Genomic DNA, 57,671 nt, shown 5'->3' with positions numbered 1-57,671 from the left:
CCAGATGTCGAGCACCGGCGAGAAGGTGGTCAACCCGGCCAGGGTGGCCAGGTTGAGCGAGACCCCCGCCCGCCAGGCGCTGGCGGCCGACAGCCCCGTGAACGTCCACGAGGCGTACTCCCCGTAGAAGTTCAGGCCGGAGATGAGCGTGCCGCCGAGGTCGACGCTGAAGCCGTTGCCGCGCGTGGAGGCCGCCGGGACACCGGCCGCCGCACCCAACGGGCCGCCCGCCACGGAGAGCGGGTTGCGCTCCGTGTAGTAGGAGGCCCCGAGCGTCCAGCCCGGCATGATGTCAAAGGTGCCGCGCACGCCCCAGTAGTTCAGCAGGGGCGCGCTGCCCAGGCCGCTGCCCGTCGAGGTCTGGTTGTCCTGGGCGACGAAGGCGAAGAGCTTGAGCGGGCCGACGTTGAAGTTGGCGGTGACGCCGTCGTTCACGCCGGTGGTCCACCCGGCATTGGCATGGTCGAAGAGCAGGCCGACGCCGAAGCCCCAGTTGGGCGTGCCGCCCAGCGTGATGGGCTGCCGGCCGACCCGCCATGCGATGGGAATCCCCCACGCCGTGTTGATGTCCAGATAGGCCAAGTCGAAGGCGACGCTGTTGAACACCGCAGTGTTACCGAATCGGACGTCGAAGTTCCCCGCACCGGCGTTATTGGCGGCCCACAGCCGGACCGTGGCCTTCACGGCCGGGGTCACCTGGCCGGTGAAGGTGAGACGGGCCCGGAGGCGGGCGTCGGGAGCCCGGCCGGTGCCCGACCCGCTGGGCGAGCCCTGCGGGAAGATGTTGTAGCGGAACCGGAAGTCCCCGGTCACCTTGGTGTTGTCGAGGCGGGCCCGGAGGGCCTGCAGCTCCTCCTCCACCGCAGTCACGCGCACGCCCAGCGCGGCCAGCTCGGCGCGGAACTCGTTCACGAGCCGCTGGACGGTGGCGAGCTTCGTGCGCACGGCGTCGAGGTCCGCACGCCGCACTTCCGGCGGTGGGATCTTGGGAGGCTCGGGGATCTTGATGGCCTCGATGCGGGCCAGCAGCCTGGCCACGACCATGGCCATCTCGTACCGGGTCATGGCCCGGTCGCCCTTGAACGTCCCATCGGGGTAGCCCTCGATGAGACCTTTCGCCGCCAGCTCGGCGATCGCGTCGAAGGCCCAGTGGTCGGTGGGCACATCGGCGAACGGCTGAGCGAAGGCGGGAGCAACGAGTGCCAGTGAGAGCACCGTTGCGATGGCAAACGCGAGGTACCTCATCTGCTCCCAACCCCCTTCAGGGTCTGAGGTCGAGCCGGCTGATCCAGGGGCTGGTGCAGAGTGGTCGTGTTTCCTCCGTCCTCACCCCGGGAGTCCGGCTCGCGGCTCTCCCCCATCCCGTCTCCCCGCAATGCACTTCCTCCATCACCTCCTCCTGGCGGTGGAGCCGCCCTGGGCCCGGACGGGCCGGATGGCGGAGACGGCTCACAATGACAGCAGCGCGGCAAACGCCGTCTGAACCAGTTCTGAGTCTGTCGTCAGGTGCGCGGCGGAACCGACCGCCGCGATACATCAGGACACGCGATGAAACACTGAGGCCGCGCCCCGCTGGACCACGGGCGCGTCTCCAGTGTACGGGCCGGGCTGATGAGCCTGTCAAGTCGCAACCTTACTCTCATGCCCCACTACGGCCCTGAATAGACGTTCGACGGGACCCCATGATATCCTTCCTCGCCGTCCATGACTACGCGACACCGTCTGATCGGGGTCATCTTCCTCATGGCCGGGAGTGCGGCCGGACTCATGGCCGGGACTGCCGCCGGAACCGCCCAGACCCAGGCGGGTTCCGCCATCTACCTGAACGACGCCGGGAACGGCCGGGTGGTCCGGATGGCGGACATGCGGGGCACGGGCTGGGCTGTGTTGCCCGGACAGGCTGGCGAACGCACGTTCGCGTTCCAATCGGGCGTCGCCGTCGACGGGGCGGGCAGGATCTACTTCACCGACGCCACCGCCGCCCGCCTGGTCCGGGTGGACGACATCACCGGGCGGAACTTGGTAGCCTACGGCCGTCGCGGGTCGGGACCTCACGAGTTCGACCTGCCGGCGGGCATCGCCCTGGACGGCCAGGGGCGCATCTACATCGCCGACGCCAGCAACGCCAGGATCGTGCGGGTGAACGACCTGACGGGCAGCGGGTGGACGGCGTACGGGAGGCGTGGCAGGGGGACGCACGAGTTCGGGTTTCCGCAGGATGTGGCCGTCGACCGCGCCGGCCGCATCTATGTGACCGACGCCCTCAACGACCGCATCATCCGCATCGACGACCTGACCGGGGCGGGGTGGACGGCGCTCGGCCGGCGGGGCTCGGGTCCCGGCACCTTCGACCATCCCACGGGGATCGCCGTGGACGACCGCGGGCGCCTCTACGTCACCGACTCGGCCAACGACCGCGTCGTGCGCGTCGACGACATGACCGGCGCCGGCTGGACGGCGCTGGGCCGGACCGGTGCCGGGCGCCACGAGTTCGTCTTCCCCACGGGGATCGCCCTTGACGCCGCGGGACGGGTCTACGTGACGGACGAGAACCACCGGGTGGTGCGCATGGCGGACCTGACCGGGGCCGGGTGGAGCAGTTACGGGACGATGGGTGCCGCACGCGGCAACTTCTTCTTCCCGTCGGCGGTCGTGGTCGTGGGGACGCCGCCCTGACGCGTGCCCCCGGTGCGCGCCCTCACCCGCCTGCGGTGACGCGCTCGATGAGCACCACAGCGGCGTAGTCGTCGTACTCCTCCGGCGGCACCTGCAGCGAGCGCGGGATCAGGCGGCGCCACCCGCGCGGCGGGTGCTCGGCGAAGTAGCGCCGGCGCGCCTCCAGGGTGGAGCCGCGCTCCGCGACGATCCGCACCGGAGGCAGACCGGGAACGGCGGCCAGGAGGGCGCGCACCCGGTCGTGGCCGGTCCCCGCACCCAGGAGCACCTCGCCCACCCCAAACGCCTCGACCCAGGCCTGCACCGTGTGGGCCAGGGCGTCCAGCGGCACCACCGCCCGGGCCAGGATCGCTCCCCGGCGGCCGACAGCCACGCCGCACTTGGCCCGCCCCGGATCGATGGCGAGCATCGGGGGCGCGCCCTCGCCGACGGCCCCTCCGTGGCGCACCTCGCTCACGTCGCCCACCGCCCGCTCAGTCGTGGAAGGTCACCCAGAGCAAGAGGTAGGCCTCGATGGGGACCCCGTCGCGGCGCGCCGGGGCGAACCGCCAGCGACGCAGCCCCTCCACGGCGACCCGGTCGAGGGCAGGGTCACCGCTTGGCACCACGACCACGGCCTGGCCTACGGAGCCGTCGGTCCGCACGAGCAGCCGGACACGCAGCCGGCCGCGCACCGGCACCTGCTCCAGCGCGCTGACCTCCCCGGGACCCGCCGTTACCCGGCCGCGCAGCAGCGGGTGGAGCGGGGGAGCCTCCAGGACGGTGGGAGGCGTGAGCACGGAGAGAGGCGCCGGCGAGGGAACCGGTGCAGGGACGAGAGGCGGGGCTGCGGCCGGCGCTGAAGGAATGGCCTGCCCCGACTCGGCGCCCGGCGCCGGGGAGGCCGACGGCACGGGGTCGGCCGGCGAAGGCGATCCTGCGACAGAACCCGGCGCTTCGGTGCTCTGCGGCTCCTGCGCGCTGGCGGGCGCGCTCCCCTGTCGTACGCTCCTCCCTGCGACACTCCCCGCGGCCGCACCCGGTCGGGCCCTGCGGGCCGCATGGGGCGCTGCGGAGCCCGCTGTGGCCCGAGGCTCCGGCCGTTGCGGCTGCGCCTGAGCCGGTGGCGCGACGTGCGGGCTGGCGCGCACGGAGACGCCGGGGACCGGTGCGGCCGGCGAGGACCGGCGATGCCGCTCCCGGGCCTGCACGTGCCGGGGGCGCTCCGGCACCGGCCCGGGTGCCACCCTGGACTGAGGTGTGGTCGCGCCGCCCGAGGGGAGTGCGGCCGACCGCCCTCCGGACGACGTCCCGGCGTCTGCTGTCCGGAGCGGCTGAGGGTGGCCTTCCTCTTCTGCCGTGGGCGGACGCAGGGCGGACGTCGGCCTATGGACGCGGGCTGACGGCGCCGCGGGCCGCACCGACGGCCCTGAAGGTGACCCGGGGAGATCACCGCCACTGCGCAGGGCCAGCGCCAGCACGCCCACGGCCAGGGCTGCACCGGCCAGCCACGCCCGCGACCGGGACCGCACCGCCGGCCCCACTGCCGTGCGCGTCACCCTGCTGTGGGCATGGCCCGCCTCACGCCGTCCCGGGGGACCGGGCCGACGCCCGCAGGGCTGGCACCGTGCGCTCCAGGAGGGCGAAGCCGCCGAAGAGCAGGACGGTGAAGGCCAGGTCGCCCAACAGCGTGTTGCGGAAGAAGGGGAGCCCGGCCACGTACGCGGCGACGAGACCGGCCGCCGTCTTCGGGTAGAGCCCTCCGACGAGCCAGACCCCGAAGTTGGTCACCAGGAAGAAGAGCGTGGATGCCGCCAGCGAGGCCGCCACGAGCGGGGCAGGCCGGCGGCGGCCGCGCAACAGCCGTCCGATGAGGGCTGTGGCGGCCAGGGCGGCGTAGACGAAGGGGATCGTGGCGTGCAGGCCCAGGACCAGGTCGCTCAGCACCATGGCGCCCAGCGGGACCAGGACGGCCAGGCGCAGGTCGACGAACGCGGCCCCCCCGAAGAGGGCCATGGCCGCTACCGGGGTGACGTTCGGCGGGTGCGGGAGGAGGCGGGAGGCGGCCGCCGCCACGATCAGGAGGGCCACAGCCAGGTGGCGGGGAGCGAGGGCGGGCCTCCCCTGGCCCACGGGGCCCGGGACCTCTTCGGACCGTCGTCCGAGCCATCCACGCATCACGTCCTCACCTCCACCCGAACTGCCGTCTCCGGGAGCTCGCCCGACTCGACCGGCGCGGCCGACGCCGGCGGCTCCGAGACCGCGGCTCCGCCTGCCGGGAGCAGGTCGGCGAAGTGCCAGCGCCCCCGGGTGACCACCGCGCCCCGCTCCACGCGCACGCCAGGGCCGAGCCGCGGCCCGGCGGTGACGAAGGTGTGGAACTCCCCGCGCTCGCCGCAGGGGTCCACCCCCGGAGGCAGCGCGGCCAGCAAGGCCGCGTCGAAGGCGCGTCCGGCCCAGCTCCGGTCCAGGACCTCACCGTCGACGCACGTGACCACGGCGCGGCAGCCGTCGCGCACGAAGGTGCGGGCAGCCTCCGCCGTGTCGCGGCCCCAGATGGGGAAGACGGGCTCCAGGCCGAGCCGCGCCATCAGGGTCTCGCGGTAGGCGCGCACGTCCGCCAGGAAGAGGTCCCCGAAGGCCACGCGGTGCAGGCCGCGGTCGCGCCATGGCGTCAAGGCCTCGGCCAACCGCGCCTCGTAGACCGCGTTGGTCGTCTCGGCGGGCAACACCACGGTCACCAGCGGGAGCTGCAGCGCCTGCGCCTGCTGCTCCACCAGGACGCGGCGCACGCCGTGCATGCTCACCCTATCGTACACCGCGGTGACGGTGGTGATGAGCGCCTGGACCCGTTCCCCCGCCGCCTCCAGGGCGAGCAGGGCCAGCAGGCTGTCCTTGCCGCCGCTCCAGGAGAGGAGGACCGCCGACGTCATCACCCGCCTCAGCTCAGAACCGCCCGCCCACCTGCAGGTAGACGGTGCGCCCGGGCGCGGGGAACCCGGCGAGCGGCTCGTAGCGCGCGTCGAAGAGGTTGTCCACCCCCGCCCGCCAGACCACGTCGCCGGCCACGTGCTCGGCGCGCAGGCCCACGGTCAGGTACGGCGGCAGCGTCACCCGTGTCGCCGGGAAGGTGGAGAAGTCCAGGTCGGGCCGGGCCCCCACGTAGGCGGCCACGAGCCCCAGCGTGGTGGCGGGCGCGACCGCAAATCGCAGCGCGAGGGCCGCCTGCCAGGCCGGCTGTCGGAGCAGGGCCTGCCCGGTCGTGCGGTCCACGGCATCGGTCCAGGTGAGGGTGAGGGTGCCGCTCCACGGGCCCGCCGCTCGCAGGACCAGGTCCGCGGAGGCGCCGGCGATGCGCGCCGACCCCACGTTCTGGGGCGGGCATCCCCCGAGGATCAGGTCCTGCGCGTCGGTGTAGAAGGTGTTGAGGCGCAGGAGCGTCCCCGGCCGCAGGACCACCTCCACGCCCAGGTCGGCGGCCCAGGCCTGCTCCGGGCGCAGGTTGGGGTTGCTGCAGCCGGGGAAGAAGAGCTCCCCCATCGTTGGAGCCCGGGAGGTCCGTCCCACCCCGCCGCGCAGCCGCACCACCGGCGAGAGGAAGTGCACGAAGCCCAGGCGCGGGTTCACCTGGAGGCCGTAGGCGGAGTGGTGCTCCAGCCGCAGACCCAGGCCGGCGAGGGTGCGGTCGCCCAGCATCCCGTCGAGCTGGCCGTAGGCGGCGGCGGTGGTCGTGCGGGCGTCGAAGGCCGAGAAGGTGTCGCGGTAGGCGAAGGTGGCCTGTTGCCACTCCACGCCCCACCCGAGCACACCCGTCCCGTGCGCGTGCGAGGCCTGCCAGGTGCCTCCCCAGGCCTGGCCCCGGCTCGTGCTGGCGAATCCCGGCGAGGTGAAGTCGAGGCTGTCGCCCAGCCACCAGACCCGCCCCAGGCGGAGGCCGTCTGCGCCTTCCCGTGTCCAGGCGAGCGCCGCTGCCGTGCGGGCGTCGCGCAGGCGGTCTGCAGGCGTCGGGAACGCCGTGGTCCCCGGCAGGCCCGCCTCCCCGGCGCTGTGGTGCAGGGTGAGGGCCAGGCGACCCGCACCGGCGTCCCGCTCCCACCGCGCCACGCCGGTCCAGCGCGTGCCGTCGCCGTTGGGCCGGTAGCCGGCGGTGGCCAGGCGTTCCACCCCCAGCCGCACCATGCCCGCATCGGTGTCGGCGCCGAGGCGCAGCACGCCCTGCGTCGTCCCGTGGCTGGCCGCCATGCCCTGCGCCGATGGACGGGCGTCCCGGCGTGTCGTCACGCTGATGACGGCGAAGCCGCTGTGGAGCGCCGCGTAGGGGCCGCGCACGACCTCGATCCGGTCCACCTCCGCCAGCGTGATGGTGCCCAGGGAGACGCCGAACTGGGCCGTGGCGCCCAGCGGCACACCGTTCAGCAGGACGTGAACCTGCTGGGGGGTGCTGCCGCGGACCGAGGGCTGGTGCAGGCTCATCGTGCCGCCGCCCGCGGAGCGCACGGTGACCTCGGCCAGCAGCGTGAGCGCCTCAGCGAGGGTCAGGAAGCCCATGCGCCGCAGCTCCTCCCCGGAGAGGACGGTCACGTAGGCTGGCGTGGTGGCGCTGTGCTGGGGGCGGAGGCCGGGGACGACCACCTCCTCCCCTTCGAACGTGGGGATCTGCCCACGGGCGGGCGCCGTGCCTGACGCGAGCACGAGGAGCAAGAGCAGCGCGCCCGCAGTGGGTCTGCGGGCGCGCGGGGCCAGACGTCCCATCGAGCCCACCTCCCTTTCCGCGAAGGTCGAGGGCGCCGCTCCGCGGGTCCCGTGGACCACGGCGGGCGGTGGGCACAGGCAGGTCTTCTGGCTCCGGATCCTCGCACGCTCCCGGCCTTCCCAGGCGCAGGGCCCAGTGGCGCCGACCGCCCCCCGCGAGGGCGACCGGCATGGGAGCGCACTCTCCGTTACAGCGGCGGGACCGCGCCGGACTTCCCGGATCTTCCGGGGCACCGGCTTCCCTATTCTGACGGAGGCGGACCTCCGTCCACCTGTGCCGCGTGCGGTTCATTTCACCGTCGTCCCCGGTGGGTCCTGCCGCGCGGGGCCTGGCAGGGGCTGCCGCGCGGGGCGGGGCCAACCGCATGGGGCCCGGGGAGTGCTGCCGCGCCGTGCGCGGTGATCCGGCCGCAGCCCCGCGCTCAGCCGCGCCGGCGGACCGTCACGAGCACGGGACCGACGGTGAAGGTGTCGCGGCTGACGACCACCTCGACCCCGACCGGACGGTCGAGGCGGTCGAGCTCGGCCACCAGGCGGCGGACGTCGTCGATGGCGGCCTGCACCACCGGCGGGTCGGTGATGCGCGCGAACGGCGGCGAGAGCACGCGGCGGCGGGCCGGCTCCGCCGAGCGCTCCACCAGCTCGAGCACCTGCCGGCCGATCTCCTCCCGGCGGGCCCGCCCGTCCACCGTCCCGCGCAGGAGCACCGTGCCGCGGCGGAAGGCCAGCACGTTGTCGAGGAGCTGGATGTAGACCTCCAGGGGCTCCCCGCGCAGCGTGTTCTGGTTGGCGACGATGCGGACGACCGTCTCCCCCGGGTGCGTGCGGACCAGCTCGGCCACCCGGTCCCAGGTGAGGCGCGGGGGGAAGAGGATAAGCACCGAGCCGGTCTGCCCGTCCACCCCGATGCCGTTCTCCAGGGCCAGGTCCACCGCGCGCAGCCGCAGCAGGTCCACTGCGGCCTGGACCCGGACGAGCGGGAGACGCCCGTCCACGAGCCCCCGCAGGACCTCCTGGTTGGTGAGGTAGGCGATGTCGCCGCCCTTGAGCTGCCGCAGCCGCGCCTCCGCCTGGTCGATCTCCCCTTCCAGGCGGGCGGTCTGTGCCTGCAGCTCGCGGAAGCGGAAAAGGGCCGTCCGCGCGTCGGCGGAGACGAGCAGCACGGCGGCCAGGGTCACCAGCGCGATGAGCATCCCGGAGACCACCGTGATCACCTGCGCCGTGCGGCGAGGTCGCAGGCCGAAGAGCGTGAGGCGGCGGCGGCCGATGTTGCGCCCGACCAGGTTGCCGATGTAGGCGATGGCCCCGCTGACGAGGATGAGGAGGGGGACGAGGATCAGGCCGAACTCCATAGTGCTAGCGCCCTCCGCCCTCCCCCGGCCGCGTCACGCCCCCGGGTGGCGCCCCAGGCCCGGCCGTGCGCACCAGGCGGCGCACCAGGCGCAGGTAGGCCGTGACCTCGTGCAGGTCCAGCTTGCTGCGCCCCGCCACCCGGTCGACGAAGGTGTAGGGGACTTCCACGACCCGCAGCGCGCGGTGGCGCGAGAGCACCTCCAGCAGGATCTTGAACCCCAGCGCCCAGTAGTCGGCGCCCGCCAGGACCTCACGACGGGCGGCGAAGAAGCCCGAGAGCGGGTCGCGCACCTCGAGGCGCAGCAGCGCCCGGGCGGTGGCGGTGGCCACGAGGCTGGCCAGCCGCCGGGGCCAGGGCCAGCCGACGATGCGCCCGCTGGTCACGTACCGCGACCCCACCGCCACGTCGGCCCCCGTGCGCAGCGCCGCGACGAGCGCCGGGATGGTCTGGGGCGGGTGGGAGCCGTCGGCGTCCATCACCACGACCACCTCGCCCCGCGCCACCGTGGCCCCGGCCACGACGGCGGAGCTCAGGCCCAGCTTGCTGCTGCGGCGCAGGACGCGCACGGCGAGCCCGTCGACGCCGTCCAGGGCGGCCGCCGCCTCGGCGGTGCCGTCGGGTGAGGCGTCGTCGACCACGACGGCCTCCAGGCGCAGGGCCGGGGCGAGCGTGGCCAGCTCCCGCAGGAGGACCGGAAGGGTGGCGCGCTCGTTGTAGGTCGGCAGGACGACCGTGGTGAGCGCCTCGGCCATCACGACCCGCCCTCGGTACACGCGCGGCGCTTCTCCAGCACCATCGCCTCGCCGTGCCGCCACACCGGCCGCGCCACGTCGGCGAGCGGCTCCCCCCAGGCCCGGTAGACCGACGGCTTGGTGACGACCAGCACCGGGCCGGGAGCGCACACCGCCTGCCGGGTGGCCCTGGCATCCCAGGTCCACTCGACCTGTCGGTCGGTGTAGTAGACGAGCGAAGCCCACACGCTCACATCCGCCCCCACCACACGCGTCTGCGGCCTCAGCCGGGCATGCACGACCGCGGCCGCCGGCTGGGCGAACTTCAGCGCCTCCGCCTGCGGCACCACCCACGTGACCGTCCCGAGGAGCACGGCCGCTGTGGCCAGCGCGAGGACCGGCCCGGAGGCCCGGGGGCCCACCATGCGGTGCAGCAGGGCGGCCAGCAGCCCCGAGGCGGCCAGCAGCGCCAGCACGCCCCGGATGGCCGGGGCGGTGAGGGTCAGCTCGGTCGGGTATTTCAGGCGGCCGAAGAGGAGCACGAGGAGGGTCAGCGCGAGCATGATGGGGACGAGCGCGGCGAAGCCCCACCCCAGAAGGCGCCGCTCCAGCCCCCCAGCGGTCACCGCCCCGGCCCACAGGCGGCCGACGGCGATGGCCAGGGCGGGGAAGACCGGCAGGATGTAGTTGGGGAGCTTCGTCCCGGCCAGCGAGAAGAAGAGGAGCGGGGCGGCGATCCACACCAGGAGCAGGGCAGCGGCGGCCTCGCGGCGGTTCACCCACAGCCAGCGCAGCGCCGGCAGGAGGAAGGCCGACCAGGGAAACGCCCCGATCAGCAGGACCGGGACATAGTAGTACCAGGGGCCGGGCTGGTTCTCCACCACCCCCACGAAGCGCGTGATCAGGTAGTAGCCGACGGCCGACTGCAGGAAGGCCGTCCCGTGGCGGACCGTCTCGACCGCGTACCAGCTCGAGCCCACGAGGCCGTAGAGGAGGAGGGCATCCGGCGGCACCTCCCGCCACCGCTCCCGCCACTCCCCCCGGACCACCCACCACAGCCCCAGGACCATCACGGGCAGGAGCACACCGACGGGTCCCTTGGTGAGCGTGGCCAGGCCGGCGAAGAAGAACATCCACCGGTAGGCCCGGCGGCGGGCGCGGCGCGGGCCCTCGGTGGCCCGCACCCCGGCCGCGAGCGCCAGCAGCAGCCAGGCCAGCAGCGGCATGTCCAGCAGCCCCAGCCGGGCCAGCGCGAAGACCTCCAGCGTCGTGGCCAGCACCACGCCCGCGGCGACGCCGGCCGGCGGGCCGTAGAGGTGCGCCCCCAGGTGCGCCGTGGTCACGACGGCCGCCACTCCCGCCAGCGCCGACCAGATGCGGGCGGTCCACTCGCTTAAGCCCAAAAGCGCGCCTGTGGCGGCCTGGAGCCACATGACGAGCGGCGGGTGGACGAACCACGGCGCCCCGTTGGCGTAGAGGGTGTAGAGCTCCCCCCGTCGGGCCACCTCGCGGGCGATGTGGGCGTACTTGGCCTCGTCCTGGTCCCACAGCGTTCCGGCTCCGAGCCGCCAGAGGAAGAGGAGGGCGGCCAGGACGGCCACCAGGACCAGGCCGCGCCTCACCGGGCCCGCCACAGCAGCACCCCGGCCACCCCGCCCGTGATCAGGTTGGGCGCCCAGGCGGCGAGCACCGGCGGGAGGCGCTCCGTCTGTCCCAGCGCCAGGGTGGTGTTCAGCAGGACGTAGTAGCCGATGAGGATGACGACGGTGATGCCCAGCCCCAGCGCCGCCCCGCCGCGGTGGGGGCGCAGGCCGAGGGGCACCGCCAGCAGGGCGAAGATGACCGCACTGGCGGGGAAGGCCACGCGGGAGTGGAGCCAGACCACGTACTGGGCCACGGACTCGCTGGCGCGGCGCAGGACGGCGATGTAGGCGCGCAGCTCGCGGATGGTCATCTCCGAGGGGTCCTTGCGGCCGAGCAGGATCTCCCGCGGCGTACGCCGCAGCTCCACGGCCATCCGCGCGAAGGCCGCCCGCACCGTCGTCGGCCCGTCCAGCGCGTAGAGGGTCCCCCGCAGGAACTCCCAGCCGGCCCCCTGGCGGTAGCGCGCCTCCTCGGCCTCGATCACCCGCCGCAGGCGCCCCTCCTGGAACTCGTTCACGGTGAGGTGGCGCAGCACCGAGGCGTCCTCGCCGAAGCTGCGGGCGTAGAAGATGGAGACGCGCTCCCCGATCTCCTCGCGGAAGAGGATGTGGCTCCCCGCCACGCGCGGCGCCCCGGTGGCGTCGGCGAAGGCCCGGTTGTGCCGGTCCTCGCTCACCGGGACCACGGTCTCGGCCAGGAGGATGGTGAGGCCCGCCACCAGGACCGCCGTCACCACCACCGGCCCGGCCACGCGCAGCAGGCTGATGCCGCTCGTGCGCATCGCCACCACCTCGTTGCGCTCGGAGAGGCGGCCGAAGGCGAGCAGCGTGCCGAGCAGCAGGCCCATGGGCAGCGAGAAGACCACGGCGTAGGGGACGCGCAGGAGGAGCAGGTGCAGGATCGTGCCCGGCGGCAGCTGCTGGTGCAGGGTGATGCGGGCCAGCAGGAAGAGGTGGTTCACCAGCAGGAACGTGGCGAAGACGGCCACGCCGAAGGCGAAGGGGCTGGCCACCTCGCGCACGACGTACCGGTCGAGGATGCGCATGGGTTACAGGCGGAAGCGCTCGCCCAGGTAGAAGCGCCGCGCCTCCTCGCTGGCCATGATCTCCTGGGCCGTCCCGGCGAAGAGGATCCGCCCCTCGTAGATGATGAGCGCCCGGTCGGTGATGGCCAGCGTGTCGCGCACGTTGTGGTCGGTGACGACCACGCCCAGGCCGCGGCGGCGCAGGTAGAGGACGATCTCCTGGATGTCGGCCACCGACTTCGGGTCGATGCCGGTGAAGGGCTCGTCGAGCAGGATGTAGGCGGGGGCCATGGCCAGGACCCGGGCGATCTCCACGCGGCGCCGCTCGCCCCCCGACAGCGTCGCCCCCAGCTGCCGGCGGAGCGGCGTGAGGTGGAACTCCTCGAGGAGCCTGTCCAGCGTCTCACGCCGCTCCGCCGGCCGCTGCCCGTTCGCCTCGAGCACCATCAGGATGTTCTCCTCCACGGTGAGGCCACGGAAGACGGAGGGCTCCTGGGCCAGGTAGCCGATGCCCAGGCGGGCGCGCTGGTGCACCGGCAGCCCGGTCAGGTTGTGCCGGTCCAGCCACACCTCACCGGCGTTGGGCGGCACCAGACCCACGATCATGTAGAAGGTCGTCGTCTTGCCGGCGCCGTTCGGGCCCAGCACGCCCAGGATCTCGCCCCGCTCCACCTGCAGGGAGACCCCGTCCACGACGGTGCGGGGGCCGTAGCGCTTCACCAGGTTGCGGGCCGCCAGCATCGCTCGACTCCTGCTCAGGGCGCGGCCGGGCGCGCGGCCAGGTGCAGGCGCGGCCGGCCGGTCGCCACCGCCCGCCGCCCGTTCAGGTCGACGGTGATGGTCTCCGCGGTGAGGACGTCCTCCCCGCGCCGCACCACCGCGCCGCCGGTGAGGACGGCCAGGCCGCGCTGCCGGTCGAAGCGCCCCTGCGGCGCCTCCCCCCGCCACGGCCCGGCCTCCAGGCGCACGCCCTCCCGCCCCTGGGCCGTCTCCTGGCGCAGGTCCACCGTCAGGTGGCCGGCCGTGAGGACGGCCGGCCCCTCCTCCCGCTCCTCCACCAGCCGCGCGCCGGCATCGGCCACCACGGTGCGCGCGCGCACGTCGGCCACGAGCCGCGGGGCGGTCACCGTGAGCGTCCCGCGCCGCACCTCCACGCCCCCCGTGGCCACGGCCTGCCCGGTGCGCTCGTCGTACCGGACCTCCGGTGCGGCCAGGCGCGCCTCGCCGTAGCGGATGACCACCGGCTCGCCGCGCAGGAGCCACGTGCGCGCGGCCGCGTCGTACTCGGCGTAGACGATGCCGGTGGCATCCAGCGCCGGCGGGCCCGCCGGGGGTGCCGCCGGCTGCGCCGCCGCCGGCACCGTCCCGGCCGCCAGGACCAGGGCGAGCGCGAGGACCAGGCCGAGGACCGCCAGGCGCGCGCCCTGCGGGCGCGCCGGGGCCGCTCGCTGCGTCCTGCTCGCATGACCGGTCATCGCTCCGCCTCATGGACGCGGACGCGGATGTGGCCGACGAGGCGCGTCCGCCGCAGGGCCACGTCGCTCTCCAGGCGGTCCGCGCGCACTTCCATCCCTCCCTGGACCAGCCGCACGCCGCCCGTGGCAGTGAGCCGCCGCGCCGCGGCGTTCCAGTGCACGCGCGCCGCCGCCAGGCGCCGCCCTGTCGGCGTGTGGGCGCGCACGCCGCCCGTCAGAGACACGTCCCGGCTGCGCAGGTCGAAGACGCCGCCGGCGGCCGCCACGGTCACGACGCGCCGCCCCTGCTCGTAGAAGTGCCCGGTCACCTGCTCCAGCCTGACCTCCTGCCGTTCATTGTCGACCACCAGCCCGCGCGCCTCCAGTTCCCACTGCAGCCGCCCCGCCGGGTCGGCGGCGCTCAGGCGCCCCTCCGACATCTGCACGGCCGGGATGCCGGGGAGCGGGGCCGGCGATCCCTCACCCGGCGACGGCGGTGCCGCTCCCGGCGACGGTGCAGCGGCTGCCGGCGACGGTACAGCGGCTCCCGGCGACGGTGCAGCGGCTGCCGGCGATGGTGCACTGGCTCCCGGCGTGGCGGGCGTCGCTGGGGGGCGGTGCTGTCCCTGAATCAGCCAGGCCGCCGCCGCCACCGCCACCGTCGTCATGACGACGGCGAGCAGGAGCCGGTTCCCGCTCACAGGAGGGTCTCCGGGTCACGCATGCGGCGGGGACGTCACGGCTCGATCCGTTTCCCCTGTCCCGCCAGCGAGGCATTCACCTCGGCGGCGCGTGCCGCTTCGGTCCGGCCGAGCGGAATGATGTCGGTCCCGAAGGCGTCCTCGAACGCCCGCAGGTCCGATGCTCGAAAGGCCTCCTGCACCCCTCATCGTGAGCCCACATCCTCTGCGTCCACCACCAGTGTATTCAAGCCCCCGGCCGCGCCGGCGCGTCCACAAGCCCCAGGATCGCCTCGGCGGCCCGGCCCGCGGCCCCGCCCGGGCCCAGCCGGTCGCGCAGCGCCAGCAGCGTCTCTCGCATCTCCGCGCGCCGACCGGGTGAGCGCAACCAGGCGACCATCTCCGCGGCCAGCCGCTGCGGCGTGAGCGCCTCCTGGAGGAGCTCGGGGACGACCAGACGCCCCGCCACGAGCGAGGGGAGACCGGCCGTTCCCACCGCCGCCAGGCGCCGCGCCACCCACCAGGTCGTGCGCGAGAGCCGGTAGACGATCACCATGGGGACGCCGAGGACCATCGCCTCCAGCGTCGCCGTCCCGCTGCAGACCACGGCGAAGTCCGCCGCGCCGAGCGCCGCATAGCCCTCCGGCGTGCCTCCCGGCACCAGGCGCACCGGAATGCCCGAGGGCACCGCCCGGTCCAGCGTGCGGGCCGTCCAGGGGTGGAACGGCGCGGCGGCGACCAGCACCACGGCCTGGAGTCCGGGCACCTCCTCGGCGGCCAGGCCGAGCGCCCGCGCCATCACCGGCAGGTGGCGGCGGAGCTCCTGCCAGCGGCTGCCGGGCAGGAGGGCCACCGTGGGACCGTCGCCGAGGGCCAACCGGGCTCGCACCTCGCCGGCGGCATCGGAGGGACGGACGCGGTCGAGCACCGGGTGCCCGACGAAGACCGCGTCGGCACCAGCCGACCGGTACGCCTCCGCCTCGAAGGTGAAGGCGGGCAGCAGGTGCAGGCCCAGCGCGGCGATGCGGCGCGCCCGGTCACCGCGGCGGGTGGAGACCATGGGCGGCAGGAAGTAGGCGATGGGGACGGCCCCGCGCAGGCGGTGCGCCAGGACGAGGTTGAACCCGGGGAAGTCGATGAGGACCAGCACCGCCGGCCGGACCCGGCGGATCAGCCGCTCCACGCGGCGCAGGCGCAGGAGGAAGGCCGGCAGGTGCACCACCGCCTCGGCCCAGCCGATCACCCCCCACGCCGTGGTGTCCAGCAGCACGTCGCACCCGGCGGCGGCCATGCGCGGTCCGCCCACCCCCACCAGGGTGAGGTCGGGGCGCCGCGCCCGCAGCGCGGCGACGAGGTCGCTGCCGTAGATGTCCCCCGAGACCTCACCGGCCACCAGGAAGAGGGCGGGCCCCTCCCTCACGGGAGGTCGACCGGCAGCGGCTCCCCCTCCTCGTCCACCACCGGCGCGCCGTTGCGCGACCAGCGCGCGATCCCCCGACCGCCGGACTGCGACTGCTCGACGAAGACGATCAGCTCCTGGACCAGGGGGTGGTCGCCCAGCCGCTCGCGCAGCGCGGCCACGCCGGCGCGCAGCCCGCGGCGCCCGCCGTAGAGGAGCCGCAGCGCGCGGCGCAGGACCAGGACGTCGTCGGGGGAGATGCCGCGCCGCTGCAGGCCCACGCGGTTGAGCCCGCGCACCAGCGCGGGCTGCCCGACCACCATGGTGAAGGGCGGGGCGTCCTGCCGGACGACGCTGTAGCCGCCGACCATGGCCAGCCGTCCCACCCGGCAGAACTGGTGGATACCGCTCATCCCGCCCACGTAGGCGTCATCGTCGACCCGCACCCACCCCGCCAGCTGTGTGGTGTTCACGATGACGACCCGGTCGCCGATCTGACAGTTGTGCCCCAGGTGGACGTAGGCCATCAGGTAGCAGTCGCTGCCCACGACGGTGGCCAGCCCCTCCCCCGTGGCCCGGCTGATGTTGGCGTACTCGCGGATACGGTTGCGGTCGCCGATGCGCACGAAGCTGCGCTCTCCGCGGAAGTTGCGATCCTGGGGCACGGCACCGATCACCGCCCCCGTGGCGATCTCGTTGTCCCGCCCGATGCGGCTGCCGTCCTCGATGACGACGTGCGGCCCCAGCACCGTCCCCGCCCCGATGACCACGTCCGCGCCCACCACCGCGTACGGGCCGACGCGCACCCCCGGGTCGAGGTGGGCCTGCGGGTGCACCACTGCCGTGGGGTGGATGTCGGTCACCCGCACCTCGCTCATGACCGTCCCGCCTCCGCGTCCCGCGGCTGGAGCGGCGGGGCGTCCACCGCCACCACCGTGATCCCAGAGGCCTGGGCGGCGTGGCGCACCTCCATGGGGTCGAGGAGGATCGTCCGGTGGGCCTCCAGGGCCAGGACCCGCGCCCGGACGGCGGCGAGTGTGGCCACCGTGTCGGGCCCCACCGTGGGGACGTCGAACCGCGGGTCCTGCTGCGTGCGGCCGACCTTCGCCACCACCGCCCCGGGGGCCATCGACCCGCCCCGGCGGATGGCCTCGTCCGTCCCCTCCGCCGCCTCCACCGCCAGCACCGCGCCGCCCTTGACCACGACCGTCTGCCCGACCTCCAGGTCGGCCAGGTGGCGCGCCACCCGCACGGCCACCTGGACGTCCGTGGCCTCTTCCGGGGCGGGCGGCGGCCCGGCCAGCACGCCCGGCGGGGCGAGCAGGTCCCCCACGTAGGCCAGCTGCTCCCCCACCCGGATGCCCCACCGGCCCAGGGCCGACGCCACCGCCGCGAGGAAGGGCTGGTCTCCCCGGTCCCGCACCGTCTCCAGCAGGCGACGTGCGGCCGCGTCCCCCCCGGCCAGGTCGCCGTGCACCGCCGCCCGGGAGAAGCGGCCGGCCAGCAGCACCTCGGTGACCCCCTCGCCTTGCAGCAGCGCCAGCAGGCGCCCGACCTCACCCAGCGGCGTCCGCACGTAGACGTCGGCGGCCTCGGCCAGCTGCGGACTCGCGCCGCGCACCTGGATGGCCAGGACCCGGCGGCCGCCGGCGCGCGCCCGCGCCGCCAGCACTTCGGGGAGGCGTCCCTCCCCGGCCAGGATGGCCAGCGTGCCGTTCACCGCTCCCACCGGATCACCCCGCGCTCGCGCTCCCGCGCCGCCCGCAGGAAGTCGATGAGCTCCCGCACCAGCGGGTGGTGGCCGAGCTCGGCTTCCAGGGCCAGCACCGCCGCGCCCATCCCCAGCCCCGACTGGTAGAGGATGCGGAAGGCCCGGCGCAGCGTGATGCGGTCGGCCGCGCTGACGCCGTGGCGGCGCAGCCCCACCAGGTTCAGGCCGCGGCAGCGCCCGGGCTGCCCCGCCGCCAGCATGAAGGGCGGCACGTCCTGGCGCAGCATCGCCTGGGCCGCCACCATGGCCAGGCGGCCCACGCGCACGAACTGGTGCAACGCGGCCATCCCGCCGACGTAGGCCCCGTCCTCCAGGACGACGTGCCCGGCCAGCATGGCGCCCCCCACGACCACCACGCGGTCGCCGATGCGCACGTTGTGGTCGATGCGGGCGTAGGACATGATGAAGTTGTCGTTGCCGATGGTGGTGGCCTCGCCGTCGCCGGTGGCCCGGCTGATCGAGGCGTACTCCCGGATGAAGTTGCGGTCGCCGATCAGCGTGTAGCTGACCTCGCCGGTGAAGCGCCGGTCCTGCGGCTGGCAGCCCACGATGACCCCGGCCGAGAGCTCGTTGTCCCGGCCGATGCGCACGCCGTCCTCGATGATCACGTGCGGCCCGATGCGCGTCCCCCGGCCGATGACGACGTCGCGGGCGACGACCGCATAGGGCCCCACCACTACGCCGGGCTCCAGCCAGGCGCCGGGCGCCACGACGGCGGTCGGGTGGACCTCCACCGGCGGGGAGGGCTCGTGCGGGTCGGTGGCGGTGCGCATCGTCACGAGGCGCCCTCATCCCTCCCGTCGGCCCCCCAGGTCGCCTCGGGGGGCAGCGCGAAGGTGAGCTCGCCTTCGGCCACCACCTGCTCCTCCACCCGCGCCACCGCCCACACCTTGCCGATGCGCCCGCGCACGGCCCGCATCTCCACCTCAATGCGCAGGGTGTCGCCGGGGAAGACCGGGCGGCGGAAGCGGCAGCGGTCGATGCCGGCGAAGTAGGCCAGCCGCCCGCGCAGGTGGGGACGGTTGAGGATCAGGCAGGCGGCCACCTGGGCCATGGCCTCGACGATGAGCACGCCCGGCATCACCGGCTGGCCGGGCACGTGGCCGGGGAAGTAGGGCTCGTTGATGGTGACGTTCTTCAGCCCCAGGATCCGGTCGGGGCCCACCTCGAGGATGCGGTCCACGAGGAGGAAGGGGTAGCGGTGCGGGAGCACGGCCAGGATCTCCTCCACCGCCATGGCGTCCTTCCGGCCGGTCTCTTCGGTCATGCCACCCCTCCCGCGCCATCCGCGATGGACCCGGCCCCCCGGCGGGCGATCGCCCGGGCCAGGGTCAAGTGGAGCGCGTGGCCTCCGCGCTCCACCTCGATCCGCCCCCGCAGCCTGGCGCCCAGCAGGGCTAGGTCGCCCAGCAGGTCGAGGAGCTTGTGACGCGCCGGCTCGTCGGGGAACCGGGGCGGGGTGAGGTAGCCCTCGGGGCCCAGGACGAGCACGTTGTCGGGCGAGGCGCCGTGCGCGAGCCCGCGGGCGCGCAGGGCCGCGGCCTCCTCCGCAAAACCCCACGTCCGCGCCGGTGCGATCGCCTCGGCGTAGGAGACCCCGGGGCCGTACCGGGCGACCTGGCGTCCCAGCGGCGCGGGCAGGTCCACGACGTACGTCACCTCCAGCGCCGGCCCCGGCGCGCTGCGCGCCAGCCCCGCGCCGTGCGCCACGGTCGCCTCACCCACTTCGATCACGGCGGCCGACGCTTCCTGCTCCACCGGCTCGGCGGCCCGCAGCGCCTCGACGAAGCCGCGCGCGCTGCCGTCGAGGGCGGGCAGCTCCGGCCCGTCCACCTCGCAGAGGAGGTTGTCGACGTCCAGCCCGGCCGCCGCCGAGAGGAGGTGCTCCACGGTCGCCACGGCGGCCTCGGGTGCCGTCCCCAACGTCACGCCGCGCGCGGTCGCCTGCACGGCCGCCAGGTCCGCGCGCACCTCCGGCGCCCCCGGGAGGTCGACCCGGCGGAAGCGGATGCCCGTGTGCGGGGGAGCGGGCCCCAGCCGCACGCGCACCGGCCGGCCGGTGTGCAGCCCGATCCCCGCGAGGTCGACCGGCCGCCGGACGGTGCGCTGGCGGAGGACCTCGGGCGGGCGGGCCCGCTCTTCACGCATGGACCCGGAGGGTTCGGTCTTCACTCATGGGGCCGGAGGGCGAGCCGCACCGGGTAGAACGACCCCGCGGCGGGCATGGTGAGGATCTCGACGGCGCGCGTCTCGCCGCCGGCCAGCGTCCAGGTGGCAAGGCGCTGGCTCTCGCCCGCCCGCAGGACGCCGAGCTCGACCACCTCCCCCGCGATCAGGAAGACCCCGCGCGCCGGGCCGCCGGCCGCGGTGGCCGTCAGATCGACGCTCAGCTCCCGGGGCTGCGGGTTGACCAGGACGGGCGCCAGCCGGTAGAGGATCCCGTAGTCGCCGACGAGCACCTCGCCGGTGCGCAGGTCGCGCGGCCGCCCCCCTGTGCCCAGGTCGACGAGCACGGCGGCGCGCGTGACGTCCACCGTGGGGCCGACCGTCACCGTCGTGAGCTGGAAGGTCCCGCGGGGGTGCGGGTAGGCGGGTTGGTTGACCTCGCTGGTCACGGTCCCCTGGAGGAGCCATGGCGACCGGATGTGCACGGCCACCTCCAGCGCCTCACCCTCCAGCAGCTGCAGCTGCAGGATTCCCGAGACGAGCTGCCGCGGCGCCAGCCCCTGCGCGGTGAAGGTGTAGGTGGAGCGCGGCAGCAGCTCCAGCACGTACCCCTGTCCGTCGGCCACGGCCCGCAGGAAGCGCAGCGTGGCCACGTGCCCCACGTAGAGCGGGTCCGGGGACGGCCCGGCCAGCCCCCGCAGCAGCAGGAGGCGGGCGGGGCGGTCGCTGCGGTTCCCCAGCGAGACGGTGAGGATGCGCGCGTGGGGGGAGCCGTTCATGTGATGATAGAGGAGCCGGGTGGGGTGGGCGCCGTCGACCACGTCCTGGAAGAGGACTCCGTTGGTGACGACGACCTCCGGCCGGTTGCTCACCAGCAGGACGGTCGGATCGCGCACCGCCACCGTCTCGTGGAGCACGGTGGCGGGCACGACCCGGGAGACCGGCAGGGCGTAGGGGCTCTGCAGACGCGCCGGGACCTCCAGCACGATCGGCCCGGCGGGCGGACCGTTGCCGCCCTCCGGCGGCGGCAGCTCGGGCAGCGGCGGCATCGGCCCCACCGTGAGCACCGCCCCGGGCTGGCGCACCGTCAACTGGTCGATGCGGCGGGTCACCGCCTCCGCGACCAGCCCCGGGTCTAACGTCTTCCCGGTGACGGTCACCGTCACCGCCTCAGGGAGGATCCCCGCCTCGGCGCGCACCGTCACCGCCAGGCTCACCTGCGTGAGCCCGGCCAGCAGGGGAATGAGGACCGATCCGGGCCGGCGCGCCTCCACGACCAGGACGCCGGGCGCCCCCAGACGGGCCTGCGCCACCTGCTCGTCGTGCGGTCCCACCCTTAGCGGCTCCGGCGGGAAGACCGTCACCTGCACCGTCGCCACCGCTCCGGGGGGGAGGAGGAGACGGGCGGGCGCGATCAGGACGGCCGGGCGGACCAGCGCCTGCACCAGGCGCCCCGCCCAGACCGCGGCCAGGGCCTCCGGGGTGGTGGCGTGGGCGGCGGCCTGTGCGGGGTCCACGGTGACTAGGCGGCGGCCGTTCAGCAGGAGGTCGGCGCCGCCGGCGTGGACGGCCACGGCGACCTCCGGCGGCCCTCCGGCGGCCGCGGCGGCTTCCAGCCGCCGGACTACCTCGGTCGCTCGCCGCAGCGCGTCGGGACCGCGCAGGCTCAGCACCACCGTCCCCTGCACCACCACCTGTACCGCCCCGGCTGTGGGGACGACCCTGGCCCACCCCGGCGGGGCTGCAGGGGGAGCGGCCGGTGCGCGGTCCGGCGCCGCCGCGGCCAGCACGGCCAGCGCCAGACCCGCGATGAGGCCTGCCCGGTGCCGCGCGCCGGGCCGGTACCGCGCGCCGGGCCGGTGCCGCATGTCGGACCGCACGGCAGTGCGCCCGGACCCGGCAGCCATCTACTCCCCGCCCTCCGGCGCAGCCCCCGGCTCGTCAGGCCCGCGCGCGTCGGCCGCGCCTCCAAGCCGCGTTTCCAGCGCCCGCAGCCGCTCCAGCAGCTCGGGGACCCGCCGCAGCGCCGCCTGCAGCCGCAGCTCGTCGCGGTGCGGCTGCGCCGGGAACCCGGAGACGATGGCGCCGGGAGGCACGTCGCGCGTGGGGACGGCCCGGGCCAGCACCCGGGCCCCCGCGCCGATCGCCACGTGGTCGGGGACGCCGACCTGTCCGGCCAGAATGGCGCCGTCGCCGACGGTGACGCTGCCGGAGAGCCCCACCTGTCCCACGATCAGCACGCCCCGCCCGATGCGGACGTTGTGTCCCACCTGCACGAGGTTGTCGATCTTCGTCCCCGCGCCGATACGCGTCTCCCCCAGCGTGGCCCGGTCGACGGCGGTATTGGCCCCGATCTCCACGTCGTCCTCGATCACCACCCGTCCCAGGTGAGGGAGCTTCACCGCGCCCTCCTCTCCCTGCGCATACCCGAACCCGTCGCTGCCGATGACCACCCCGGCGTGCAGGCAGACGCGGTCCCCCAGGACGGTCCGGGGATAGAGGGTCACGTGGGGGTGGAGGACGCACCCCTCCCCGATGACGCACTCGTCGCCCACCACGGCCCCGGCGAGGATGGCGGTGCGGGCCCCCACACGCACGCGGTCCCCCAGCACCACGTGGGGGCCCACCCCCACTCCCTCCCCCAGCACCACGTCCGACCCGAGGACCGCCGTGGGGTGGACGCCGACCGGGTAGGCCGGGGCCGGAGCGAACCACTGGAGGAGCCGGGCGAAGGCCAGGCGCGGGTTGGCCGCGCGGATGGCCGGCTTGCGGCCGGGCGGGAGCTCGGCCGGGAGGAGGACGGCGGAGGCCTCACTGGCTTCCGCCACCCTGAGGGCCCGGGCGTCGGCGGCGAAGACGATGGTCCCGGGCCGGGCCCCGGCCGGTTCGGCGACGCCACTGATCACGAGGTCGGGGTCGCCCAGGACCTCGCCGCCCACCCGGGCCGCCAGCTCCCCCAGGCGCGTCGGCGCGTTCACCGCAGGCGCTCGATGACCTCGTCGGTGATGTCCACAATGCGCCCGGGCTGGGCGTGGATGATCGGCCCCTTCACCAGCACCCCGTAGCGCAGGCGCCGCTCCCGCACCACCTGGGCGATGACGGCCCGGACCTCCTCGTTCAGCCGCCGCTCCAGCTCGGCCTTGAGGGCCTCCAGCTCCTTGAGGTACTGGTTCCGGCGGGCCTCCAGGTCGGCGGGGGGGAGCCGCCCCGCGAGCAGCCGCAGGTCGGCGGCCATGGCCTTCTCCTGCTCGTCGAGCTGCCGCTGGTAGGAGAGCGCGCGCACGCTCTCGGTGAGGACGCGGTTGGTGTCCACCACGCCCACCGCCGCCGGAGCGCAGCCCCCCAGCGCCAGGGGCAGCACGGCGAGCAGCAGGGCGGTCGGGCGGCGCAGGGTCACTTCAGGCGGGCGATGACGGCGTCGGTGAGGTCCAGGCTGGTCACGTTGCTGATGTAGCGCGTGAGCACCACGTCGAGCCCCTGCTCGGCGGCCAGCGCCGCCACCTCGATCTTCACCTCGGCCAGCAGGCTGTCTTGGAGGCGCAGCCGCTGCTCCTGGAGGGCCTGCCGTTCCGCCTGCAGCTGCCGCTCCCGTTCGCGCAGCTGGGCCAGGTAGCGCTGCTGGGCCTCCTCCACCTGGCGGCGCAGCGCCCCCAGGATCTGGCGGCGCACCGCCTGCACGCGGGCCTGGAAGCGGGCCTGCTGCGCCCGGGCCCGCTGCGCCGCCCGGGCCTCCAGCTCCCGCCGCTTCGCCTCGACCAGCGTGCGCACCTCGGCTTCGGCCTGGCGCGAGAGCCGCTCCAGCCGCGCCCGAGCCAGCTGCTCCTGCGCGCGCTGGAACTCCGCCAGCTGCTGGTCCAGCTCGGCGGCGCGCTGCCGGATCCGGGCGTCGCGCTCCGACTGCAGCCGGGCCAGCTCCTCGTTGAGGCGGCGCAGCTCCTCCTCATTGGCGAGCCCCACCACGTCCGCCTTGAGGCGCAGGTTGGCCAGCGGGTAGCGGTACTCCTCGATCACCTGCAGCTCGTAGGCGCGCAGCGCCTCCTGCAGGGCGGCGGCCCGCGCCTCGACGGCGCGGCGCACCTCGGCCTCGATCTGCCGCTGGCTGGCCTGGAGGCGGGCCCGCCGCTCCTCCTGGACCTGCCGGGCGTACCGGTCCAGGAGGGCCTGGTCGCGCTGCCGCTGGGCCTGCAGCTCCGCCTCGAGGGCCGCGCGGATCTGCCGGGCCTGGGCCGCCAGTTGCGCCTCCGCGCGGCGCTGGTCGAGCGGCGGTGGTGGCGGCGGCGAGAGGAGGGCCACCTCCACCGCCTGCAGGCGGCGGTTCAGGGCGTCGAGGGCGGGCCAGCGCGGGTGGCGCCGGGCCACAGCGTCGATGTCGACCACGGCAACGCGCAGCGGCCGCGCGGTGCGCGCGGCGGTGGGGGCGGGCCGGACCTCCCCGCGCCCCCCGGGCCGTCCGCCGCACGCCGCCAGGAAGAGGGTGGCCGCGGCGAGCGTGGCGGCGGTAAGGCGACGCATTCGGCCTACTTCCCGGTCAGGCGCTTGATCACCTGGTCGGTGAGGTCGACGCCTCCGAACAACACGACGGAGCGCTCCAGGACGATGCTGACGTTCTCGGCCCGGGCGACCTCCTCGACGGCCGCGCGCAGGTCACGGTCCAGCCCGCCCAGCAGTTCCTGGCGCTTCTGGATGACCTGCTGTTGCAGCTGGCGGTCGAGCTGCTGGCGCTGCTCGGGGGTGAGCCCGCGCGCCCGCTGGGCGAACTCCCGCTGCTTGGCCTGGAAGAACTCCTGGAGGGCGCGCTCCGACGCGGCCTTGCGCGGGTGCGCGTCCAGCGCCCGCTGCATGTCCACGAAGCCGATGACGAAGCTCTGCCCGAAGACCGGCGGCGCGCCCGAGCGGCCGAGCAGGACGACCGCCACGATGAGCACGGCGACCACGACGGCGGCTGCCACGGTGCGCAGCGTCCGCCGGGAATACCGGACCTGCGCCAGACGTTCTCCCAACGACCATCCCTCCTTCCGAGCTCGCAGGTGCGCGTCCGCGCCGTCCGCGCGTCCCCGTGCGCCGTGCGGAAGCACACCCATTCTACCCGCGCCGTCAACCGGCCCGCTGCCAGCGCGGCGTGCCCCGGCGCCTTCGTCGCCCGACCCCCCCTGCAGTGGTCCTCGGCACCGTCATCACAGGTTGCTGAGCAGGCGCAGCCACACGTCGCCCCGGGACGTGGCCACGAGCTCGCCCGCCTGGAACTCGTTCAGCCGGTAGCGCACGCTGGCCTCCACGGTCCCCGCGCTGCTCTCCAGGGCCAGCCGCACGTCCACATCCGGGCTCAGCGTGTACGCCGTCCAGGTCAGGAGCCGCGGACGGTTGAGCGTCTTGGCCACGCCCACCTGCCACGCGGGCGTCGGGGTGACCGCGACCCCCAGGTCGTACCGCAGGTCGAGGGTGTTGGGGGTGACGGCCAGCTGGCCGAACACCTCCACCGCGCCGAAGAGACGGCCCAGGGAGACCTGGAGTTCCGGGGGCGGCGCCTGCGTGCCGACGGTGATCACCGCCTGGAGCCGGGCGCGGTAGAGGAGCGAGTCGGCCACCACCGTCACGACAGTGGTCTCCCCCACGCGCAGCGCGGGGCGGGCCACGATGTGGTACTGCACCACGGGCGGATAGGCGGCCAGGGTCGCGGCCACAAGCCCTTCCAGCGCGGCGCGGTGGGCCTCGGCGAAGGCGACCGGCAGCCCGCGCAGCGGGTCGGCGAAGGAGGCCACGACGGGAGCGTGCTGGTCGAGCAGGATCGTGGGGATGGACGACGAGCGGAAGCGCACGCCGATGTTGCGCACGACGCGGCTGTCGCGCGGGACCAGCCGGCCGGCCACGACGGTCTCCGCCCCGGCCGCCAGCTGCGCTTCCAGGGTGTAACCGGGCACCGCCGCCTCGGCGACGCGGCGCAGCTCCGCGACCACCAGCGGTCCGGCCCAGTCCACCGCGGCCACGGGAAGCCCGGTGAGGAGGGTGGCCGCCGCCGGAGCCAGCTGTGTCGCCACCAGGGCCTCGAGTAGCGGCCACACCCGCGGGTGGACCTCGGCGCGCGGGCGCAGGACCACCCGGCGGATGAGCGGCGGGGCGGGGCGCAGGCGCACCAGCACGGTGCTGGTCGGCCCCGGGTCGATCTGCCCCGCGGTGACCGCGTACCCGGCCACGACGCGGTCGAGGACGGTGCGCAGGACGGATTCGAGCTGGCGCTGCCCCTCGCGCACCCCGCCGACCGGCCGCCCCACCAGGAGGCGGCGGGCCACCGCGTCCACCGTCTCCTCCAGCCGTGCCCGGATCGGCGGGGCGGGCACCGGCCCCTCCACCTCGAGGCGCACCGCCACCTCCTGGACGGCGGGCACCTGCGCGCGCACCGCCGGCGCCAGGGCAAGGGCACAGAGGAGCAGCGCGGCGACGCCTGCGGGAGCGGGGCGGGCCCTCAGAAGGGATGGCCCAGGCTGAGCCACGTCTGGGTCCCCTCCGGTCCGAAGGCGACGTCGAGCCGGATCGTGCCGAGCGGCGTCCGGAACGCCGTCCCCACGCCGTAGGTCACCTTTAGCCCCTCCCCGCCGCCCAGCGGCGCCGCTCCCGCGTCCACGAAGACCACGCCGGTGAAGTCGCGCAGGAAGGGGGCGATCCCCCCAAGCGGCGTGCGGTACTCCACGTTCAGCAGGCCCATGGAGGGACCGCGGAAGCGGCCGGCCGGGAAGCCGCGCAGCGTCGTCGCGCCGCCGACGACGAAGAACTCCTGCAGGGGGAGGTCCCCGCCGCTCAGTCCGACCATGACCCGGCCGGCCAGCAGGGAGCCGCCGCCGAAGGGGAAGTACTGGACGTACTCGGCCACGTACTTCTGGAAGGCGAACTCCCCGCCCAGGGCGGGGAGCCCGAGCTCGACGGAGAGGAGCTGCCGGCTCCCGCGGGTCGGTTCGATCTTGTTGTCCCGCGTGTCGCGCACCCCGGTGGCGGCCAGGGCGACGGTGCGGCAGCCGCCGGCGCCGGAGAGACAGCCGGGGTTGAAGAAGGTCGGGGGCGGAGCGGGCGAGGCGGGATCGTTGGGGTCGAGGGGCAGCGGGTCGATGCTGGCCAGCTCCGAGCGCAGGCGCAGGGCGACGGTGGTGTCCGGAGCCACCGGCCGGCTGCCCTCGACGAAGCTCCCGGTGCGGGTGAGGTCGTAGCGTGACGTCAGGGTCCCTAGGACGAACTCCCGCTGGATCGCCGAGGTCTGGAAGAGGCTGATCTCCAGGCCGGTCCCGAGCGCGTCGAGGAACGGCTCGCGGAAGTTAAGGGAGAAGTTGAAGCGGGGGGAGGTCTCCGTCCCGGCGCCGAGTCCCACGCCGCGCTCCACGCGCAGGCTGATGGCCTGCCCGCGGCCCCGCCAGTTGCGCTCACCCACCTCCAGCGACCCCACCACGCCCTGGGCGGTGCTGTAGCCGATGCCGAAGGCGATGCGGCCGGTGCGCGCCTCCTGCACCTCGATCTCCAGTACGACCGTATCCGGCGTGGACCCGGGCCGCGGGCGGGCCTGGACGTTCTCGAAGAAGCCGAGCTCGAAGACGCGCTGCAGGTCGCGGTTCACCTGCTGGACGTTGAAGACGTCGCCGGGCTTGAGCGTGAGCGCCCGCCGCAGCACGAAGGGCTGGGTCTTGGTGAGGCCGCGGAACTCGACCGCCTCGATGCGCCCCTCGGCGATGCGCACCCGCAGGCGGCCGCCGTCGGCGGGAGTGAGGCCGGCGTCGGCCACCCGGGCCAGCACGTAGCCCCGGGACTCGTAGAGGCGCTCCACCGCCTGCGTCCCCTCGCGCAGCTGCCGGAAGTTCAGGACCTGGTGGAGCGGGACGCGCAGCGCCTGGAGGATCTCGGGGGTGGGGATCACGGTGTTCCCCTCCACCACCACGTCGATCACCACCGGGTTCTCCACGACCACGTACACGACGCGGACGCCCCCGGGTGCCCCCTGCACCCGGGCGGTGACGTCGGCGAACCAGCCCAGCTCGCCGATGGCCTGGACGTCGCGCCGGACCGTCTCCGGGTCCAGCAGGGTGGTGGGGCGCACCTGCACCTGGGCCAGGATCTGGTCGGTGGGGATGTGGCGGTTGCCCACCACCTCCACGGCCACGACCCGCGGCGCCGGTGTGGGGGCGGGCGTCGGCCCCGGCGTGGGGGTGGGGGTACCCCGCGGGGCGGGCGTGGGCGTGCCCGTCGGGGAAGGAGCGGGTGTCGGGGAGGGTCCCGGCGCGGGCGTCGCCGTGGGCGTCGGAGTTGGGGTCGGCCCGGGCGTCGCCGTGGGCGCCGGGCTCGGCGTCGGCGCGGGTGTGGCCGTGGGCGCTGGAGTTGGCGTGGGCGCGGGCGACGGCGTGGGCGCCTGGCCTGTCGCCGCGCGGGGAAGGACCGCGGCCGCCAGCAGAACCAGCGCGCAGACGAACACGCCAAGGGCCAGGGGGTGCCGGCACCCGGAGGACCGCATGGGGAAGGCGATCAGCGCCCTCCCATCCTGAGGGAGCGCTCTGCGGCGAGCACCAGGTCGATCAGGTCACCCTCGGTGAGCACGGGCCGGGAGGCCTCGGTGCTCCCCCCGTCCCTCGCGCGCGGGCGGACCGACGGTGACGCGGTCCCGACGGGGTTCCGGGCGGGACGGGCGGTCCGCTGGGTGGTGACCACGGCCGGGGGGCGGGTCAGGCGGACCGGCGCCGGCACGGCGGGCGCGACCCGCACGCCGGAGGGTGCGGCAGCCTGGGCGGTGCCCGCGTCGTCGCTCAGGGCGACGAGCGCCAGCACCCGACCGACCTGGTGACCGAGCGTCAGGATCAGCGGCGCCGGTGGCGGCTCGCTGGCAGGCTGAGCGACCCGCCCCTGGGCCAGGAGGAGCGCCCCCGCCGCCACCAGGGCGACGGCCGCGGTCATGAGCGGCGCGCGTGGGGTGGCCGCGGGGGCGGTGGCCACGGCCTCCCGCGGCAGCAGGCGGGCGCGGTGCACCTCCGCCTCGGCCAGGAGCAACGTGAGCAGGCTGCGGGGCACGTTCCCTTGGGCGCACTCCTGCCTGGCCCGCGCCAGCCATCGCTCGGCGAACCCGATGTGGCGCACGATCTGCTGGGGCATCCCCTCGCGCACGCGGTTCTCGCCTCCTGCCTCCCCCATCACTCGCCGCACAGTTACTATCCGCCGTTCGCGGCGCATCGTCCCACGGCCGGAGCAGCCCGCGCCAACCGGCACCGGGCACGGGCCCGCCCCCGCCGCACGCCGGTGGGCGCCGGGCGCCACCCTCACGGGCGCGCCGCGTCCGCCGAGGCCGGCGGACCGGCCAGGACGGCACGGACGCGCTCGAGCGCCCGGCGCTGGATCCGGTAGAAGTGCGAGAGGCTGACGCGCAGGTCCACGGCCACCGCGCGCGGCTCCGCTTCCCCGATCAACGCCCGCAACGCCGCGCGCTCGCGCGGCGGGAGGTCGGCGATGACCTGGCGCACCTCCCCCGCCAGCACCTCGTCCTCGACGCGCTGCAGGACCCCCTCGGTGGCCAACGCCGCCTCCCCGGTCTCTTCGACCAGCTGGTCGAGCGAGGCGTCGGTGCGCTCGCGGTGCAGGGCGTTGAGGATGGCCCCGCGGATGCGGTAGGTGGCGAAGGTGCTGAAGCGGACGCCGCGGGCAGGGTCGAAGCGCTCCACCGCCTCGATGAGCCCCACCGTCCCCTCCTGGATGGCGTCCATCAGCAGGGCGTCGGGGGGGCGCAGCTGCATGGCCACCTTGAAGACCAGCGGCTGATAGGCCTCGATCAGCCGTGCCCGGCTGGCGGCGTCATCGTGGGCGCGAAACTGCGCCCACAGCAGCGTCTCCTCCTCCGGGGTGAGGAGGGCGACCTGCTGGAGCTCGCGGAGGTAATCGGCGAAGAACGGGTCCGTCGTCCGCATCATCTCGCTCGAATTCGTCCGCCCCGACTGATCTCCTCTCTCCACCGGTCGCCGCCCGCTGGTTCGGCTCCGCGGGTGACCGCCGGGTCAGAAGGTGATGCGGTAGAGCAGGAGGACGTCGGTGCGGCCGAAGTTGTCGACGTTCAACGTCAGCAGCATGGCGGGCGCGAACCGGTACTCCAGCGCCCAGATGAACCGCGTCTCCTCCTCGAACACCGTCGTGAGCGTCAGGTAGAGGTCGCGGAGCAGCACCCGCCCTACGCGCAGCTGCAGGGGGCGCTCGAAGTCATAGGTGATGGTGAACTCCTCCAGGCCCAGCACCCGCGCGATCGACTCCCCCACCTGCCCCAGGAGGAGGCGGCTCAGCTCCAGGCGCAGCGCTTCGCCCACGTCCCCCTCGCGCAGCGCCGCCAGCCCCGACTCGCGGTAGAGGAGAGCGGCGATCTCCTGGCGCGACATGGGCGGGTCGGAGGTGAGGACGAGGCGCTCTCCCAGCTCGGCCGGGGTGGCGTCCGTCACTTCGATGAAGATGCGGGTGCTGCCCACGCGGGTCTCGGCCCGCGCGCTGATGCGCGGCACGAGCCCCTGGCCTGGGACGAAGCGGGCCGCGCCCTCCTGGAGCAGGACGGTGCGGCCGAAGACGTTGAGCACGCCGCGCTCGGCCACCAGCTCTCCCTGCAGGCTCGGATCCGCCAGGGTCCCGCCCAGCACGATCGCGCTGCCCTGGCGCAGGTCGATGCGCAGGCGGCCGAGCTGCACGGCCAGGTCGGGACCGCTGGCCAGGCGCACTTCGCGGAAGCGCACCGTCGGCGGGCCAGGGCGCAAGGGCGCGGCCGCGCGCCCCACCGGCGGGACCACCGTCCCGTTGCGCAGGGTCACCCCGCCGGACAGCTCCGGCGGCCGGTGGGGGTCGCCGAGCGGGCCGGTGAGGGTGAGGTCCGCGTCCACGTCCGCGTTCACGTAGGGGGGTGCGGCCAGGCGCGCCCCGCGCGCCTCCAGCACCAGCCCCTCCGCCCGGACGGGACGGAACTCCCGCACGGCCACGGCGCCGGCCAGCCCCACCGTGCCGCGGCCCAGCCGCGCCGTCAGACGCTGGACCCGCACCTGGTCGTCGGTGAAGGTGATCTCCCCGGCGAGGGCCTCGAGCGGCACCTCCAGACCCCGGAGCCGCAGCCGGCCGTCGCGGACCGCCAGCCGGCCGGCGAGTTCCGGATGGGTGGGCGTCCCCTCGATCAGCACCCCGCCCTCCAGGCGCCCCGTGGCCTCGCGCACGGCGGGCGTCAGCAGGGTGAGGACGCCGAGCGTCGTCTCCTCCAGGGTGATCTGGAAGCGCATCGGCCGGTCGGCCAGGCGGCGCAGCGCCGGGTTGAAGGGGAGCCGCCCCTCCCCCTTGATCCGGTGGCCGTCCTCGCGGAGCAGGGCCTGCTCCACATGGAACTGTCCGTCCTTGTAGAAGGCGTTGGCCACGAGCGAGTCGAAGGCGACGGCCCCGACGCGCCCGTCCCGCACCTCGAGCGAGATGCCCACCTCGGGCTCGGCCAGGCGGCCGCTCACCTGCGTGGCGAAGTCGAACCGCCCGGCCAGCGGCTGTGCCGTGCCGAGGACCGGACGGAGGAGGTCGAAGGGCAGCCCCTGCCCGCCCACCTCGAACTGGCTGTGGCCCTGCAGGTCGACCCGTCCGGCCGCCGCCACCAGCCCCTCGCCCACACGGGCGCGCGCCCCGCGGATGTGCACGACGTCGTCGGCCATGGCCAGGTCCAGCCGCGCCTCGGGCATGGGGTGGTCGCCCAGACGCCCCTCCGTGAGCGTGGCGTCGAGCGCGGCCTGCGGGCGGCCGATCGGACCGCGGACCGCCACGGTCCCCTGGAGGCGGCCGTCGACGGCCAGGGGGGGATGGATGCGCCCCAGGTCCAGCAGGGTCGCCAGCCGGCCGCCCTCCACGCGGGCCTGCAGGTCGAGCGTGTAGGGCGGGTGCGTCTGCACGGTGCCGCTCACGACGTACTGCCCGCCCGCCCGCGTAAACGCGAGCGGATCCAGAGCCAGGCGGCCGTTCCGCCACGCCACATGGCCGGTCGCGGCGTCGAAGGCCACGCCGTTGATGAGCAGGTCCGTGGAGGCCAGCGTGGCCGTCACCGTCGGGGCGGCGGCGCTGCCGCCCACGCGCCCGTCGAGGTCGACGGTCCCCGCCACCTGCAGCGCCTCCCGGGGCAGGAGGCTCAGGTCGCGCAGGTCGAACCCCCGCGCGGTGAAGCGCAGCGCGAGCGGCCCGCGCCGCGGCACGGTCCCGCGGGCCGTGACCAGCGAGGTCCCCAGGCGCGCTTCGGCCCGCTCGACGGTGAGGAGCTCGGGCGTCCAGCGGAAGGCCGCCGCCGCGGAGGTGACGGGCTGTCCGGCGATGCGTCCGTCCCGCAGGGTGAGGCGCCCCTGGGCCCGGGGGCGGCCCGGGGCGCCGCGCAGCGTCACCGTGCCGGCGATGCGGCCGTGCGCCTCCACCGGCAGGTCCACCGCCTCGGCCAGGGTGTCGGCCGGGATGTCGCGGACCTCGGCGGTCAGGTCGAACCGCCCCCCGGCCGCCCACCCCACGCTTCCGCTTACCACGTAGCGTCCGCCCGCCTGCCGGACGACGGTCTGGGGGGTCCGCAGGGTGTGGCGGGTGAGGCGCACCACCCCGTCGAGGCTGTCGAACCGCAGCGGGCCCACGCGTCCCTCGTCCGTCCAGACCGTGGCCAGCAGGACGGGATCGGCCAGCGTGCCGCCGACCTGCCCCTCCCCCGAGAGGCGTCCGGCGAGCGGGAGGCGCACACCCGTCTCCGCGGCGAGCAGCGTCAGGGGGATCTGCTGGGCCCAGAGGTCCAGGTCCAGGGTGCCGCGGGGCCCCGCCTCGCCCGAGGCGTGGACCTCGGCCGGGCCGCGACGCGCCCGCAGGAAAGGGAGGGTGAGCGCGCCGTCGTCACCGTAGGCGAAGGCCGCTTCCAGCCGGTCGAAGCTCACCCCGAGCCCGCTCCCCCGGCCCACCGTGCCCACCCCTTCCGCGGCGACCCGGTCGTCGAAGCGCACCACCACGAAGCGCCCGCTCGCCGTCCCCCGCAGCGGCAGGAGCACGCCGAGGCCGGCGCGGGCCGGCAGGTCCAGGCTGACGCCCTCCGCCGTGGCGGCCAGGAAGAGGCCCGGACGGCCCAGGGTGATGCGCACCTCTCCGGCTAGGCGGCCGCGCCCGGCGGTCAGGGTGAAGTCCTCCAGGGCCACCAGGTCGCCGTAGAGGGTGAAGTCGGCGGAGGCATGGGTGAAGGGCTGGCGGGCGATGACCCCGTGGGCGTCGGCCACACGGCCCACCACCACCGGGGCCCGCATCGGACCTTCGATGCGCACCGCCCCGCCGGCCGACCCCGTGAGGCGCAGGGCGCTTGCGGGGAAGAGGAGACGCCGCAGCGTCACGAGGTCCAGCCCCGGCGAGCGCACCACCAGGTCCATTCGGCCGCCCCCGACGAGGGAGACCTCTCCGCTCACCTCCAGCGGGGAGGTGCCCACGACCAGGCGGACCCCGTCGCTCTCCAGGTGGAGGTTGTTCACGGTGACCGTCCCCGTCACGCGGCGCACCGGCACGCGCTGGGGGAGGATCTGTCCCGCGCCGTCCCGCAGCACCAGCGTCCCCCGGTAGTCCAGCACCAGGCGCTCGCCCCAGCGCGAGGCCAGCAGGTGGAAGCGGCCGTCGAAGGCGCCACCCTGCAGCGCCGCGCGCGGCGAGCGGATCAGGTAGGGACCCCACTGGGCCACCGGGGCGTCGGTCACCTGCACGTCGAGGTCGAAGGTGCCCTGACCGACCGTGAACTGCCCGCGGGCCCGGGCCGGCGAGCGCCGTCCCCGGAAGACGCTGGTCAGGCTGCCCTCCACGGCGACCACAGGGGCCTGGTGCAGGTCGGCCACCCCCGCCACCTCCTCGAACCGCGCCTGGAACACCGCTCCCGGCGCGGCGCGGTCGAGCAGGTGGACGGTCCCGCGCGCGACCGCGACCCGCCCGCGGAAGGGCGGCGGCGCCGGCGGGGCGGCAGGCGGCCGCGGGGGGAAGAGGCCGAGGATGTTCCACCGTCCGCGCACGTCGCGCTCGAGCCACACTTCGGGGCCCTCGAGGCGGACGTGGGTGACGGCGCGCAGCGGGCCCTGGCCGAGGACCAGGTCCACGATCAGCCGCGCCACGTCGAAGAGCACCACCGCGCGGTCCACCCGGAAGAGGACGCCCTGGGCCAGACGGGTCCGGCTGGCCACGGCCACCCGCTCGAGGACGACCCCGCGGATGGGGTCGCCCCGCAGCGCCCCCACGGCCACCTCCCGCCCGAGCAGCGCCTCCACCTGGGTGACGAGGCGGACGCGCACCGCCTCGTGCACCTCGCCCGACAGCAGCGCCGCCGTCCCTGCCGCGAGCAGCAGGAGGAGGACGAACGCCGGGATGAGGAGGATCAGGCGCATGGTCGACCGGTCGTGGGGCCGCCCCGTCGGGCCGGCCTCAGGGGCGAGGAGACCGCGCGCCCCGGACGGACGGCCCGAAGTGACCGCTCAAGGGAAACGTGCCCGTTTGGGGAAAGGTTTCCCCCTTCCCTTCCATCATGCCCGGGACCCCGGCGCCGGTCGTGGGTGGGACGCTGCGGCCCGGGGCGCCGTCACACCTCCTGGGCGGGGCCCTCAGGGCTCGACCGTGAGCGGGACCTGCAGGCGGCCCCGCAGGACCCAGGGCGTTGACTCACGGGTGCGCGGACGGCCGGCCGCGCGCTCCGGGCCGGCCCGGCCGCTCAGCAGCTCCACGACGAGCTGCGTGTTCTGGTCCCGTTCCGTGAAGGTCGCGATCTGCTCGGCGAGCGAGCGCACACCCCCGTCCGGTGTCTCCTTCGTCAGCAGGTCGGCCAGGGCATCCTCCGCGACGGTCTGGCTGCCGCCGCGCACCAGCAAGACGGCGGGGCCGGCGGGGAAGTCCGCCGGGACCGCCACCTCCAGCGTGCGCGTCAGCGGCGCCCCGTGGAAGGGGCGCAGCTCCACGCCGACGAGCACGCGGTCTCCCGCCCGGACGCGGCCCCGCTGGGGGACCGCGTCCAGCAGGATGGCGGTGCGGCGCTGGCGGCTGACCTCCGCCTCCACGGTCAGGTCGACGGGTGTGATCACGGCGAACTCGTTGCGGAAGAGCAGCCGCAGGGCCTCGGGCAGCTCCAGGAGCGCCCCCACGGCGATGTCGCGCGGGTGGTAGTAGACGTTGGCCCGGCGGACCGGTCCCGGCAGCCCCACCCCGCGCAGGACCATCTCGAGGCGGGCGGTGCCGCCGCCGATCCGGTCGAGCGCACGGTCGAAGGCCTCGAGGACGCCGAGCAGCGTGAGCAGGGGGCCGAGCTCCTCGTCCTGCACCACCTGCAGCCCGACCTGCGCCGTGCGCCCGCGGTCGGCGTCCCGGACGCGCACGCGCACGGCGAAGGTGCGGGGCGCCTGCCCCACCCGTGCCCCCACGCCCGCCCGCCGGTCCTGGGTGATCGTCCCGGTGACCGCTCCGGCGGACCCGACCTTGAAGGGCACCGCCACGCTGCGCACCACCTCGTGGATCACCGCGGGGGTGAGGAGGTAGGCCGCGCTCCCTCGGTTCAGGAAGGCGTGGCCGAAGCCCACCAGCCGGTCCCCGGTGCGGTAGGTGACCGTGCCGATGGCCGTGAGGTTCACGTCGCCCCGCACGAGCTGCGCCCCCATCGCGCTCCCGGGGCCGAGGGGGGCGGAAGCCTCCAGGGACGCTCCGCTCCCTCCAGGGACCGGGCGGACGCCGTAAGGGCGGAGGGCGCCCTCCAGGGCCTCGAGGGCGCGCCGCCCCAGCCCGGCCACCAGGAGGGGGACGGCGACGGGCTGGAAGCGCGCCACCCCGGGCGGCACCGGCCCGTTCCCCCCGAGCTGGACTCGCTCCACGCGCACGGCGCCCACCTGGAGGGGACGGCTGAGGGCGTGCGTCCGCGGCCCCCCGGAGGCGAGAGGCGGGGCGGCCGGTTTCGGCGGGCTGGCGCCGGGCAGGGCCTGGAGCATGTCGCCGATCGGTGTGACCAGCCCCAGCGTGTGGTCGCTGAAGGTCCATCCGAAGCCGATCGCCCCCAGCAGCCGTTCCCGCGGCCGGCCGTCCGGCCCGCGGTCGACGATGCTCACCGGGCTGCCGCTCATGCCCGCGGCGATCCCGCCGCTGCGGGCGATCAGGGGACCGGAGGCCCGGATGAGGACGAGGTCCCCGGCCGGCCCGGCGCCGCGCAGCACGTCGAGCACCTCCACGTCGAAGCGCTCCACCCGCGCGCCCCGGATCACCGTGCGGCCCACGCCGCGCATCCCCCGCCGCACCTCGGCCAGCGGCACGAACGCCGCCCCCGTCATCCCCGGGTCGGCGGACGTGGCGCCACGCCGGTCACCGCCCGGAGCCGCCCTGGCACCGTCGGCGCCGGGAGCTGCCCTGGCACCACCGACGACGGTCCCCACCACGCCCACGAGGAGCGCGACGGCGAGCCCGCGCATCTTCTCCCTCCTCACCGGCCCCCAGAAGCACGAGGGACGGGGGACGTCGCCCCCCGTCCCTGTGCACCCCACGGGCACCCGTCGCTGCCGGGTGCCGTCACCGCACCAGGATCGGGACCGTCACCTGACCCTGGATCACCCAGTCCGTCTCGACGAGCCCGCCGGCGAAGACGTCGAACTTGGTGAACTCCACCCCGTCGGCCGGCAGCCCGAACGGCACCACCTGGAGCAGGATGTGGTTGTTCTTTCCGAAGTTCTCGAAGATGTCGATGGCCTCCTCCAGGTTCTCGCCGGGGAAGGGCTCCTGCTCCCCCACCACCATGCTGACGAAGGCGTCCCCCAGGCTCGGCGCCTGGGAGGGCGGCGGCTGCGTCCCGCCGGGTCCCACCACGAGGAAGGCCGGGCCGCGCGGGAAGTTACGGGGGATCGGGACCTCCAGGACGCGCGTCGTCTGGACGTTGCGCTGGAACGGCCGGGCGGTGATGCGCACGCGCAGCCGCTCGCCGGGGCTGACCTCGCGACGCTCCACGTCCACCGTCTGGATGGTGGCGGTCTGGCGCTGGCGCGTGATCGCCACCTGGATCGTCATGTCGATGGGGTTGAGCTGGGTGAAGGGGTTCTGGAAGAGGAACTGGGTGGCGAACGGCACGTCGAACATCGCGGCGATGGCCACGTCCAGGTCGCTGTAGAAGACGTTCTCGCGCTCCAGCACGCGGGGGAGGCCGGCGGCCCGCACCGTCATCTTCACGCGCGCGGTGCCTTCGCCGATGACCTGGTCGCGTGCCCGCTCCACTGCCGTGAGGGCCATGATCGGGGCGAAGACGCGCACCAGGTCCTCCCGCCGCACCACCTGCATCCCCTTGGTGACCTGCCGTCCGCTGTCCAGGTCGTTCACCACGACCCGCACGGCGAACATCCGGGGCAGCTCCCCGAGCACCCCGCGGATGGCCTGCCCGCGGTCCTGGTCGATCTTGCCGATCAGGCCGCCCAGGTTCCCCTCCTTGAAGGGGCGCTCCAGCGTGCGCACCACCTGGATGATCTCCGAGGCGGTCAGGCCGTAGTCCACGGCGCCGAACTGGTCCCAGGGGTGACCGCAGATGAGCAGACGGTTGCCCACCCGCAGCGTCACCGTGCAGATCCCCCCGAAGGTGATGTCGCCGAAGACCTGGACGATGCCCACGGTGCTGCCGTCGCGGATGCGCTCCGCCTGGAGCTCGGCCCGGGTGCCGCCGGCCTGTACCAGCGGGCGCGGCGAGCGGTCGCCCAGGATGCGCCGCAGCAGGGTGAAGGCGCGGGGGGTGAGGCCGCTCACCTGGCTCACCGTGGTGGCCGGCACGAAGGTGAGGGAGCCGGGCAGGGCGGCGGCGCGCGCCGCCGCGCTCCCCCAGGCCACCACGACGCGCTCCACCGGCCGGCCCGCCACCCGCAGCGGCCAGAGCGGCCGGTAGACGGTCGGCCACCGCTCCACGCGACGGTCGGCACCGGGACGGCCCTGGTCGGTGAGGAGCGGCAGCATCTCCTCAATGGGCGTGGCCAGCCCCAGGTCGCGCGTGCCGGGCTGCCAGATGTAGCCGGCGCTGAGCGCACCGATGAGCCGGCCGTTCACGTAGAGCGGGCTGCCGCTCATGCCCGCCGCCACGCCCCCGGTGCGCTCCATGAGCGGGCCAAAGACGCGGAAGAGGATGAGGTGCTTGACGTTGATGATCCCGCCGCCGCCCTGGAGGATGCCGATGACCTCGAAGTCGAACTGCTCGACCCGCTGCCCCTGGATGACGGTCCGGCCGATACCGCGCATCCCCGGCCGCACCTCCCCCAGCGGCATGATGGGCGGCAGGCCCTCCTGTCCGGAGCCCGCCGACGCCTGCGGCAGGACGAGCCCGGCGGCCAGCGCCAGGACGATGGCGAGCCGAACGAGCGAGCGGATCACTGGCGGTCCTCCCTCCTCGAGGCGCAGACAAATGTCGCCCGTCTCCGTGCGAGACGGGCGCATCAGCGATGGGCGTCGACAGTCCAGCGTGCGGATCGAGGCTACCGGGGCTCCAGGCGGGCGACGACCTGGCCCTTCTCCCTGATGACCTGGCCGGGACGGACCAGCACCTCCACGATCACCCCGTCCGCGGGGGCCCGCGCGGCGACCGCCCGCCCGGCCACCGTGCGGACGTAGACCAGCGGGTCGCCGTCGCGGACGCGGTCGCCGGCCTTGACGAGGCCCTCCTCCAGGACCTCCCCGGTGAGGGTGGCCTTCACGTCGCGGAGCTGCGGTGCGGCCCCCACCGCGGTCGCCAGCAGGGCGACGGCGAGCAGCCCCAGTGTGGTGGATCGCCTGGTCATGGCGGTGACTCCCCGGCCGCCTTCAGCATAGTGGGTCGCCGCACCCCGCACAAGGCGCACGGGCCCCTCCCGCCTCCCGCTACGGAGGCGGCGGCCCGTCGGTTCCGGCGGGCTGGCCGAAGGGGGTCGGCGGGTCGGGGGTGAGGCCGAACCAGTAGCGGATGGCCTGGACGATCCGCTCCGCCGCCCGCCCGTCCCCGTACGGGTTGCGCGCCCGGGCCATGGCGGCGTGGGCGGCGGGGTCGGCGAGGAGCCGGGCCGCTTCCGCCACGATGCGCGCCCGGTCGGTGCCCACCAGCCGGGCGGTGCCGGCGGCCACGCCCTCGGGGCGCTCGGTCTTCTCCCGCAGCACCAGCACCGGCCGGCCCAGCGCCGGGGCCTCCTCCTGGATCCCCCCGGAGTCGGTGAGGATGAGGTACGCCCGCTCCATCAGCGCGATGAAGGGAGCGTACTCCGGCGGCTCGATCAGGTGCGCCCGGGGGTGGCCGTCGAGCACGGCGGTGACCACCCGGCGCACGGCCGGGTTGGGGTGGACGGAGAAGACGACGGCGATGTCGGGGAACTGCTCCAGCAGGTCAAGCAGGGCCAGGTAGATCTGGCGCAGGGGCTCCCCCCAGTGCTCGCGCCGGTGCGTCGTCACCAGGACCATGCGCCGTCCGCCCAGGTCGGGCAGGTCCGCGGGCGGCGCCACCCCGCGGGCGCGGATGGCCTGCAGCGCGTCGATGACCGTGTTGCCGGTCAGGAAGATGCGCTCGGGCGGCACCCCTTCGCGCAGCAGGTTCTCCCGCGCCCAGGCCGTCGGGGGGAAGTGCAGGTCCGCCAGCGCGGTGGTCATCCGCCGGTTCATCTCCTCGGGGAAGGGCTGGTACTTGTCGGCGGTGCGCAGCCCGGCCTCGACGTGGGCGACGGGGATGCGCTGGTAGTAGGCGGCCAGGGCGCCGATGAAGGTGGTATGGGCGTCCCCCTGCACCACCACCAGGTCGGGGCGCAGCTCGGCCAGCGCGGCCGCCAGCCCCTGCAGCGCCCGCGTGGCGATATCCACCAGGGTCTGCTCGGGCTGCATGATGTCCAGGTCCCGGTCCGGCGTGATGCCGAAGACGCCCAGCACCTGGTCGAGCATCTCGCGGTGCTGGGCCGTGACCAGGACCACGGGGACGAGGTCGGGGGCGGCGCGCAGGGCGGCCACCACCGGCGCCATCTTCACGGCCTCGGGACGGGTGCCGAAGATGGTGGCGACGCGCCGGGGAGCGCTCACGTCAGGCGTCCGGGCCCACGGGGCGCTCCAGCAGGCGCAGCCGGCGGGCCCCCAGGGCGAGCAGGGCCGCCAGCAGGCCCAGGGTGACCACGCTGGCCGGGCGGTTCACGCCGGCCACCGCCAGCGCCCCCACCCCGAAGAAGGCGCTGACCAGGTAGAGCAGGAGGACCGTCTGCCGCTGGGACAGCCCGCGGTCGAGCAGCCGGTGGTGGAGGTGGCCCCGGTCGGGGAGGTAGATGGGCTGGCGCGTCCGCCACCGGCGCACGATGGCGAAAGCCGTGTCGACGATGGGCACGGCCAGTGCCAGCAGCGGCACCACCAGTGACAGCGCCGTCACCGACTTGTACAGCCCCATCACCGAGAGGCCCCCCAGCACGTAGCCGATGAACATTGAGCCGCTGTCCCCCATGATGATGCGCGCCGGGTTGAAGTTATGGGGCAGGAAGCCCAGCGTGCTGCCGATGAGGCAGCCCGCCAGCGCCATGGAGATGACGTCCCCCTTGACGGCGGCGGCCAGCAGCATGGTCGTCCCGGCGATGGCGGCGATCCCGGAGGCCAGCCCGTCCACCCCGTCGATGAAGTTGGTAGCGTTCACCATGGCCACCACCCACAGCACCGTGAAGAGCGCCCCCAGCGGCCCCACGGCGATGGTCGCTCCCGTGAGCGGGTGGGTGACGAACTGGGTGGCCAGGCCGAAGGGGATGAGCACCGCCGCCGCCCCCACCTGGAGGAGGAACTTCACCGCCGGGTTGAGGCCGCGCACGTCGTCCCACACCCCGGCCAGGAAGATGGCCGTCCCTCCCAGCAGGATGCCCAGGACAGCCCGGTCGGTGCGCGGGACGAGCGGGATGCGGACGAAGACGCTGTCGTCGCCCCGCACCAGCTCCACCGGCCGGGTGATCACCATGGCCACCAGCAGGGCCAGGACGAACCCGGCGAAGATGGCCACGCCGCCCAGGCGGGGCATGGGCCGAGGGTTGATGCGCCGCCCCCCGGGATAGTCGATGGCCCCCATGCGCCGGGCGATGCGGCGCATCACCGGCGTCAGCTCGTAGGTGACGATCAGCGCGAGCAGCCCCGCGACGAGGAAGGGAGGGAGCTCCATGGCGTCAGGCCCGCGCCCGCAACGCGGCGCGTGCCAATTCTACAGGTTCCCAGGATGGCGCGGCAACGGACACGGGTGGCGCCGCGCGGACGCGCGCTCAGGACACCGGTTGGGGGGCGGCCTCGAAGAGCTCGCTCACCGAGCGGTGTTCATGGATGCGCCGGATGGCCTCGGCCAGCAGCCCCGCCACCGAGAGGACGCGTAGCTTCGCCAGCGGCTTCCCGGCCGGCAGAGGGATGGTGTTCGTGACCACCACCTCGCCGAGCGGACTGCGGGCGATGCGCTCCAGCGCCGGGCCGGAGAGGAGGGCGTGGGTGACGTAGGCGTCCACCTGGGCCACCCCGCGCCGCATCAGCGCCTGCGCCGCCATGACCAGCGTGCCACCGGTGTCCAGGATGTCGTCCACGATGACCGCCCGCCGCCGGTAGACCTTGCCGATGACGTGGACCACCTCGCGCACCTCGTTGGGGCGGTCCCGGCGCTTGTCGATGATGGCGATGGGAGCGCCCAGCGCCGCGGCGAACTCCCGGGCGCGCGGCGTGCCACCGATGTCCGGGCTGACGATGACCAGATCCGACAGGCCGCGGCGCCGGAGGTCCTCGACCATGAGCAGGCGCGCCGGCAGGTGGTCCAGCGGGATGTCGAAGAAGCCCCAGATCTGCCCGGCGTGCAGGTCGACGGTGAGGATGCGGTCGGCGCCAGCGGTGGTCAGCAGGTTGGCCACCAGCTTGCTGCTGATGGGCTCGCGCGGCCGCATCTTGCGGTCCTGCCGCGCGTAGCCGAAGTAGGGGAGGACCGCGGTGATGCGCGCGGCGGAGGCCCGTCGCAGCGCGTCGATGATCACCAGGAGCTCGACCAGGTGCTCGTTCACCGGCGGCGAGGTGGACTGGAGGACGAAGACGTCCGCGCCGCGCACGCTCTCGTCGATGCGAATCCCCACCTCCCCGTCGGCGAAGCGGAAGAGGCTCAGCTCGCCGAGCGGCACCTCGAGCCGGTCGGCCACCTCCTGGGCCAGGGCCGGGTTGCCCGACCCGCTGAAGACCTTCAACGCCCCCGACGCCACCGCCGCCCTCCGGCGCCTCCCGCGCCCGTCGCCGGCCGCCGGCCTAGCGCGGGGTCTCGGCGCTCCGCCGGATCACCCGGGCCGGCACCCCCACGGCCAGCGCCCCTGCCGGCACGTCCCGCGTCACCACCGATCCGGCGCCCGTACTCGCCCCCCGGCCCACCCGCACCGGGGCCACGAGCATCGTGTCGCTGCCAATGAAGGCCTCGTCTTCGATCACCGTCGGCCACTTTTGCCCGCTCCGGTCGCGCAGGTTGCAGGTGACCGTGCCGGCGCCGATGTTCACGCGCTGCCCCACGGCGGCGTCCCCCAGGTAGCTGTGGTGGTGGACCTTGGTGTAGTCGCCCACCGTGGCGTTCTTCATCTCCGCGTAGTTGCCGATCTCCACGTAGCGCCCCACCCGCGTCCCCGGCCGCAGGTGGGCGTAGGGGCCGACGCGGCTCCCCTCGCCCACGCTGGCGCGGGTGATGGTGGAGGCCACCACGGTGACCCGGTCGCCGATCTCGGCGTCCACCAGCCGCGCCTGCGGCCCGATGACGCACCCGCTGCCCACGCGCGTAGTCCCCTCCAGCGACGTCCCCGGGTGGAGGACGGTGTCCGGCCCCACGGTCACGTCGACGTGCACGTAGGTGTGGGCCGGGTCGATCACCGTGACGCCGGCGTCCATGAGGCGGCCGAGCAGCCGGGCCCGGAAGGCCGCCTCCACGCGGGCCAGCTCGCGCCGGGAGTTCACCCCCAGCAGCTCCTCCGGGTCCTCGGCCACCACGGCGCGCGGCCGCACCCCGCGCCGCACCGCCCAGCCCACCATGTCGGTCAGGTAGTACTCCCCCTGGGCGTTCTGCGGGCGGAGCGCTGCCACCGCCTCGCGCAGCACGGCCAGGTCGACGACGTAGACGCCGGCGTTCACCTCGCGCACCGCGCGCACATCCGGTGGGGCGTCGGCCTCCTCCACGACGCCCGTCACCTGGCCCGCCGCGTCGCGCAGGACCCGACCGTAGCCGGTGGGGTCGGCGAGGTGGCCGGTGAGCATGACCAGCCCGCCGGCCTCGGCGTGCGCCGCGAGCAGCCGCTCGAGCGTCTCGGCCCGCAGGAGCGGCATGTCCCCGTAGAGGACGAGGGCGGCCCGGGCCTCGGCCAGGTCGGCGGCCGCCTGCTCCAGCGCCACCCGCACGGCATCCCCCGTGCCGCGCGGCTCGGGCTGCAGCACGCAGCGGCCGTCCTCGCCCACTGCCGCCTCGACCGCCTCGGCGCCGTGGCCCACGACGACGACCGGCCGCGGGAGGCCCAGGGCGGCGAGCGTCCGCAGGACGTGGCGGATCATGGGCCGGCCGGCCACCGGGTGCAGCACCTTGGGCTGCGTGGAGCGCATCCGCTTTCCCAGGCCGGCGGCGAGGACCATGGGACGGACGGTCTCGCGGGGCACCTCTGGCGTCATTCTGGCCGGGGGAGGGGAATCCTGCCGGCGACCGACACCGATGACCGGCCGAACGGCCCGGATCCGGCCGGGTGGTCGGTGGGTGCGCCTTCGGGCGGTCGGTCGGTGCTCCCTCCCGGTCACGATGGCCGGTCGGCACCCGGTCGGCAGCGACTAGGCTCGCGCCTCTCTGTGCATAAGCGCAGGGTGGTGCGCGTGAGCAGGCACCCTCGCCCGACTCCGGTTCACCTCACGGGGGCCAAGCCGCCGGTCTATCGGCGCTACGCCGCTGCCTGGGCCGCAGCGGGATGCGTGCTCACCCTGGTCGCCCTGCCTGCGCTGGCCGACTTCCCCTGGTCCGGCTACGCGCTCTTTCTCGCCCTCGCCTCGATCGGCGGCTTCATCCTCGCCAGGGTCGGCCCAGGCTACATGCCCATGCAGGGGCCCGTCGCGCTCGCCGCGGTGTGGCTGTTCGGCTGGCCGGCGGGTATGCCGATCGCCGCCACGGTCCCGATCCTCCTCGTCCTGGCCCGGCGCATGAGTGTCTGGGTGGGGCTGCTCGCCTTCGGCAACGCGGGGACGGCCCTCGCCCTGGCCGGAGCGCTCTACCATCGCTTCAGCCGGCCGCCCCAGGCCCAGGAGGCGTCCTGGCAGCAGGCTGTCGTACTGGCATCCGCCGGCGCCCTCTTTGTCCTGGGGAACGTCGTGATCGCCTTCATCGGCCGGTACCTCGACAGCGGCGACCCGCAACACGTGCGCCCGCGGCACATCGCCCGTCTGGCCGGCTTCACCTTCCTGGCGTACGTCCCGGTCTCGTACGTCCTGGCGCTGGCCTCCAGCGTGGGCGCATCCGCCCAGCTCCTGACCCTGAGCATCTGGCTCATCACCAGCTTCGCCCTGAAGGGCATGGCCGAGGCCCGGGAGGCCAATGCCCGCCTCGAGGAGGCGTTGGCGGAGGTGCGCCACCTCGCGATCACCGATACCCTCACTGGTCTCGGTAACCGCCGGCACTTCACCGAGGTCTTCGAGCAGGCGCTGGCAGCCTGCCGCGACTGCGGCGCGCCCCTGGCCCTCCTCCTGCTCGACCTGCGCGGGCTCAAGGCGATCAACGACCGGCTCGGCCACCCCCGTGGCGACGAGGTCCTCTGCGAGACCGCCCGGGTGCTGCGCAGCGCCCTGGGCCCAGGAGACCAGGCGTTCCGCGTCGGTGGGGACGAGTTCGCCGTGATACTTCCGGGGACCACGCGGGGGACGGCGGTGGCGCTGGGGGAGCGCCTCTGTGCCGCCCTGGAGACGCTAGGGCTGGCGCGGGCCGAGGCCGTCGCGACCGGCGCCACGGCGGGCGTGGCCGTGTTCCCCGACGACGGAGAGACGGTGAGCCAGCTGACCTCGGCGGCAGACGCCGCGCTCTACGCGGCGCGGGCAGCCGGGGCGCCGGTCGGCACCGGCCTCACTGCCACCCGCGCTTCCGCCCTTCCCCCAGGGGCGGCGACCGCCCCATCATAGAGGCCGTCCAGGAAGCCCTCGCCACGGACAGCCGCGGCTGCCCACAACCGGGGTGCGGCGCCCGGGGAGGCGTGCGCATCGACCGGGGGCATGAACGGGGGCGGCATGGACGGAGGCATGAGGGGATGGACCGCTACGACGTGGTGATCCGCAACGCCACCATCGTGGACGGCAGCGGAGGCGCGCCGGTGGTGGGCGACGTGGCCATCACGGGGGACCGCGTGGCCGCCGTGGGCGGGACGGTGGCGGGGAGCGGGCGGGAGGAGATCGAGGCGGGCGGTCTGGTGGCCGCGCCGGGCTTCATCAACATGCTGAGCTGGGCCAACGTCTCCCTCCTGGCCGACGGCCGTTCCCAGAGCGACATCCGCCAGGGGGTGACGCTGGAGGTGCTCGGCGAGGGCACCTCCATGGGCCCGCTCACCGAGGCGATGCGCCGGCAGATGGTGGCCCGCCAGGGCGACATCCGCTACGAGGTCGCCTGGACGACCCTGGGCGAGTACCTGGAGCACCTGGTGCGCCGGGGGGTCGCCCCCAACGTCGCCTCTTTTGTCGGCGCGACCACGGCGCGCATCTTCGTCCTGGGCTACGAGCGCCGCGCGCCGAGCGCCGCCGAGCTCGACCGGATGCGCGCGGTGGTGCGGGAGGCGATGCGCGAAGGGGCCATGGGCGTCTCCACCGCCCTGATCTACGCGCCGGGCTCGTACGCCGCCACCGACGAGGTGGTGGCGCTCGCCGAGGTGGCCGCCGAGCACGACGGGCTCTACATCTCCCACATCCGCAACGAGGAGGCGGGGATCCTCGAGGCGCTGGAGGAGTTCCTCACCATCGTGCGCACGAGCGGCGCCCGCGGGGAGATCTACCACCTGAAGGTCTCCGGGGAGCGCCACTGGCCGCTCATGGATCGGGTGCTCGGGGCGATCGAGGAGGCCCGGGCCGCCGGGCTGCCGGTCACCGCGGACATGTACCCGTACACGGCGTCGGCCACAGGGCTCGACACCGCCGTGCCGGGATGGGCCCATGAAGGCGGCCCCGAGGCGCTGGTGGCGCGCCTGCGCGACCCGGCCACCCGGGCGCAGGTCCGGGAGCAGCTCGCCCTCTTCACCGCCCCGGAGCGGGTCCTGCTCGTCGCCGTCAGGGCCGACCACCTCAAGCCGCTCATCGGCCGCACGCTGGCGGAGGTGGCGGCCGCGCGCGGGCAGGACTACCGGGACACGCTGCTCGACCTGCTGGTCGAGGACGACAGCCGCGTGGGCGCGGTCTTCTTCACCATGTCCGAGGCGAACGTGCGCAAGGTGATGGCCCGCCCCTGGGTGGCCTTCGGCTCCGACGCCGCCTCGCTCGCCCCCGAAGGGGTCTTCCTGCGCTCGGGCACCCACCCGCGCGCCTACGGCACCTTCGCCCGGGTGCTGGGGCGCTACGTGCGGGAGGAGCGGGTGCTCACGCTGCCGGAGGCGGTGCGCCGGATGACCGCGCTGCCGGCCGAGACGCTGCGCCTGCGCGACCGGGGGCGGCTCGTCCCCGGCGCGTTGGCGGACGTGGTGGTGTTCGACCCGGACCGGATCATCGACCACGCCACCTACGACCAGCCGCACCGGTACGCCACCGGGGTGCGACACGTCTTCGTGAACGGCGTGGCGGTGCTGCGGGACGGGGAGCACACCGGCGCGCTGCCGGGGCGGGTGGTCCGCGGCCCGGGCAGCACCCAGTAGGCGGAGATCCCGGGAGGAGCGTGGCTGGGGGGGGAGGCTTCGATCCTCCGCTACGGCGTTCAAAGCGCCGCGTCCTCACCTGGCTAGACGACCCCCCAGCGGCGCACCCTTCATCTTACCATGACGACGTCATGCCTTCGGTCGGCCTCACCGGCCCCGGTCGAGCGCCACCACCTCGATTTCCACCAGCGCGCCCCGGGGCAGCCGCGCCGCCTGCACGGTGGTCCGGGCCGGCGGCTCCTCCGGGAAGAAGGCACCGTACTCTTCGTTCATCGGGCCGAAGTCGTTCATGTCGGCCAGGAAGACGGTGCACTTCACCACGTCCGCCAGGGAGGCCCCGGCGGCCTCCAGCACGGCGCGCACGTTCGTCAGGACCTGGCGTGTCTGCTGCTTGACGTCCTGACCGACCAGCTGTCCCGTGCCCGGGTCGAGGGCGATCTGCCCCGACAGGAAGAGGAAGCCGCCCGCGCGGATGGCCTGGGAGTAGGGGCCGATGGCGAGGGGAGCGCCATCGGTGCTGATCACCTCGCGGCGAGCGTCGGGACGGACGGGATCGCGTTTCATGTGAGGACCTCCTCAGGTCGGGAATGGGCCACCACCGACGGTGACATCAGGTCGCACAGATCCTGCGAGCGCACACGCGTCCTGGGCTTTCGGGTTGTCACGGGGCAGCACAATCCCTGGCGCCCCCTACAGGTCGGCGAGCAGCTGGCGCAGACGGCGGCGCAGCGTCTCCGGGGCGGCCTCGCCGGTGCACTTCATGCGGATGATCTCGCGCAACCGCACCTCGAACTCGTGCAGGTCCTGGCAGGGCTGACAGCGCCGGCAGTGCTCCTCCACCCGCTCATAGGTGAGGCGGTCGAGCTCCCGGTCCATGAACTGCCAGAGCAGCCGGAGCACCTCGTCGCACCGCCCCTGGCTCACGACGCCGCGCCTCCCCCATCCTGGCCTCGCCGCCGGGCGTCGCGGCGCCGGGGGGCGCGAGGCCGACGCCCGGCGCGCACCGCGTACTCCCACAGGCGCTGCTGCAGCTGGCGCCGCCCGCGGAAGAGGCGGGACATCACGGTCCCGATGGGGATGCCGAGGATCTCGGCGATCTCCTTGTAGGAGAAGCCCTCCAGGTCGGCCAGGACCACCGGAGCGCGGAAGCGGTCGGGGAGGGCATCCAGGGCGGCGGCCACGTCGGCGTCCATGACCTGCGCCAGCACGATCTCCTCGGGGTTGCCCTGCCGGGCCAGGTCCGCGCTCTCACGCGCCCGCGTGTACAGGTAGTGGTCCTCTACCGCCTCCGTGTCCACCACCTCGGGTTCGCGGCCGCGCCGCCGGTAGGTATCGATGAAGGCGTTCATGAGGATGCGAAAGAGCCACGCCCGGGCGTTCGTGCCGGCCTGGAAGGTGTGGAAGGAACGCCACCCTCGCAGGAGCGCGTCCTGCACCAGGTCCTCCGCGGCCGCGCGGTTGCGGGTCAGTCGCAGGGCGGTGCGGTAGAGGCCGTCGAGGTATTCTTCGACCAGGGCGGCGAACTGCTCGCGCGCCTCGGCACCGCCCACCGGCCCGACGCTCAGGGCCACGACCGCTCCGCGAGCCATGATGGTCGAGCAAACGAAAATGGCGAAGGAGGTATTCCAGAAGACAGCAACAGGACGCCTCCGTTCACCGCACCTGGAAGGGGCCCCTGCCCCCGCCCTTCCTGGTCGGGCCAGACCTGCGTGTCCGGAGGCGTCCTGTCACGATACGCTTTCGCCGCAGCCGCGGCAGCTCCTGCCGACGTCTATCAAAATTCACCGCCGGGCCCGCGTCATTCACCGCCGAGCCCGCGTCCCCACCCGGGCCCGGCCGCTCAGGTCCTCCAGCGTGAGCCGGTCCAGCACCCCCTCGGTCGCCGCCTTGATGGCCATCCAGACGGGTCGCAGGCCGCAGCCGGGAGCGTACGCGCAGGCGGGATCGTCCACCTCCACGCACTCCCAGGGGGCCGCGCTGCCCTCCAGGACCTCGAACGCCTCGCGCAGGCGGATCTGGCCGGGCGGGCGGGCGAGCCGATGTCCCCCGGACGGCCCCCGCTTGCTGGTGACCAGCCCGGCGCGGCGCAGGCTGGCCATGAGCTGGTTGAGGTACGGCTCGGGAAGGCCCTGCCGGGCGGCAATGGCGTGGCTCTGCACGGGCCCCTCGCCGTAGTGGAGCGCCAGGTCGATGAGGGCCCGCAGGCCGTACTCCGCCCGGCTGCTCACCTTCATGGCGACACCGCCTCCAGCTCGAGCGGCTCCTCCGTAACGGCCCCGTCGACGATGCGGAACCCCCGCAGGACGGGCCCCGCACGGTCCTTCAAGGATACGATAACGTACACCGCGTCGGGGTAGAAGGCCCTGGCCACGTCCGTCCGCGAGGGGTAGGCGTCGGAGGCGGTGTGGGAGTGGTAGATGCCCACCAGGTCCAGCCGCTCCTCGTCCAGCTCCCGCAGGATCGCCAGGAGCTGCCGGTCGTCCAGTCGGTAGGTATAGGGGCTCTCGTCCACGTTGCGGCCCCGGTAGACGCGCAGCACGCGCCCCTCCCGCCCGGCCAGGAGCCCCACGCACTCGTTGGGGTAGGTCTCCTGCGCGTGGGCCACGATCTCGTCGGCCTGGGCCCGGGTCAGGCGCAGGGGCACGGCAGCGCCCTCAGGGCTCGGCGAAGACCCGTGTGGAGAGGTAGCGGTCGCCGCCGTCGGGGAGGACGACCACCACCACCCCCTCCCCGGCCTCACGGGCCACCTGCAGGGCGGCCACCATGGCGGCCCCCGCAGAGGGGCCCACCAGCCACCCTTCCTCGCGGGCCAGGCGCCGCGTCATGGCGTAGGCCGCCTCGGTGGCCACCGCGATTACCCGGTGGTGGACGGAGGGGTCGTAGATACCGGGGACGATGGAGGTGGCCATGTGCTTGAGCCCCTCCAGCCCGTGCAGCGGCCCGTCCGGCTCCACGCCCACGACCTGCACGTGCGCCAGGGCCTCGCGCAGCCGTCGGCCCGCCCCCACGAGCGTCCCCGAGGTCCCCAGCCCGGCCACGAAGTGCGTCACCCGCCCGCCGGTCTGGACCAGGATCTCCGCCCCGGTGGTGTCGTAGTGGGCGCGCCAGTTGGCCGGGTTGTTGTACTGGTCGGGCATGACGTACCGGTCGGGGGCGGCGGCGAAGCGTGCCCGGGCCACCCGGATCGCCCCGTCCGAGCCCTCCAGCGGGTCGGAGAGGATCACCTCCGCGCCGTAGGCGCGGATCAGCCGCTTGCGCTCCTCGCTGACGTTGGCCGGGAGCACCAGCTCGACGCGGTAGCCCTTGGCCGCCCCGATCATGGCGTAGGCGATCCCGGCGTTGCCCGACGAGGAGTCGAGCAGGATCCGGTCGGGGGTGAGGAGGCCGCTGCGCTCCGCCTCCTCGATCATGCGCAGGACGGGGCGGTCCTTCACCGAGCCGCCGGGGTTGAACCACTCCGCCTTGGCCAGCAGCGTGACCCCGGGGGGGACCTCCGGCAGGCGGGTGACCTGCAACAGCGGCGTGTTGCCGATCCGCTCCAGGAGCCTCTGTCCCAGGCGGACGGCCGCCCCGGCCTGGCGGGCCGACGGGGCGGCGGGGAGGGGGTCGGGCGGCGGCGAGCCCACGGGCGGACTCACTCGTCCAGCAGGAGCGTGGGCTCGGCGTAGTAGCGCACGCGGTGGGCCAGCAGCCGGGCGTGCAGCAGCTCGTGCAGCGCGGCGTTCTTCGCCTCGAGCGAGTTCGCCCCCCGGAGGATGTCGAGCGGCAGGTTGAGGCGCAGGACGCGGTTGGGGATGACGTGCCGGGTGATCCCCGTCGGCAGCTTCTCCGGCAGCTCGGCCAGGCGCAGGATCTCCTCCTTGGCGAACGGGGGGAAGACCGCCACCGCCGCCACGCGCCCGTACTCCGCCGCCAGCTGGGGGAGGTCGGGCGTGGGCACCCGGTAGATCGCCTGCCGGCCGGCGTACGCGCTCACCAGGGCGCGGACGGCCCGCACGCGCGCCTGCAGCTCCCTGCCGTCCCGCACGCCCCACACCCCGTCGGGCGTGACGAGCCCGCAGGCCGCCCGCCGCGTGGCCAGCGCGTCGAGCAGCACCTCGACGCTATCCAGCCGCTCCACCCGCGCCGAGGGGAGCGCGGCCAGCACGTCGCCGTCCTCCTGCAGCAGGTGGTGCCAGACCTCTAGGCGCACCGCCGCGTCGGCGTAGTCCACCACCTGCAGCACGTGCGCCGGGAGCCCCAACCGGCGTAGGGCCACGGTCCGGTTGGCGCCGTCCAGGACCACGTAGCCGCCCCGCGGGAGCGGCGCCGCCACCGGCGGGTTCCGCAGCACGTCCTCCTGGCGCAGGCGCTCCACCAGCGCCTCGACGCGGCGGGGGTCGGCGTCCTCGTGCAGCCGCACCGCCTCCGCGTCCACCACGCGCAGCGGGGGCAGGAGCTGCCCCGAGGGGAGGCGCAGCACGGCACGGGCCTCGCTCACCGTCCGAGCTTCCTCGCCAGGTGGTCGATGACGTCGATCTTCGTCACGATCCCGACGACCCGTCCCCGGTCCACCACCACGGCGGCGTTGGCGTTGAGGAAGACCTCGGCCAGGTCGTCCACCGGCGTGTCCGGGCTGACCACCGGCGGGGCGGGGTCGACGATGGGGGTGATGGGGTCGTCGGGTCCGTGCCCGCCCTCCAGCAGGTAGGAGAGGAGGTCGACCTCGCTGATCATGCCGACGAGCTGGCCGTCGGCCACGACGGGGAGCTGGCTGACGTCGAACTCCTTCATCTTGGCGATGACGGCCCGCACCGGGTCGGCGGGCCCGGCGGTGATCAGGGCCAGCCCCTTGGCGCCCAGCAGCTCGCTCACCGTCCCCAGGTCGGCCTCGAGGAAGCCGTGCTCCCGCATCCAGTCGTCGGAGAAGATCTTGGAGAGGTAGCGCAGCCCGGAGTCGGGGAGGATGACCACGACGCGCCGCCCCTCCCCGTGGTCGGGGAGTCCGCGCAGGTACTTGAGCGCGCCGGCCACCGCGGCCCCGCTGCTCCCGCCGCACAGCAGCCCCTCCTCCCGCACCAGGCGGCGGGTCATGGTGAAGGCCTCGCGGTCGGTCACCGGCACGACCTCGTCCACGACGCTGAAGTCCATCGTCCCGGGGAGGAAGTCCTCGCCGATCCCTTCCACTTTGTAGGTGTGCGGCTCGGGCAGGCGGCCGGTGCGGAAGTACTCGGTGTAGATCGACCCCACCGGGTCCACCCCGACGCAGACGAGCCCGGGGTGCCGCTCCTTGAGGTAGCGCGCCGCGCCGGAGGCGGTCCCGCCGGTCCCCAGGCCGACCACCAGGACGTCGAGCCGCCCGCCGGTCTGCTCCCACAGCTCCGGCCCGGTGGTCTCGTAGTGGGCCGCGGGGTTGGCGGGGTTGTGGTACTGGTCGGCGTAGAAGGCGTTGGGCAGCTCCTGGGCCAGGCGGCGGCTGACGCTGTAGTAGGAGCGCGGGTCGTCGGGGGGCACCGCCGTGGGCGTGATGACCACGCGGGCCCCGAAGGCGCGCAGGAGGCGGATCTTCTCCTCCGACATCTTGTCGGGCATGACGAAGACGCAGCGGTAGCCGCGCACCGCCGCCGCCATGGCCAGGGCGACGCCGGTGTTGCCGGAGGTGGCCTCCACGATCACGCCGCCCGGCCGCAGCTTCCCCTCCTGCTCGGCCTGCCGGATCATCCGGATGCCGATGCGGTCCTTCACCGACCCGCCGGGGTTGAGGAACTCCAGCTTGGCCAGGACCTCGGCCCGCACGCCGCGCACGACCTTGTGCAGGCGCACCAGCGGCGTGTGCCCGATGAGGTCGAGGACGGTGTCGGCGATGGCCTCCCGGCGGGGAGTGGCCGCCCGCGCCGCGTCCGGCGTCGGGGCCCGCGTGGTGCGGGCCCCGCCGGCCATGGCCGGGATGATGGAGACCTCGTCCCCCTCCCCCACCGGCGTCTCCTGGCCGGCCTGGGTGCGGATCTCGGTCCCGTTCACGAAGATGTTGATGTAGGTGCGCACCTCTCCGGAGGCGTCCAGCACCTGCGCGCCCACCTCGGGGTAGGCCCGGGTCAGCGCCTGGAGGACCTCACGGACGGTGCGGCCGGGCACCTCCAGCCGGCTCTGCCCACCGGTGTGGCGCCGCAACGGGGCCGGCACGAAGACCGTCGGCATCTCACGACTCCTCCAGCGCCTGTCGCAGGTCCTCCACGAGATCGTCGGGGTGCTCCAGGCCCACCGACAGGCGGAGCAGGCCCGGATCGACGGCCAGCGGCGAGGCGGCCAGCGAAGCGTGGGTCATCGAGGCCGGATGGTCGATGAGCGACTCCACCCCGCCGAGGCTCTCCGCCAGCACGAAGAGGCGGGTGCGCGCGGCCACCCGCCGCGCCGCCTCCTCCCCGCCGCGCACGATGCAGGAGACCATCCCCCCAAACCCGCTCATCTGCCGGGCGGCCAGCGCGTGCCCCGGGTCGTCGGGCAGCCCCGGGTAGAAGACGCGGGCCACCCGCGGGTGCTCGCGCAGGAACGCCGCCACCGCCGCGGCGTTGGCGCAGTGGCGCTCCATGCGCACGGCCAGGGTGCGCAGGCCGCGCAGGACCAGCCAGCAGTCCAGCGGCCCGGGGACGGCGCCGGCGGCGTTCTGGTAGAAGCGCAGGCGCTCGGCCAGGTCGTCGCGCGCGGTCACCACGGCACCCCCCACGACGTCGGAGTGGCCGCCCAGGTACTTGGTCGTGGAGTGGATGACCAGGTCGGCGCCCAGCCGCAGCGGCCGCTGCAGGTAGGGGGAGGCGAAGGTGTTGTCCACGGCCACGAGCGCCCCGTGGGCGTGCGCCAGCTCGGCGATGCGGGCGATGTCCAGCACCCGCAGGTAGGGGTTCGTGGGCGACTCCACCAGCACGAGGCGCGTGGTGGGCCGCAGCGCCCGCTCCACCGTCGCCAGGTCGCGCATGTCCACGAAGTCGCTGGCGATCCCGTACCGGTGCAACACGCGCACCAGCAGCCGGTAGGTGCCGCCGTAGACGTCGTCCGGCGCCAGCACGTGGGCTCCGGGATCGAGCAGCGTGGTCACCGCGGTGATCGCCGCCATCCCCGAGGCGAAGGCCACCCCGTGCGCCCCCTCCTCGAGCGAGGCCAGCGCCCGCTCCAGGGCGGTGCGCGTGGGGTTGGCGGTGCGGGAGTATTCGTAGCCGCGGTGACGCCCGGGCGCCTCCTGGGCGTAGGTGGAGGTCTGGTAGATGGGCACGACCACGGCGCCGGTGGCGGGATCCGGAGCCTGGCCGTCGTGGATGGCGCGGGTCTCGAACCGGTGCGGCATCAGGCCTCCGGACGGGTGACCGCCGCGGGAACGGGCACGGCGGCGCCCTCGCCCGCCGGCCCCAGCGCTCTGGCCACGGCGTCGGCCGTGACGGGGCGCAGGCGCACGCCGAAGACCTCGGCGAACCGGCGCGCGTAGGCGTCGGCCACCACGTCCAGGGCCACCGGCCGCCCCAGCTCCTCGGCCAGCGAGGTGACGGGACGCCCCAGTCCGCACGGGTCGATCCACCGGAACTGGCCGAGGTCGGTGGTCACGTTCAACGCCATGCCGTGCATCGTCACCCGGCGCTTCACCGCCACGCCCACCGCCGCCAGCTTGCGGCCGTCCACCCATACCCCCGGGTAGCCCGGCTCGCGCCCGGCCGCCACGCCGAAGTCCCCCGCCATGCGGATGATCGACTCCTCCAGCAGGCGCATGAACCGCACAACGTCCTCTCCCAGCCTGCCCAGGTGGAGGATCGGGTAGGCAACGAGCTGGCCCGGTCCGTGGTAGGTGGCCTGCCCCCCGCGCTCCACCTCGTAGACCTCGATCCCCTGCTGCGCCAGCGTCTCGCGCGACACCATCAGGGTCCCGCCCCGCCGCCCCAGGGTGATGACCGGGGTGTGCTCGAGCACCAGCAGCACGTCCGGCAGGAGACCCTGCTGGCGGGCCGGGACCAGGCGTCGTTGCAGGTCCCACGCCTCCCGATAGGGGGTGAGCCCGGGGAGCCGCAGGAGGAGGGCATCGGTCACAGCGCTATTCTAGCAAGAGCCCGGGAGGCCGCGGACGCCGGCAGAGGCGGCGGACTTGCGCCAGGCCTGGGACGAGATCCAACCGGGGATGAGGTCCGGCGCACGGCGGACCGCCTCCTCCGGGTCCACCCGTTGCGAGCGGCGGACGCCCTGCAGCTGGCCGCCGCACTCCTCCGGGCCGTCGACGACGCGCCGAAGGGTTCGTCTGCCTGGATGACCGCCTGCGCGAAGCGGCGCAGCTCGAGGGCTTTGCGGTCCTCCCCGAGCCCCGGCACGCCGCCGCCAGGCTCACGGGAATGGTTGGACCCGCACCAGGCGCGTCGATGTCGTCAGCCCCGGTGGTCGACACCCGGGCGGTGCACTGCGGTCAGTGCACTCCCAGGCGCTCCTGACCTGCGGTTTCACTCACCGCCAGCACACCTTCGCCCGCCCGGGGACCGTCCAGGGGAAAGCACACCAGCGGGTGGCCCGGGTCCACGACGACGGTGACCGCGTCCCCGGGCGCGTAGTGGACGGTGTGCTTCTGCAGCGAGTGCACGGTGCGGCCGGAGGGCAGCCGCACCTGGTAGAGGTGCTGCGGGCCCTGGAAGTGACGCCCCACGACGGCGGCCGCGCCGCCCGGGCGCAGGTCGAGGTCGTCGGCCCGCACGAGGACCTCGACGGCCGTCCCCGGAGGGAGGGGAGGGTGGAGCGGGACGAGGCCCGCTTCCGTCTCCACCCCCGCAGGGGTGACGCGGCCGGGGAGGAAGTCCGGCCGCCCCAGGAACGCGGCGACGAAGCGCGTGCGCGGGAAGTGGAAGAGGTCCTCCGGCCGGTCCACCTGCTCGATGCGCCCGGCGCGCATCACCGCCACCTCGTCGCCCATGAAGAGCGCCTCCTCCTGGTCGTGGGTGACGAAGACGGCGGTGGTGCCGCTGCGGCGCAGGATCTCGCGCACCTCCTCGCGCAGCGCCCGCCGCAGGTCGGCGTCCAGGTTGCTGAAGGGCTCGTCGAGCAGCAGCACCACCGGTTCGGGCGCCAGCGCCCGGGCCAGGGCCACGCGCTGCTGCTCCCCGCCCGACAGCTCGTGGGCCATGCGCGCCTCGAACCCGGCGAGCCCCACCAGGCGCAGCATCTCCGCCACCCGCCGGGCCCGCACCCGCCGGGACCCTGACAGCCCGTAGCCCACGTTCTCGCCCACGGTGAGGTGCGGGAAGAGGGCGTAGTCCTGGAAGACCAGCCCCACGCGCCGCCGCTCTGGCGGGACAACGTCGCCGCAGCCGGCCACCACCTGGCCGCCCACCTCGATGACCCCGCGCGTGGGGTGCTCGAGCCCGGCGATGAGGCGCAACGTCGTCGTCTTCCCGCACCCGGAGGGGCCCACCAGGGCCAGGACCGTCCCGCGGCGGACGGTCAGGTCGAGGTCGCGCACGGCCTGGACGCTCCCGTAGGCCTTGCCGACGGCGACGCAGCGGATGGCGACCTCGCTCATGGCTCTGCCCGCCCGACCAGCGTGGCCAGGGAGAGCGAGGAGAGGAGGACGAGCAGCAGGGCCGGCGCGGCGGCGCGGGCGAAGAAACCCTCCCCCGCCGCCGACCAGACGCGGGTGGCCAGCGTCTCCATCCCGATAGGGCTCAGCAGCAGCGTGGCCGGGAGTTCCTTCATCGTCGTGAGGAAGACGAGCGCTCCCGCGGCGGCGACGCCCGGACGCACCAGCGGCAGCGTCACCGACCAGAGGACCTGGGTCGGAGTGCGGCCCAGGGTGCGCGCCGCCTCTTCCTGGGACGGCTGGACCCGCGCCAGGGCGGCGTGCAGCGCCCCGGCCGCCTGGGGCAGGAAGAGCACGGCGTAGGCGACGAGCAGGGCCGCGGGCGTCTGGTAGAGGGCCGGCACCACGCGCGCCGTGAAGAAGACCAGCGCCAGGGCCACGACGATCCCCGGCAGCGCGTAACCGGCGTAGACGATGCGCCCCGCCAGCAGGGCCAGCGGACCGGAGAAGCGCGCCGCCAGCAGGGCCAGCGGGAAGGCCGCCGCCACCGTCACCACCGCGCTGGCCGCCCCCAGCGCCAGCGAGGTCAGCGCCGGGCGCCACGTCAGGACCAGCGGCTCCCCGTGCGCCAGGCCCAGGACGAGCCAGTAGGTGAGCACACCCAGCGGCAGGAGGACGGCGCAGAGCGTCACCGCCGCGCAGCCGAGCAGCGCGGGCCACCGCCAGGGGCCGAGGGGCACGAGGGGCGGGAGGCGGCCCGGCCCCACGCCGACCCGGTGCTGCCGGCCGCGCCCGGGCCGGTCGGCGGCCAGCAGGAGGGCCCCCGTGAGCGCCACGAGCACGAGGGCCAGCGCGGCGGCGCCGTGGCGGTCGAAGGACGCCTGGTACTGGACGTGGATGGCCGTGGTGAAGGTCTCGAGCTGCATCATCGAGACCGCGCCGAAGTCGGCCAGGGTGTAGAGCGCCACCAGCAGCGCGCCGGCGCGGATCCAGGGCCACAGCTGCGGCAGGACGGCCCGGCGGAAGGCGCGCCAGCCGCGCTCCCCCAGCGTGCGCGCCACCTCCTCCAGCGCCGGGTCGAGCCCGCGCCACCCCGCCCGCACGCTCAGCAGGACGTAGGGATAGGTGAAGAGGGTGAGGACGAGCCAGGCGCCCGGGAACCCGTACAGGTCGGGGAGACGCTCCACCCCGGCCAGGCGGTGGAGGAGCTGCTGGAGAAGGCCGGTCGGCCCGAGCGCGGTGGCCACGACGAACCCCCCGACGTACGACGGCACCACCAGGGGCAGCGCCGTGACCACCCGCCACAGGCGCGCCCCCGGGAGGTCGGTGCGGGTAGTGAGCCAGGCCAGGGGGACGGCCAGGAGGACTGTGGAGGCGGTGACCACCCCGGCCAGCAGCACGGAACGCAGCAGGATGCGGCCGGTGCGGGGGCTCCACAGGAGGTCCCAGACTTCGGGGCCGGCGCCGGCCGCCCGCACGACCAGGTAGGCCACCGGCAGGAGCACCGCCGCCGCCACCACCGCAGCCAGCGCCACGAGCGGTGGGACAGCCGCGGCGTCGCGGCGCCGCCCGGCAGCCGCGGACTCGAGGGCGCGGAGCTCTAGCACCGGGTCCTGGCTCGCGCGCGCCGGGTCAGGATCTGCGTCGCAGACCGCCTCCCCGTGACCCTACAGCACGCCCGTCTCGCGCAGCAGCCGCA

The 57,671-nt window shown here is 74.7% G+C and carries 52 protein-coding genes, 1 tRNA gene and 1 riboswitch (1 of these 54 running past the window's edge); of the genes, 3 read left to right on the top strand and 50 right to left on the bottom strand.

What is annotated here, in order from left to right; all coding sequences use genetic code 11:
• On the bottom strand, nt 1-1,245 hold the 5' portion of the coding sequence (locus RB146_01360) for an S-layer homology domain-containing protein (GenBank protein ID MDQ7827630.1). Its footprint begins 354 nt before the window's first position; the window shows 1,245 of its 1,599 coding nt (coding positions 1-1,245); it begins with the start codon at nt 1,243-1,245; its stop codon lies off the left edge, out of view.
• A gap of 459 nt (nt 1,246-1,704) precedes the next feature.
• Here RB146_01360 and RB146_01355 point away from each other — a divergent pair, with 459 nt between their 5' ends.
• Nucleotides 1,705-2,676: an NHL repeat-containing protein gene (locus RB146_01355; protein MDQ7827629.1), complete on the top strand. Its 972-nt coding sequence runs from the start codon at nt 1,705-1,707 to the stop codon at nt 2,674-2,676.
• 22 nt (nt 2,677-2,698) lie between these two features.
• On the opposite strand, the gene RB146_01350 is transcribed toward RB146_01355, so the two are convergent.
• The 36 genes from RB146_01350 to glmU all read right to left on the bottom strand — a co-directional run bounded on the left by RB146_01350 (nt 2,699) and on the right by glmU (nt 43,249).
• The gene (locus RB146_01350; GenBank protein MDQ7827628.1) at nt 2,699-3,142 is read right to left on the bottom strand and encodes a resolvase; all 444 of its coding nucleotides are present in this window, start codon (nt 3,140-3,142) and stop codon (nt 2,699-2,701) included.
• Between the two features lie 7 nt (nt 3,143-3,149).
• Nucleotides 3,150-3,455 (bottom strand): energy transducer TonB, encoded by a 306-nt coding sequence (locus tag RB146_01345; protein MDQ7827627.1) that lies wholly within the window; start codon nt 3,453-3,455, stop codon nt 3,150-3,152.
• A gap of 781 nt (nt 3,456-4,236) precedes the next feature.
• Nucleotides 4,237-4,788 (bottom strand): DUF6580 family putative transport protein, encoded by a 552-nt coding sequence (locus tag RB146_01340; protein ID MDQ7827626.1) that lies wholly within the window; start codon nt 4,786-4,788, stop codon nt 4,237-4,239.
• A gap of 44 nt (nt 4,789-4,832) precedes the next feature.
• Nucleotides 4,833-5,588 carry an ATP-binding protein gene (locus tag RB146_01335; protein MDQ7827625.1) on the bottom strand — a complete coding sequence of 252 codons (756 nt, stop codon included), beginning with the start codon at nt 5,586-5,588 and terminating at the stop codon, nt 4,833-4,835.
• A gap of 13 nt (nt 5,589-5,601) precedes the next feature.
• Entirely contained in the window at nt 5,602-7,407 is a 1,806-nt protein-coding gene (locus RB146_01330; protein MDQ7827624.1) for a TonB-dependent receptor, read from the bottom strand.
• A 59-nt stretch (nt 7,408-7,466) separates the two neighbouring features.
• Nucleotides 7,467-7,698: riboswitch (cobalamin riboswitch) on the bottom strand.
• Between the two features lie 131 nt (nt 7,699-7,829).
• Nucleotides 7,830-8,759, bottom strand: a complete 930-nt coding sequence (locus RB146_01325; protein MDQ7827623.1) for a DUF3084 domain-containing protein — start codon at nt 8,757-8,759, stop codon at nt 7,830-7,832.
• A gap of 4 nt (nt 8,760-8,763) precedes the next feature.
• Complete coding sequence (locus RB146_01320) at nt 8,764-9,534, bottom strand: polyprenol monophosphomannose synthase (protein ID MDQ7827622.1); 771 nt, start codon at nt 9,532-9,534, stop codon at nt 8,764-8,766.
• The gene (locus RB146_01315) at nt 9,513-11,114 is read right to left on the bottom strand and encodes a glycosyltransferase family 39 protein (GenBank protein MDQ7827621.1); all 1,602 of its coding nucleotides are present in this window, start codon (nt 11,112-11,114) and stop codon (nt 9,513-9,515) included. The genes RB146_01320 and RB146_01315 overlap by 22 nt, the downstream gene beginning before the upstream one ends.
• A complete protein-coding gene (locus tag RB146_01310) occupies nt 11,111-12,181 on the bottom strand; it encodes an LptF/LptG family permease (protein MDQ7827620.1) in 1,071 nt (356 codons plus the stop codon). Before RB146_01310 ends, RB146_01315 begins: the two co-directional genes overlap by 4 nt.
• Before the next feature lie 3 nt (nt 12,182-12,184).
• Complete coding sequence (gene lptB / locus RB146_01305) at nt 12,185-12,901, bottom strand: LPS export ABC transporter ATP-binding protein (protein ID MDQ7827619.1); 717 nt, start codon at nt 12,899-12,901, stop codon at nt 12,185-12,187.
• 14 nt (nt 12,902-12,915) lie between these two features.
• A complete protein-coding gene (locus RB146_01300; protein MDQ7827618.1) occupies nt 12,916-13,635 on the bottom strand; it encodes an LptA/OstA family protein in 720 nt (239 codons plus the stop codon).
• The gene (gene lptC, locus RB146_01295; GenBank protein ID MDQ7827617.1) at nt 13,632-14,315 is read right to left on the bottom strand and encodes an LPS export ABC transporter periplasmic protein LptC; all 684 of its coding nucleotides are present in this window, start codon (nt 14,313-14,315) and stop codon (nt 13,632-13,634) included. Before lptC ends, RB146_01300 begins: the two co-directional genes overlap by 4 nt.
• Nucleotides 14,316-14,350: 35 nt before the next feature.
• A complete protein-coding gene (locus RB146_01290) occupies nt 14,351-14,497 on the bottom strand; it encodes a hypothetical protein (GenBank protein ID MDQ7827616.1) in 147 nt (48 codons plus the stop codon).
• Nucleotides 14,498-14,541: 44 nt separating this feature from the next.
• Complete coding sequence (lpxB, locus tag RB146_01285; protein ID MDQ7827615.1) at nt 14,542-15,714, bottom strand: lipid-A-disaccharide synthase; 1,173 nt, start codon at nt 15,712-15,714, stop codon at nt 14,542-14,544.
• A complete protein-coding gene (gene lpxA, locus RB146_01280) occupies nt 15,711-16,571 on the bottom strand; it encodes an acyl-ACP--UDP-N-acetylglucosamine O-acyltransferase (GenBank protein ID MDQ7827614.1) in 861 nt (286 codons plus the stop codon). The genes lpxB and lpxA (RB146_01280) overlap by 4 nt, the downstream gene beginning before the upstream one ends.
• Nucleotides 16,568-17,422, bottom strand: coding sequence for a UDP-2,3-diacylglucosamine diphosphatase LpxI (lpxI, locus tag RB146_01275; protein MDQ7827613.1), 855 nt, complete (start codon nt 17,420-17,422; stop codon nt 16,568-16,570). The genes lpxA (RB146_01280) and lpxI overlap by 4 nt, the downstream gene beginning before the upstream one ends.
• The gene (lpxA, locus tag RB146_01270) at nt 17,410-18,237 is read right to left on the bottom strand and encodes an acyl-ACP--UDP-N-acetylglucosamine O-acyltransferase (GenBank protein MDQ7827612.1); all 828 of its coding nucleotides are present in this window, start codon (nt 18,235-18,237) and stop codon (nt 17,410-17,412) included. Before lpxA (RB146_01270) ends, lpxI begins: the two co-directional genes overlap by 13 nt.
• Before the next feature lie 2 nt (nt 18,238-18,239).
• The gene (gene fabZ / locus RB146_01265) at nt 18,240-18,731 is read right to left on the bottom strand and encodes a 3-hydroxyacyl-ACP dehydratase FabZ (protein MDQ7827611.1); all 492 of its coding nucleotides are present in this window, start codon (nt 18,729-18,731) and stop codon (nt 18,240-18,242) included.
• Nucleotides 18,728-19,612, bottom strand: coding sequence for a UDP-3-O-acyl-N-acetylglucosamine deacetylase (lpxC, locus tag RB146_01260; protein MDQ7827610.1), 885 nt, complete (start codon nt 19,610-19,612; stop codon nt 18,728-18,730). The genes fabZ and lpxC overlap by 4 nt, the downstream gene beginning before the upstream one ends.
• Nucleotides 19,613-19,632: 20 nt before the next feature.
• Nucleotides 19,633-21,537, bottom strand: coding sequence for a hypothetical protein (locus RB146_01255; protein MDQ7827609.1), 1,905 nt, complete (start codon nt 21,535-21,537; stop codon nt 19,633-19,635).
• Nucleotides 21,538-22,608 (bottom strand): UDP-3-O-(3-hydroxymyristoyl)glucosamine N-acyltransferase, encoded by a 1,071-nt coding sequence (lpxD, locus tag RB146_01250; protein MDQ7827608.1) that lies wholly within the window; start codon nt 22,606-22,608, stop codon nt 21,538-21,540. It abuts the gene before it with no gap.
• Complete coding sequence (locus tag RB146_01245) at nt 22,605-23,027, bottom strand: OmpH family outer membrane protein (protein ID MDQ7827607.1); 423 nt, start codon at nt 23,025-23,027, stop codon at nt 22,605-22,607. The genes lpxD and RB146_01245 overlap by 4 nt, the downstream gene beginning before the upstream one ends.
• A complete protein-coding gene (locus tag RB146_01240) occupies nt 23,024-24,142 on the bottom strand; it encodes a hypothetical protein (protein ID MDQ7827606.1) in 1,119 nt (372 codons plus the stop codon). Before RB146_01240 ends, RB146_01245 begins: the two co-directional genes overlap by 4 nt.
• A 5-nt stretch (nt 24,143-24,147) precedes the next feature.
• Entirely contained in the window at nt 24,148-24,630 is a 483-nt protein-coding gene (locus RB146_01235) for an OmpH family outer membrane protein (protein ID MDQ7827605.1), read from the bottom strand.
• Between the two features lie 174 nt (nt 24,631-24,804).
• The gene (locus RB146_01230) at nt 24,805-26,025 is read right to left on the bottom strand and encodes a hypothetical protein (GenBank protein MDQ7827604.1); all 1,221 of its coding nucleotides are present in this window, start codon (nt 26,023-26,025) and stop codon (nt 24,805-24,807) included.
• 65 nt (nt 26,026-26,090) lie between these two features.
• Entirely contained in the window at nt 26,091-27,767 is a 1,677-nt protein-coding gene (locus tag RB146_01225; protein MDQ7827603.1) for a POTRA domain-containing protein, read from the bottom strand.
• Between the two features lie 359 nt (nt 27,768-28,126).
• Nucleotides 28,127-28,786, bottom strand: a complete 660-nt coding sequence (locus RB146_01220; GenBank protein MDQ7827602.1) for a hypothetical protein — start codon at nt 28,784-28,786, stop codon at nt 28,127-28,129.
• 125 nt (nt 28,787-28,911) lie between these two features.
• Nucleotides 28,912-29,556 carry a sigma-70 family RNA polymerase sigma factor gene (locus tag RB146_01215; protein MDQ7827601.1) on the bottom strand — a complete coding sequence of 215 codons (645 nt, stop codon included), beginning with the start codon at nt 29,554-29,556 and terminating at the stop codon, nt 28,912-28,914.
• A gap of 84 nt (nt 29,557-29,640) precedes the next feature.
• The gene (locus tag RB146_01210; GenBank protein MDQ7827600.1) at nt 29,641-34,017 is read right to left on the bottom strand and encodes a translocation/assembly module TamB domain-containing protein; all 4,377 of its coding nucleotides are present in this window, start codon (nt 34,015-34,017) and stop codon (nt 29,641-29,643) included.
• 213 nt (nt 34,018-34,230) lie between these two features.
• On the bottom strand, nt 34,231-36,072 hold the full coding sequence (locus RB146_01205; protein MDQ7827599.1) for a hypothetical protein: 1,842 nt from the start codon (nt 36,070-36,072) through the stop codon (nt 34,231-34,233).
• Between the two features lie 97 nt (nt 36,073-36,169).
• A complete protein-coding gene (locus tag RB146_01200; GenBank protein MDQ7827598.1) occupies nt 36,170-37,999 on the bottom strand; it encodes a SpoIVB peptidase S55 domain-containing protein in 1,830 nt (609 codons plus the stop codon).
• Nucleotides 38,000-38,100: 101 nt separating this feature from the next.
• Nucleotides 38,101-38,403 carry a DUF2118 domain-containing protein gene (locus RB146_01195; protein MDQ7827597.1) on the bottom strand — a complete coding sequence of 101 codons (303 nt, stop codon included), beginning with the start codon at nt 38,401-38,403 and terminating at the stop codon, nt 38,101-38,103.
• A 79-nt stretch (nt 38,404-38,482) separates the two neighbouring features.
• Nucleotides 38,483-39,658, bottom strand: coding sequence for a UDP-N-acetylglucosamine 2-epimerase (non-hydrolyzing) (wecB, locus tag RB146_01190; GenBank protein MDQ7827596.1), 1,176 nt, complete (start codon nt 39,656-39,658; stop codon nt 38,483-38,485).
• A 1-nt stretch (nt 39,659) separates the two neighbouring features.
• On the bottom strand, nt 39,660-40,763 hold the full coding sequence (locus RB146_01185) for an MraY family glycosyltransferase (protein ID MDQ7827595.1): 1,104 nt from the start codon (nt 40,761-40,763) through the stop codon (nt 39,660-39,662).
• A gap of 97 nt (nt 40,764-40,860) precedes the next feature.
• A complete protein-coding gene (locus tag RB146_01180; GenBank protein MDQ7827594.1) occupies nt 40,861-41,826 on the bottom strand; it encodes a ribose-phosphate pyrophosphokinase in 966 nt (321 codons plus the stop codon).
• A gap of 43 nt (nt 41,827-41,869) precedes the next feature.
• Nucleotides 41,870-43,249, bottom strand: coding sequence for a bifunctional UDP-N-acetylglucosamine diphosphorylase/glucosamine-1-phosphate N-acetyltransferase GlmU (glmU, locus tag RB146_01175; GenBank protein ID MDQ7827593.1), 1,380 nt, complete (start codon nt 43,247-43,249; stop codon nt 41,870-41,872).
• A 303-nt stretch (nt 43,250-43,552) separates the two neighbouring features.
• Between glmU and RB146_01170 the strand changes: the two genes are divergently transcribed.
• Both RB146_01170 and RB146_01165 read left to right on the top strand, forming a co-directional pair.
• On the top strand, nt 43,553-44,746 hold the full coding sequence (locus tag RB146_01170; protein ID MDQ7827592.1) for a GGDEF domain-containing protein: 1,194 nt from the start codon (nt 43,553-43,555) through the stop codon (nt 44,744-44,746).
• A gap of 125 nt (nt 44,747-44,871) precedes the next feature.
• Nucleotides 44,872-46,455: a D-aminoacylase gene (locus RB146_01165; protein MDQ7827591.1), complete on the top strand. Its 1,584-nt coding sequence runs from the start codon at nt 44,872-44,874 to the stop codon at nt 46,453-46,455.
• Between the two features lie 21 nt (nt 46,456-46,476).
• On the opposite strand, the gene RB146_01160 is transcribed toward RB146_01165, so the two are convergent.
• The 13 genes from RB146_01160 to RB146_01100 all read right to left on the bottom strand — a co-directional run bounded on the left by RB146_01160 (nt 46,477) and on the right by RB146_01100 (nt 57,579).
• Nucleotides 46,477-46,553: transfer RNA gene (locus RB146_01160), tRNA-Gln, on the bottom strand.
• A gap of 49 nt (nt 46,554-46,602) precedes the next feature.
• A complete protein-coding gene (locus RB146_01155) occupies nt 46,603-47,019 on the bottom strand; it encodes a RidA family protein (protein MDQ7827590.1) in 417 nt (138 codons plus the stop codon).
• Between the two features lie 126 nt (nt 47,020-47,145).
• Entirely contained in the window at nt 47,146-47,379 is a 234-nt protein-coding gene (rsrA, locus tag RB146_01150; GenBank protein ID MDQ7827589.1) for a mycothiol system anti-sigma-R factor, read from the bottom strand.
• Nucleotides 47,376-48,026: a sigma-70 family RNA polymerase sigma factor gene (locus RB146_01145; GenBank protein MDQ7827588.1), complete on the bottom strand. Its 651-nt coding sequence runs from the start codon at nt 48,024-48,026 to the stop codon at nt 47,376-47,378. The genes rsrA and RB146_01145 overlap by 4 nt, the downstream gene beginning before the upstream one ends.
• Nucleotides 48,027-48,257: 231 nt before the next feature.
• Nucleotides 48,258-48,689 carry an Rrf2 family transcriptional regulator gene (locus RB146_01140; protein MDQ7827587.1) on the bottom strand — a complete coding sequence of 144 codons (432 nt, stop codon included), beginning with the start codon at nt 48,687-48,689 and terminating at the stop codon, nt 48,258-48,260.
• Nucleotides 48,686-49,099 (bottom strand): M67 family metallopeptidase, encoded by a 414-nt coding sequence (locus RB146_01135; GenBank protein ID MDQ7827586.1) that lies wholly within the window; start codon nt 49,097-49,099, stop codon nt 48,686-48,688. The genes RB146_01140 and RB146_01135 overlap by 4 nt, the downstream gene beginning before the upstream one ends.
• A gap of 10 nt (nt 49,100-49,109) precedes the next feature.
• The gene (locus tag RB146_01130; protein ID MDQ7827585.1) at nt 49,110-50,081 is read right to left on the bottom strand and encodes a cysteine synthase family protein; all 972 of its coding nucleotides are present in this window, start codon (nt 50,079-50,081) and stop codon (nt 49,110-49,112) included.
• 8 nt (nt 50,082-50,089) lie between these two features.
• Nucleotides 50,090-50,935, bottom strand: a complete 846-nt coding sequence (locus tag RB146_01125; GenBank protein ID MDQ7827584.1) for a hypothetical protein — start codon at nt 50,933-50,935, stop codon at nt 50,090-50,092.
• Nucleotides 50,932-52,632 carry a cystathionine beta-synthase gene (locus tag RB146_01120; protein MDQ7827583.1) on the bottom strand — a complete coding sequence of 567 codons (1,701 nt, stop codon included), beginning with the start codon at nt 52,630-52,632 and terminating at the stop codon, nt 50,932-50,934. The genes RB146_01125 and RB146_01120 overlap by 4 nt, the downstream gene beginning before the upstream one ends.
• Before the next feature lies 1 nt (nt 52,633).
• Nucleotides 52,634-53,773: a cystathionine gamma-synthase gene (locus RB146_01115; GenBank protein MDQ7827582.1), complete on the bottom strand. Its 1,140-nt coding sequence runs from the start codon at nt 53,771-53,773 to the stop codon at nt 52,634-52,636.
• A complete protein-coding gene (lipB, locus tag RB146_01110) occupies nt 53,773-54,504 on the bottom strand; it encodes a lipoyl(octanoyl) transferase LipB (protein ID MDQ7827581.1) in 732 nt (243 codons plus the stop codon). The genes RB146_01115 and lipB overlap by 1 nt, the downstream gene beginning before the upstream one ends.
• Before the next feature lie 367 nt (nt 54,505-54,871).
• The gene (locus RB146_01105; protein ID MDQ7827580.1) at nt 54,872-55,975 is read right to left on the bottom strand and encodes an ABC transporter ATP-binding protein; all 1,104 of its coding nucleotides are present in this window, start codon (nt 55,973-55,975) and stop codon (nt 54,872-54,874) included.
• On the bottom strand, nt 55,972-57,579 hold the full coding sequence (locus RB146_01100; protein ID MDQ7827579.1) for an iron ABC transporter permease: 1,608 nt from the start codon (nt 57,577-57,579) through the stop codon (nt 55,972-55,974). The genes RB146_01105 and RB146_01100 overlap by 4 nt, the downstream gene beginning before the upstream one ends.
• Nucleotides 57,580-57,671 lie beyond the last annotated feature (92 nt).

The organism is Armatimonadota bacterium, assembly GCA_031081585.1.
In the GTDB taxonomy this organism is placed as follows: Bacteria; Sysuimicrobiota; Sysuimicrobiia; order Sysuimicrobiales; family Humicultoraceae; genus Geohabitans; species Geohabitans tengchongensis.
Note: the sequence above shows the minus strand (reverse complement) of the source record. Positions and strands in the feature narration are given on the sequence as shown.

Coding starts and splice junctions, on each gene's coding strand:
- RB146_01220 (MDQ7827602.1), bottom strand. CDS start 28,786: ATGGGGGAGGCAGGAGGCGAGAACCGCGTGCGCGAGGGGATGCCCCAG.
- RB146_01215 (MDQ7827601.1), bottom strand. CDS start 29,556: ATGATGCGGACGACGGACCCGTTCTTCGCCGATTACCTCCGCGAGCTC.
- fabZ (MDQ7827611.1), bottom strand. CDS start 18,731: ATGACCGAAGAGACCGGCCGGAAGGACGCCATGGCGGTGGAGGAGATC.
- RB146_01325 (MDQ7827623.1), bottom strand. CDS start 8,759: ATGGAGTTCGGCCTGATCCTCGTCCCCCTCCTCATCCTCGTCAGCGGG.
- lptB (MDQ7827619.1), bottom strand. CDS start 12,901: ATGCTGGCGGCCCGCAACCTGGTGAAGCGCTACGGCCCCCGCACCGTC.
- RB146_01255 (MDQ7827609.1), bottom strand. CDS start 21,537: ATGGCTGCCGGGTCCGGGCGCACTGCCGTGCGGTCCGACATGCGGCAC.
- RB146_01240 (MDQ7827606.1), bottom strand. CDS start 24,142: ATGCGTCGCCTTACCGCCGCCACGCTCGCCGCGGCCACCCTCTTCCTG.
- RB146_01195 (MDQ7827597.1), bottom strand. CDS start 38,403: ATGACCAGGCGATCCACCACACTGGGGCTGCTCGCCGTCGCCCTGCTG.
- RB146_01115 (MDQ7827582.1), bottom strand. CDS start 53,773: ATGCCGCACCGGTTCGAGACCCGCGCCATCCACGACGGCCAGGCTCCG.
- RB146_01210 (MDQ7827600.1), bottom strand. CDS start 34,017: ATGCGCCTGATCCTCCTCATCCCGGCGTTCGTCCTCCTCCTGCTGCTC.
- RB146_01335 (MDQ7827625.1), bottom strand. CDS start 5,588: ATGACGTCGGCGGTCCTCCTCTCCTGGAGCGGCGGCAAGGACAGCCTG.
- RB146_01355 (MDQ7827629.1), top strand. CDS start 1,705: ATGACTACGCGACACCGTCTGATCGGGGTCATCTTCCTCATGGCCGGG.
- RB146_01185 (MDQ7827595.1), bottom strand. CDS start 40,763: ATGGAGCTCCCTCCCTTCCTCGTCGCGGGGCTGCTCGCGCTGATCGTC.
- RB146_01205 (MDQ7827599.1), bottom strand. CDS start 36,072: ATGCGCGGGCTCGCCGTCGCGCTCCTCGTGGGCGTGGTGGGGACCGTC.
- RB146_01105 (MDQ7827580.1), bottom strand. CDS start 55,975: ATGAGCGAGGTCGCCATCCGCTGCGTCGCCGTCGGCAAGGCCTACGGG.
- RB146_01165 (MDQ7827591.1), top strand. CDS start 44,872: ATGGACCGCTACGACGTGGTGATCCGCAACGCCACCATCGTGGACGGC.
- RB146_01120 (MDQ7827583.1), bottom strand. CDS start 52,632: ATGCCGACGGTCTTCGTGCCGGCCCCGTTGCGGCGCCACACCGGTGGG.
- lpxA (MDQ7827614.1), bottom strand. CDS start 16,571: ATGAGCGAGGTGCGGGTGACCGACATCCACCCCACGGCAGTGGTGCAC.
- lpxC (MDQ7827610.1), bottom strand. CDS start 19,612: ATGCGTGAAGAGCGGGCCCGCCCGCCCGAGGTCCTCCGCCAGCGCACC.
- lpxA (MDQ7827612.1), bottom strand. CDS start 18,237: ATGCGCACCGCCACCGACCCGCACGAGCCCTCCCCGCCGGTGGAGGTC.
- RB146_01310 (MDQ7827620.1), bottom strand. CDS start 12,181: ATGCGCATCCTCGACCGGTACGTCGTGCGCGAGGTGGCCAGCCCCTTC.
- RB146_01155 (MDQ7827590.1), bottom strand. CDS start 47,019: ATGAAACGCGATCCCGTCCGTCCCGACGCTCGCCGCGAGGTGATCAGC.
- RB146_01300 (MDQ7827618.1), bottom strand. CDS start 13,635: ATGACCGGTCATGCGAGCAGGACGCAGCGAGCGGCCCCGGCGCGCCCG.
- RB146_01140 (MDQ7827587.1), bottom strand. CDS start 48,689: ATGAAGGTGAGCAGCCGGGCGGAGTACGGCCTGCGGGCCCTCATCGAC.
- RB146_01330 (MDQ7827624.1), bottom strand. CDS start 7,407: ATGGGACGTCTGGCCCCGCGCGCCCGCAGACCCACTGCGGGCGCGCTG.